Source organism: Pectobacterium sp. HCp5_1 (assembly GCF_032905925.1).
In the GTDB taxonomy this organism is placed as follows: domain Bacteria; phylum Pseudomonadota; class Gammaproteobacteria; order Enterobacterales; family Enterobacteriaceae; genus Pectobacterium; species Pectobacterium brasiliense_A.
This window is the reverse complement of the sequence record NZ_JAUMIO010000003.1, coordinates 230,686-287,741: the sequence shown is the minus strand read 5'-3', so window position 1 is coordinate 287,741 and position 57,056 is coordinate 230,686. Positions and strand designations below refer to the sequence as shown.

Sequence of the window (57,056 nt, the reverse complement as noted above, 5' to 3'; positions counted from 1 at the left end):
AAGAGTCGTAACGGGATACCAGATCAAGAGCCTGTCCAATGTGCATAAAAAAATCCGGAAACGGGTGAGCATTTCCGGATTTTTACACAGCCACTGGATCGGTCAACCGATCCTTAACTGATCGGCATTAGCCATACATCAGCCGGTTTTTTCGTTTACGCCGCGATCCCTATGCTTTCCGCAGTTGGTTCAATATCCCTCAAAACGCCGACAGCATATCAATATGCGGAATGCCGTCTTCGTCATATTCCTCACCGGTCGCCACAAAGCCGAACGCGCCGTAGAACGTTTGCAAATGAGCCTGCGCAGACAGGAAAAGATGCTTTTGCGGCCAGTGGCGTGCGCAGGCAATCAGCGTGTGTTCCATCAACTGGTGCCCCAGATGTTGCCCGCGAGCATGCGGCGCGACAATCACGCGCCCAATCGTCACCACATCGTTGTTCGGATGGGGAGCAAGCAACCGAGCGCATGCGGCCAGCTTGCCGTCACGGTACGCCGTAATATGGCGATTGCCGTCCACCAGATCGCGGCCATCAATATCCAAATAGGGACAGGTTTGCTCGACCACGAATACCTGATTGCGCAGCGCCAATATGTCATGCAGTGAATACACGTTAAGGTCTGCCACATCCCAGTCATGCCATATCAGACTCATTGCTACCCTTCCTATTTCGTTTATTCCGCACCGGTGGAACGATCGCGGCGCTTAGCCAGAATCAACCATGCCCACAGCAGCGCTATCGCCAGCGCAAACAAGACGCCAAAGCCAATCCCGATGGTGATAACCGACACGCCCAGTTTCACCACCAGAGAATAAAGCCCCAGCATTAACAGCATAGCGCCGTTCTCACCCAAATTCTGTACGGCGATCGCATTACCCGCACCGACGCTAGCCTTCCCACGTTCCTGCAACAACGCATTCAGCGGGACGATGAAGAACCCACCGAGTGCCCCCAGCAGAATCAGCAAGGAATAGGCGCTCATGAGGTTGTGCTGAAGTGTAAAAATCACCACCACTACGCCGATCAGGGACCCGGCAGGCAGGCAGCGCCGCACGCTATCGAGTGTTACCAGCTTCGCAGCCGCACCGGCTCCCACCACGATGCCAACAGCGACCATCGCGTTAAGCAGCGTCGGTGTGGCATTGTCGGTAATCCCAAGCGCATGCGGCACCCACAGCACTAGCAGAAAGCGCAGCGTCACGCCTGCGCCCCAGAACATACTGGTGCCGATCAGCGAGAGTCGGGCATCGCCATCGCGCCACAGTACCCGACAGGCGGAAAAGAAGCTGCTCGCCATCTGCACCGGATGCCACGGCTGCCCCGGTCGCGCCGCGTTGAGACGAGGAATCAGCATGTTCGCACCCAGCGCTATGCCGTAAGCCACCGCACACACCGACAGCGCCCCGTAAATATTCCAGTCCGCCAGCACGCCGCCTGCAACTGAACCGGTCAGGATCGCCGCAATCGTCGAGGCTTCCATAAGACCATTCGCTTTGACCAACTGATCGCCGCGCGTGATCTCACCCAGAATGCCGTATTTCGCTGGGGAATAAGCCGCAGCGCCAATGCCCACCAGCATGTATCCCAGAAACGGATTGCCGCCCACGCAAATCAGCAGCGCGCCCGCCAGCTTCAGGGTATTGGCGAACATCATCACCTGCCCTTTGGAGAAGCTGTCCGCAATTTGCCCGACAAACGGTGCCAGAATGATGTACGCGGCGACAAACCCCATCTGCAAAAACGGCTGGCTCCAGTCGGGATACACCAGCTGTTTGATCAGCGCTAACGTGGCAAACAGCAGCGCGTTATCACCAAACGCGGAGAAGAACTGCGCGATAATCACCGCGCTCATACTGCGCGACAGCAAAGGCGTCGCGGGTTCAGTCTGTTGACTCATGCATTCGGCTCCGACGCGTTAGTTGCTGGTTCTTCGGCCATCTGGCGCAGCGTGACAAAGTCAGGCTTGCCGCTGCCGAGTAGCGGTAAGGCTTTCACATAGCGAATATCGCGCGGCACCGCCAGTTCCGGTACGCCGCTGCTGCGTGCCTGTGCAAGCAACGCGTCACGGGTTATCTGGTTGTCCGTCGTAAACAGCACCAGCGCTTCGCCTTTGCTGCTGTCACTTTTCGCACTGGCCGCATGCTGCGCTTCCGGCGATATCGTCACCGCCAGCTGTTCTACGCTTTCCAGCGACACCATCTCCCCTGCCAGCTTGGCAAAGCGCTTCACGCGGCCGATGATGGTGCAGAAGCCTCTTTCATCCAGTTCGACAATATCGCCCGTGTCATACCAGCCCTGTTGCAATTCGCCCTGCGCGTTTTCTGCCGCAGGCGCTTCAAGCACACCGGGGTTTTCCACTCGCAGATAGCCTTTCATGATATTCGGTCCGCGTAGTTGCAGGCGGCCACCGCGCGTGATGCCCGGCACCGTAATCAAACGCGATTCGATTTCCGGCAACAGCCTGCCGACGGAATGGATTTTTGTCGCCATCGGGACGTTGATCGCCACCACCGGCGCGCACTCGGTCACGCCGTAGCCTTCCAGAATGCGGATACCAAATTTATCCTGCCAAACCTGACGCGTGGTTTCAGACAGCTTTTCCGCTCCGGCAACCACATAGCGCAGACGAGCGAAATCATACGGATGGGCGAAGCGCGCGTAGTTGCCTAAGAACGTTGACGTCCCAAACAGCACGGTACAGTTCTGGTCATAAACCAGCTCCGGCACGATGCGATAGTGCAACGGGCTGGGGTAGAGGAACACGCGAGCGCCCGTCATCAGCGGCGTTAACAGCCCCACCGTCAGGCCAAACGCATGGAACAGCGGCAGCGCAGACATAAAGCGGTCACGCGCCGTGAAATCCGCCACCGTACGAATCTGCTCAACGTTCGCCAGCAGGCTGTCATGGGAATGCACGACGCCTTTCGGATTCCCCTCAGAGCCGGAGGTAAACAGCACGATAGCCGCATCGTCAGGCTTCTGCGGCAGCATCGCGCGAGCAGGAAACAGCAGATGAAACAGGATCCACAGCTTATCGGTCAGCGTCACGGTGTCTTTCAAATCTTCCAGATAGACCCAGTTGGCCTCGCTAACCTGCTTCGGTAGATCCGTTAGCTTGCCCTTTTCCAGAAACTGGCGAGACGTGACGATGGTTTTGATCCCCGCCGCTTTCATCGCGCTTTGTAGCCCTTTCGCGCCAGCGGTGTAGTTCAGCATGGCAGGAACTCGGTTACGCAGCGATGCGCCCAGGATGGATGCCGCGGTAATGGTCGCGTTGGGCAACAGCATGCCGACATGTTCATCGACGCGGGTGAAGCGCTGCAAAATACGCGACACGCCCAGCGATTTTTTCAATAAGCCCTGATAGCTGTCTTCATTGAATGAGATATCCGCAATGCTGGGGGAGGAGCGCCCGTAACGGGTTCTCGCGGCCAGAAAGGCCTGATACAGCGTGTGCTGCGGGCGCGTATCCATCCGCGCTTTCATCATAATCTGGTGTAAATGCTCACCGGCCAGCGCGCGGCGTTCTCTGGCACTGCTGGCTTCCGGCATCGGCAACGTGGTCGGCGGCAAATAGGTGATCGTAATCTGCGGGAGGCAGCGGCGTTTAAAGACGCCCGCCAGCCGACCAAATGGCGTGAACTCTGCGCCATCAATGCGCACGGGGATAATCGTTGCCCCCGATTTCGCCGCGACAAACGCCGCGCCGCTGTAAATCTTCATCAGCGATCCGGTTACGCTGATGCGCCCTTCTGGGAAAACCACGACGGGCTGGCCGCGTTCGATCACCTTGATCAGCCCTTTGATCGCCAGAGGCTTCGTGGGATCTAACGGCACAAAGTCGATATACGGCTTCAGCCAGCGCATAAACCAGCGGTCGGAAATGGAGGAGTACACGGCAAAGACGGGTTTTATCGGTAAGAATAACGCCAGCAAAACGCCATCAAGGAACGAGACGTGATTGGGGGTAATGAGCAATTTGGATTGCTGAAACTGGCTGCTGTCGCCCTCGATCCGGATGCGGTACAGACGCTGGAACACCCAACGTAACAGGGTATGAATCATGCCTTCTCCCAATAGACAGATAAACGGGCAGCTTGCTGAAACGCAAAAACCACCAGGCGATACGTCAAAATACTACATACATATCATACTTCAAGTGATGGGTACGCGGCTGAACGTGAAGATTGCCAACGGCACAGCATTCACATCGCATGAAAATGGCTGGAAATAACGAAAGCAGGAAATTCAGGCAAAAAAAAACCTACGCATCCGCGTAGGTTGGTGTAATCAAATGGTTTCAATGTACAGAGCACATTGATATATCACCAATCAATACCTCTGGGACTTGTAACTCTAAAGATCGCCGCATCGCTTCACCAGCGATGAATCGAAAGAGTTATTCTATAAGTGCAACCAACTGTAAGATTCTGGTGAATCATGTAAGGCCGCCGCCTTTTAGCGCGTTTTTCTAGCGTGATAGCGATTGGTGATACAGGCGCACGGCTTTATCTGGGTAGTCCAGCCCGTCGCCAATGTAACGCCAGCCGTGTTTTTCGTAATAACCGCTAAACGTGGCGAACAAATAGAGATCGTCAAAGCCTCGACGACGACAGAAATCCAGTACGTGCTGTTGCAGCGCCAGACCTAACCCTTTGTCACGCTGGCTTTCTTCCACGTACAGCGATGCCAGCCAGGGTGTCAGATCCTGTCGGCTGATTAAATCGCAGCGCCATAATCCCACCGTCCCGACTAAGCGCTCGCCTTCCAGCGCGATAAACGTCAGCGGCAGCGCCGCCGGGTTCAGGCTATTGCGCACTACGCTGGCAAAGAATTCACGGCTGTTCTGGCTGCCGAACGCCTGCCAAATCCAGTCAATCACCTGCTCTTGATGCTGAGGGTGATCCGCCAGATAAACAATTTTCACGCTAGATATGTCCGTCATGATTACACCAGTTTCCCCTGGAAGATCGGCACAGAATCAAACAAATAGCCGTCAAACTCCGGTGCATCGGCGTCAGAGATTTCCATCAACGTATTTTTGACGTTTTCGAGGTGCTGCCACATCGCCTGATAAGACCCAGACACGTCGCGACGCCGCAGTGCCGCCAAAATAGCCTGATGATCCGCCAGCCATTTCAGGCGATAGCCCTGCGTCCCAACGTGCGTATAAAGCTGCTGCCAAAGCGCGTTATCGTCACGGCACGCCCAGATATTGCTGACCGTTTCCAGCAGCATCTGGTTTTGCGTCGCGCCGGCAATTTGTAGATGGAACAGGCGATCGAAATCGCCACGGTAATCTTTTCCGGCAATCGCGGCCTGCTCTTGTTCCAGCGTCTTACGCAGATTTTCGATATCCGCCCGCGTTGCCATGCGCGCCGCAAACGCCGCGATGTTGCTTTCCAGCAGTTGGCGAGCCTGTAGCATTTCAAAGGCGCCGATATGGTTTTTGCCACCGTCTGTCGCATCGTCTTCATCGGGAATACGCAAGACATAAACCCCAGAGCCCTGACGAATATCGACCGTGCCTTCCAGTTCAAGCATCAGTAGCGCTTCGCGCACTATCGTCCGGCTAACGCCATAGGTTTCCGCAATATTTCGTTCAGGAGGAAGGCGCGATCCGACGGGGTAATCCCCTGACTGAATCTTCTGACGCAAATCACAGCCGATTTCCTGATATTGCTTCTTCTCTTGCAGAACCACATCCTTTGCCACGCTTTCACCCTACATGCACTGTCGCCCTAGGTGCGGACGTCAGGCCCGCACCGAATATACCCAGCCACGTACTGACGTCGCAGCGGGGCATTAGTCTACCAAACTCAGCGCCTGATCCAGTACTTTTGCGCCATTTAATGTGCCGTAGGCGACGGGGTCGATCACCGCGATAGGAATCTGGTAGCTGTCCGTCAGCTTTTTATTCTCGTTAAGTTTGAAGCGCACCTGCGGCCCCAGCAGAACCGCAATAATGTCGCCACCAAACTCCTGCAACTCATCCCGCAAGTTTTGTTCAGGGATCGCGTAGATCTTCAGTTCCATTCCCCGTGTTTCCGCTTCTTTCTCCATCTTGGTGACCACCAGTGAGGTCGACATTCCTGCCGAGCAGGCCAGTACGATTCTTTTCATATTCCGTTCCTCATTTTGGTTATCTGCACCTATTTCTCTTCATCATCCAGCGTCAATTCAAGTCGACGCGTGTCGTGTAGCTGACGAAACCAGGCGGCGGATTTTTTCGGCCGCCGTTGCCGATCCTGCTCCAGATCGATTTCGATCAATCCGTAGCGATTTTTAAACGCGTTCATCGGCGAGACATTGTCGGTAAAGGCCCACAGCATGTAGCCGCGGCAGTTTGCCCCCTCCTCCTTCGCCTTCAGCGTCCAGTAGAGATGTTCGGCAATAAATGCGATACGGTAATCGTCCTGAATCACGCCCGCGTCGTCTTTAAAGCGCGCCTCGTTCTCAATACCGATGCCGTTTTCCGCCACAAACCACGGCGCATTGCCGTAGTCGCGCTCTATTCGTTTTGCCATGTCGTAAATGATTTTGGGATTGATCTCCCAGCCGCGCGAGGTGTTCATGCGACGCCCCGGTAGCTCAAAATGCTCGTAATAATAGGCCGGATGGAACGGTGTCTCTTTGTTCCACTCGCGGCTGGGCGCTTTGACCCGATGCGGGTAATACAGGTTGATCCCTACCTCATCGACCGTATTGTCCCGAATGATCGCCAGCTCTTCTTCCGTGTAATCCCACTTCACCCGATGCTGCGCCAGCAGCGCCACCAGCTCCGCCGGATATTCGCCTTTTAACGCTGGATCGAGAAAAACCCGGTTATAGAACAGATCGTAAAGGTGCGCCGCTTTCACATCGTGCGCCGCACGGGATCGCGGATACGTGACTTCGGGATTGAGGATCACACCGATCGAGCCGCCATCCCGGTGATAGCCCTGCTGCCGAAACCGCTGCACCACTTTTGCCGTTGCCAGATTCTTATGGTGATTCCACTGCATCCAAGTGTGCGTGTTCTGCTCATAAGGGTAGCGTAGCGCGTCCAGATAAACGCGCGTCTGCACCACAATTGGCTCATTGAAGGTAAACCAGCGCTTCACTTTCCCGGCATAGCGGGCGAAAACCGCATCGGCGTACAGCACAAACCACTCCACCACCTGCTTGGATGACCAACCCTGATACTTCTCCAGCAGGCAGGCGGGCAGCTCGTAATGTTCAAGGCAGATCATCGGTTCGATCCCCTGCCGGTGCATTTCATCCAGCAGGTTATCGATATAGGCCGCGTACTCTTCATCGACGATGCCTTTCTCATAGTCCAGCATAAAGCGTGACCAGTTGATCGACGTACGATAGTGCGTCAGCCCTGCCAGCTTCATCAGCGCCACGTCTTCCCGATAGCGATTAAAGAAGTCCGTCGCTTTCGCCGGGCCGTAGCCGTTATGCCAAACCTGACGATCCTGCTTGTACCAGAGATCCAGATAGGAATCCTGCCCGGCTTTCTTGCCGCTCCAGCCTTCCGTTTGCCATGCCGATGCCGCCGCGCCCAGAATAAAATCCGGTGGAATAGTCAGTGCAACCTTACTCATGCATTACCTCTCTTCTCGTCCGTTTCAGGCTTTTTCCGCTGCGGCCTGCTTTTCTGCTTCCAACTGCGCCAGCTCGGCACGACGGGATGCCACTTTGACAAACGGCAGATAGATCAGCATCGCAACGATGATGCATACGATCTGTGTCGCGACGGCCCCCATCGATCCCGCCGTCGACAGCCAGGCGTTAATGATCGGCGGCGTTGTCCACGGCACCATCACCACGGCTTTGCCCGCAAACCCCATACTGGTGGCGAAATAACCAATCGTGCCCGTCACTAACGGTGTGATAATGAAGGGAATAGCCAGAATCGGGTTGAGCATAATCGGCATGCCAAAAATCACCGGCTCATTAATATTGAACACGCTGGGGCCGAAGGAGATTTTGGCGATCTCTTTCATCTCTTTGCGCTTGGAAGCAATCATCACCGCCAACAGCAGGCCAATCGTCAGGCCGGAACCGCCGATGCTCATGTACACATCCCAGAACGGCATGGTGATAATGTTCGGTATCTCATGCCCCTGCTCGAACGCGGTCATGTTGACGGCAATCGCCCCCAGCAATAGCGGTTCACGAATCGGCTTAATCATCTGGTTGCCATGAATCCCGATCACCCAGAACAGCTGAGCGACAAACATCAGAACCAGTAAACCAGGCAGGCTTTGCACCACGGATTCCAGCGGCTGCTGTACGACTTTATAAACGGCGTCATACAGATACATGCCCGTCACGCGGTGAAACACAAACCCAAAGGTGGCGATAGCAACCACCGTGATAATGGAAGGAAACAGCGCAGAAAAAGAGGCCGCGACGTTAGGCGGCACGCTGTCTGGCATTTTAATCTGCAGCCGATCGACATTTTGCAGCTTGGTGTACATCTCGACAGACAGGATGGCGATGAACATCCCCAGAAACAGGCTTTTGGTATCGGAGAACTGTTTCGCCAGCACGTCTTTCACCACCATCATCTGCCCGTTGACGGCCATTTCGATCGTGGTTGGCGTGACGGCAATAAAGCAGATCACCGCCAGCAGGCCGGGAAATAGCCCGCGTGAACCGTTAATCTTCCCAAGCTCGATCCCAATCAGGAAGACGGCACCGATAGTCAGAAAGCTGAGCGTGGCGTAGTTAATGCCACTCATAATCGGTTTAAGTTCAGCCAGAAACGAGAACATGGAAAAACTGGCCAGACCATTTTTCGGATCCATCACCATGTTGGAAATCAGAACGGAAAACGCCCCGACGATAATGACGGGCATCAGCGTAATAAAGGATGCCTTAATCGCCATAATGTAACGCAGACTGTTAAATTTATTGGCAAAGGAGCCCAATGAATCAATCAGTTGGTCCTTAAATGACATAACACCACCTCTTTCATCATCATATTGTTATATCGCGTGTGACACGCGGGATGGCCGTTACGCGCAGGGTAAATGCAGGTACCGCGCTTTCGCGTTTGGCATACCAAAAATCAACCATAATGAATTATTTTTCTGTGACATGACTCTCACAAGGCAATATTGGAATTCCAATATGATGAAAATGTGATTTTTGGCATACCATAAATTCTCAACCAATATGGGCTGCTTTCCTGACCGTAATAAGGAAACCGACGATGAAAGACACAGAAAACGTTCCTGCATTCGATATGGAACAAACCGTGATGGAACTGCTGATTAATGCGGGTGAAGCGCGCTCAAACGCCATGATGGCTATTCAGGCCGCGCGCCAACGGGAGTGGCAACAGGCTGACGACCTACTCTCGGCGTCACAAGAAGCGGCGCGTGCGGCTCACCGCGTTCAAACACGGCTGATCGGTCTGGACGAAGGGGAAGGCAAGGTGCCCGTCAACCTGATCATGGTACATGCACAGGATCATCTGATGACCGCCATGCTATGCCGGGATTTAGCGGAAGAGATTGTCTTGTTACGCCGTGAAATGGCTGCATCACAAAATTGACAAAAATCTGGTTGAGAAACGAACATCAGGCGTTAAATCCAACAATATGCCTGTGGTAATATGTCGCATGATGTTCGTAACAGGGATGAATCGGCGTTTTTAGCCCGTCATCATACTCAATTAAGGTGCAGCGATGAAAACCATGCTTGAGGTGGCAAGACGTGCAGGAGTGTCTAAAGCGACCGTCTCCAGAGTGCTAAACGGCACGGGTCAGGTCAAACAGGCAACACGCGATGCCGTATTTCAGGCAATGGAGGAGCTAGGCTACCGTCCTAACTTTCTGGCGCGTTCGCTGGCTCGCCGTACCTCAAACAGCATTGGTCTTGTTATTTCCAATTTTAACGGCCCCTATTTTGGTCGCCTACTGCGCCGTGCTACGGATATCGCAGAGAGCAACGGTAAACACCTGATCGTCACCGACGGGCACGATACGCCGGAAGATGAGCAGCGCGCGGTGCAACTACTGTCAGACAGGCAGTGTGACGCCATTATTCTCTATACCCGCTATATGTCCGAATCGGACCTCATGACGCTGCTCGACACGCTGACCATTCCGATGATCGTGATGAATCGCGATCTGCCGCAGGCGCGAGAGCGCTGCATTTTCTTCCGCCAGCAGCAGGCCGCGTTTGACGTGGTGAATTATCTGATCGAACAGGGCCACCGCGAGATCGCCTTTATCACCGCCCCCATGCAAACACCGACGGCGCAGGCACGGCTCGCAGGCTATCAGCAGGCATTAACCGCTCACCAGATCGCACTTGAACCGCGTCGGGTGGCATATGGCACCAGTATGGTCGCCAGCGGCTATCAGGCTGCACGCCAGTTGCTGAATAGCGGCATCAGTTTTAGCGCGCTGTTTGTCAGCAACGATCACATGGCGATTGGCGCGATGAAAGCACTGTACGAGGCAGGGAAAAAATTACCGCAGGATGTCTCCGTCTTCGGCTTTGACGACGAGCCCTGCGCCACTTACCTGCACCCTTCGCTTTCCACCGTCTACATGCCGATTGAAGAGATGGCCGCTACCGCGATTACGCAAGTGCTGGATCTGATCGCGGGTAAGGACGTCAACCCGCTACAGCCCTTCACCGGCGAACTAAAAATCCGCGAGTCGGTACAGAAAGGGCCGTATTACACAGCGTAAAACTCACAGTAAAACCGCTCCCCGGGCAGTTGCCTGCACGGGGCTCTCTTCTTTAGCCATGCTCAATCAACATCACCGCACTCGTATTCGCTTCCAGCGCATCAAACAGATGCGGGACATCAGCGGAGTAGCTAATGTAATCCCCTGCGCTCAGTTCAACGGGCTGTGTGGCAGGCCCAATTCTGGCGCGACCGCTGCTCAGGATCACGTGTTCAATCGTCCCCGGCCTATGCGGTTGAGAGACTCTGGCTTCCCCCGGCTGCACTTTCAGCCGATAAATATCACGCTGCGCGCCTGCCGGGCACGCGGCCAGCAGTGTCGCAGCATAATTCGCCTGCTCGGAGTAGGTTGCTGCGCCTTCGTTAGCCCGAATCACCTGCACATGCTGGCGAGGCTGTCCAATCAGTTGGCTAACCTGTACATCAAGCGCCATCGCCAGTGCCCAGAGCGTTTCCAGACTCGGGTTGCCGATCCCGGTTTCCAGCTGTGAAAGCGTTGATTTTGCCAACCCTGCGCGCTTTGCCAGTTCAGTCACTGAGAGATTTAACCGCTCTCGTTCACGCCGAATAGAAACGGCCAGCCGTGCGATGGGCGTAATCTCCTGCGCTCCCTTTTCCTGATTATCGATCGTCATATCGTTCACCATAACGTCCATTTGTTCGACTTGACGAACAAATGGTTTGTGTTCATTATTTTGTCCTGTTGTTCATTATAAAAAATTTTGTTCGCTATAGCAGCAATCTCGACACACTAACAGGCAGGAAAAAAGATGGCACCTCAGACTCGCGGCACGATAGAAATGGCTATCGCGATGATCATTTCCGGCACCGTCGGCTGGTTCGTTTTGACAGCGGGACAGCCAGCCATGACGGTGGTCTTCTGGCGCTGTGCATTCGGCGCATTGACGATGCTCATCGTCTGCGGATTATTGGGCCTGTTGCGACGGGGCATCATTAGCAGGAAGCAGGCTGGCATTGCCGTACTCGGCGGCCTGGCACTGGTATTCAACTGGACGCTGCTATTTGGCGCTTATGCACACGCGTCTATCGCCGTCGCCACTGTGGTTTACCACACGCAGCCCTTTATGCTGCTGGGGCTAGGCGCGATCTTTTTCAGGGAAACGCTCACCCTCAACAAAATCGGCTGGCTGCTGTGCGCCTTTAGCGGCATCGTCCTGATCGTCAGCGCCCAAGCGGGGACCGACAGCAACGACAAAAGCTATCTGTCAGGCGTGCTGATGGCATTGGGTGCGGCATTCTTCTACGCCGTGGCGGCCGCGATAACGAAAAAACTGTCCGGGATCCCGCCGCACGTGCTCGTGCTGATACAGCTGCTCGTTGGCGTCGTCATCCTTGCGCCCTTCGCGGCAATGCCGGTTTCCCCTACGGCTTCACAGTGGGGAATGCTTGTGACTATCGGCGTGATCCATACCGGGCTGATGTCGACGCTGTTATACAGCGCGATCCAGAAGATCCCGACCGCGCTGGTTGGCGCGTTATCGTTTATCTATCCCGTTATCGCCGCGCTGGTAGACTGGGCGGCTTTTGGGCATCGGCTGGATGCGATGCAGCTTGCCGGGGCTATCGCGATTTTGCTATCCGCCGCTGGAATGACGTTTGGCTGGCGTATCACATTCAGCAGGCAAGGGGCTCGCCTGCGTCATGTGCAACGTTCAGGGGAAAAGCAGGCCGCCCCGCCTCAGACACGGCCAAATCATGGTGATTAAAGTGCTTCCAGCGCCAGCAGTTCGTCCAGCGTCTGGCGACGGCGAATCAGGCGCGGTTCACCGTTTTCGAACAGCACTTCCGGCAACAGCGGACGGCTGTTGTAGTTCGAGGACATCGATGCGCCGTACGCACCGGTATCATGGAAGACCAGATAGTCGCCAACCTGTGCATCCGGCAGCGCGAACGTTTCTACGCCGCCGCCGGCCTGCTGGGTAAACACATCGCCGGATTCACACAGCGGCCCGGCAATCACGCTGTCGCGCAACGTGGACTGGCTGATATCGCGGCCATCGCCCGGCAGCAAAGAAACGTGGTGATAGCTGCCGTACATCGCCGGACGCATCAGATCGTTAAACCCGGCATCAACCAGCACAAAGTGGCGACTCCCCATAGATTTTATCGCCCGCACTTCCGCCACCAGCACGCCGGATTCCGCGACCAGAAAACGTCCTGGCTCGATTTCCAACGTCACCGGATGACCGAGATGCGCGGCAATTTTCTCACGCGCCGCGTTCCACAGCCCGTAATAGTGTTCGGTATCAATCGCTTCTTCGCCGTGGCGATAGGGAATCGACAGACCGCCACCCGCTGAAATTGCCTCGATATCCTGACCCAGTTCAACGACCTGCTGCACCATCGCCTCGCACACCTGTTCCAGATGGCCGTAATCGACGCCGGAACCAATGTGCATGTGGATTCCCACCAGCTTCAGCTGATAGCGCTGAATGTGCGCCAGCGCCAGCGGTAAGTCACCGTACCAGATGCCGTGCTTGCTGTTCTCGCCGCCAGTGTTGGTTTTCTGGCTGTGACCATGACCAAAGCCCGGATTCACACGCAGCCACACCGGATGCCCCGGCGACTGCTGCCCAAGCTGTTCCAGCATATCGACCGAACCGGCGTTCACCGGAATGTTCAGTTCGGAAACGCGTTGTAGCGTCGGGCGATCCAGCAGATCGGCAGTAAACACGATCTCATGCGCGTCGGTGCCCGGCACAAAGCCTGCAATCAGCGCCCGCTCGATCTCACCCAGCGATACCGAATCTACTTTCACACCCTGCTCACGCATCAGGCGCAAAATGTGCGTGTTGGAACACGCCTTCTGCGCGAAGCGGATTGTGTCGAACTGACGCAGTTGGGCGATGCGGTTAACGATGGTCTGCGCGTCATAGGCCCAAACCGGGCAACCAAAGCGGGCAGGCAGTTCACGCAGACTTTGCGCGTTCAGGGCGTGTGTTACGTCATTCAGATCGTGTGGCATAAATAATTACCAATTACCCATAAATGCATTAAAAGTTACCAAAAGTGGTTGAATTAACTATACGGCGTTACCATTCTGGTAAACAAATATCGTTTTACGCAGACTCTATTCATTTTTGATATGGGTAGAAGGAAAACATTATGACAATATCCTTACGGCACATCGAAATTTTCCACGCAGTCATGACGACCGGGAATCTGACGGAAGCAGCGGACCTGCTGAACACGTCGCAGCCGACCGTCAGCCGCGAGCTGGCACGCTTTGAGAAGTTGATTCAGATGACGCTGTTCGAGCGACTGCGCGGCCGACTTTACCCCACCGCGCAGGGGCTACAGCTGTTTGAAGAAGTGCAGCGCTCGTATTATGGACTGGATCGGATCATCAACGCCGCCAGCGATATTCGCCGTTTTCAGCAGGCGCAGCTTTCCATTGCCTGTCTGCCCGTGTTCTCACAGTCGCTGTTGCCCGACGTCTGCAAGCCGCTACTGGCGCGCTATCCGCTGCTTAATCTGCACATCATTCCGCAAGAGTCGCCGCTGCTGGAAGAGTGGCTGTCTGCCCAGCGCCACGATTTGGGCTTAACGGAAAACAGCCTCACGCCAGCGGGTACAGAACGGCAAACGCTGATGTTACTCAATGAAGTGTGCGTGCTGCCTGCTGGGCATCCATTGGCGCAAAAAGCGGTGCTCACGCCGCAGGATTTTGCCGATGAGCCCTTTATCAGCCTGTCGAGCGCCGACAGCTATCGCCAATTACTGGATAAGCTGTTTCAGGAACAGGGCGTGTCGCGCCGGATGGTGCTGGAAACGCACAGCGCGGCATCGGTGTGTGCGATGGTGCGGGCGGGCATCGGGCTGTCGATCGTTAACCCGCTCACCGCGTTGGATTATGCCGCTTCCGGCGTCGTCGTGCGGCCTTTCAGCATCGACGTGCCCTTTACGGTCAGCCTGATTCGTCCACTGCACCGCCCTGCTTCGGCGCTGGTCGATACCGTGATTGATCAACTCAAGCAGTATGCCGCCGATGTGCCTTCACGTCTGGAGCAGGTCTTGCAGCGCTAATAACTTGATTCGCTTGTGATTAGCGCCGTCACATCGCCGATGGCTGTGCCAGCGCCCGCCAGCGAGGATCGTGAGCAAACCAGTCCACCAGAAAATCCAACAGGGTACGCAACGCAGCAGGCATCTGGCGGCGCGAGGTGTAAATACCGTAAATCCCCATCGCCTGCGGGCGGTATTCCGGCAACAGCGCCACTAATTGTCCACTAGCGAGATAAGGTGCCACAGAATAGCGCGGTTGCAGCGCGATCCCCGCACCTTCCAGCGCCCCCGCCAGCAGCACCAGCGACTCGTTGCCGCTCAGGTTACCGCTAACGGGAATCGTAAACTTTTCATCACCGCGGGAAAAATGCCACAGACTTTTACCGAAATAGGTGTAGGTCAGGCAGTTATGAATCGAGAGATCGGTCAGCTGTCGTGGAATACCATGCTCATTCAGATAAGAAGGCGATGCACACAGCACCGATTCACAGCGTGAAAGCGGTCGGGCAATCAGATTGGGATCCAGTTCGTTGGTGATGCGCAGCGCCAGATCGATACGCTCCTCGACCAGATTCACCGTTCGGTTATTCATTTGCAGATCGATAGCAACGCGAGGATGTCGCCGCAGGAAAGTCGTTATCGCCATACCGAGCGCCCCCTGCGCCAGCGATTGCGAACAGCTGACGCGCAGCAAACCGCTTAACGTGGCATCGTCGGTGTCGGCTTCGACGCGCATATCCGCCGTCAGCGCCAGCATCTCCCGGCAGCGCACCAGCGTTTTTTCACCCGCATCCGTCAGGCTCAGCTTGCGCGTGGTGCGGTGCAATAGCCGCGCCCCTGCCCACGTTTCCATCTCCGCCAGATATCGCGTCACCATCGCCCGGGACATGTCCAGCGTCTCTGCCGCCGCGATCATGCTACCGCGGTCTATAATCGTTACAAACACTTCAGCAGCCGTAATACGATCCATAAATTAGTCCGTTTTATGCAACAAACAATTGCCCGTTTTGCGGTTTTTCGTACGATTAATGCAACATAACATGAACCCACTTTCTGTCATACCTGTGGAGTATCACCATGTCTAAATCTATCGCTTTTACCGTGTCTTTACTTGCTGCATCACTGGGTCTGGCTTCTGCGGCTAACGCCGCCGAGTTAAAAATCGACGTGTTTAATCCGGGTGAAGCCAGCATATTCCCCGTTTCTTCTGAAATTATCAGCGGCGATAAAGAAGTCGCGCTGATCGATGCGCAGTTCCAGCGTAACGATGCCCAAACGCTGGTTGATCGCATCAAAGCCACCGGAAAAAAACTGACCACCGTCTATATCAGCCATTCTGACCCTGACTACTATTTCGGTCTGGACGTCATTAAAGCCGCCTTCCCGGACGCTAAAATTATTGCGACTCAGGCGACCATCGATGCGATCAACGCCAGCAAAGACGGCAAAGTGGCGCATTGGGGCCCGCTTCTGAAAGAAAACGCGCCGAAGGAGATCGTGGTTCCTCAGGCACTGGAAGGCGATAGCTTTACCGTTGATGGCAAAAAACTGGAAGTGAAAGGACTGAAAGGGCCAACGCCGGATCGCACCTTCGTCTGGATCCCTTCGCTGAAAGCCGTGGTCGGCGGTATTCCGGTATCTGCCAACATCCACGTCTGGCTTGCCGATACCCAAACGCCAGAATCTCGCGTTCACTGGCGTGACACGCTGAAATCCATTGAAGCGCTGAAGCCCACCACCGTCGTGCCAGGTCACTTTATCGCGCCAACGGATTACACCTTGAAAAACGTGACGTTTACACTGCAATATCTGGATACGGTGGAAAAAGAGCTGGCAAAAAGCAAAGATTCTGCCGAACTGATCGCAGCAATGAAAAAACACTACCCGACGCTGAAAGAAGAATCGGGTCTTGAACTGAGCGCCAAAGTCCTGAAAGGTGAAATGAAGTGGCCACAGTAAGACTGCATTATATTTACGATCCGTTGTGCGGCTGGTGCTACGGTGCCGCCCCACTCGCGCTGGCAGCGCAGGAGATTGATGGGCTGGATCTGATCCTCCACGGCGGCGGTATGATGACAGGCAGCAATAGCCGTACCATCACCTCGGAGTGGCACGATTACGTGATCCCCCACGATCGCCGCATTGCACAAATGACCGGGCAAACCTTCGGGGAAGCGTATTACGAAGGGCTGCTGCGCGACACCAGCGTCGTGCTGGATTCTGCGCCACCGACGGCTGCCGTACTCGCCGCGGAAGCGATGGATGATAAAGGCATAGTGATGTTGCACGAGATCGAGCGTGCGCACTATGTTTCCGGACTAAAAATCGTCGACGCCGCCGTGCTGCGTCAGTGCGCGGAAGCAATCGGTCTGGATGGCGAGGCTTTCAGCACCGAGTTCGCCTTTATCCAGGCAGAAACGCTGTCAAAACACATCAGCGCTAGCCGGGAATTACTGGCGAAAGTGCGTGGACAAGGCTTCCCCACTTTTGCGCTGGAAGACGCCAACGGGAATTTCCAGCAAATCCCGGCGGCAAACTACCTCGGTCAGGTAGACGCATGGCGCAAGGTGCTGACACAGATGGTCAACCACGCAACCGCATAAGCATCCGCATCAACCTTCATTAAGGGAGCACGCCAACGGCCTGCCCCCTTTTTCTTTTAATAACCGCCAAGACGTGAATCTGCAGCTCTCAAACCACACCTGGAACCATCAGCTGCAATATCGTACTCATGGCGACACCTTCCTGGGTAGTCATTCTTTGAATCCTCATCATCGGATTCAGCAGCGACGAATGCACTCAAAATGAGTAGTGGTACACCAACAATGAGTCCTGTTGTTCTCCAAAAACTAATTTTTTCACTTCCATCGGCATTATGGATAATCTGCCCTTGATCGTCACGCGCAGCACAACCTGTCATTAATAGGCATAAAGCTATTATCAGTATTTTTTTCATAATTTTTAGTTAGAGAAGAACCTCGTGGCAGATTAAAGAACACTCAAAAAAAGACTATTGATAATGATCATGATTTTTTGAAAAAAGTTTTTAAATACCAGCATTTATCACAACGCCCACTCTAACCGTACCTTCAGAAATTTGTTAGCACTTTTAGGGTTGAATCAAGCAATCTAACCTACCTGAAAACCTTCCAAGTTTTTACCGATGAATCCTGCCTAAAGCAAAAACTATGCACGTAAACCGACGACAGACTATTTACGACCATACTGCGCCCCAGTTTCACCGTCGACCCGCCTTATGAAGACTGAGAAGTTGAGCTGCATTAATACATCAGTATCACGGTTCAAGAAACATAAAAATCATGATTTTCCACTATTTAAAAACCGAGAATAACCAAATTACAATAAAATATACGATTAAAAAATTACAATTTAAAATAAGTTCCCTTGTATCATTTGCTTCTCCGGAATAAGAAGATGTCGGTCAACGCCTTCTATACCACCGATAAGAAAAGGACTACTACTGTCATGTTTTTGTTTGTTTTTTTGTACAGTCAGTTGGTTATATGTCGCATAGCAATATGAGCAACCATGCAAACATGTATTGTATGAACCAATATCAATGCTTTTGATACATCCACATGCTTCTCTTTGCCCTGAATCTTTCTGGGAATCAAGCTGAATACCAAAGACCTGTTTAATTAACCGATCGTCAATACATTTTCCATGTTGGATACCTGCTTGAGATAGATTAACTTCTTCCGCACAGCTTTCAATTTCCATTCCTACAGATGATGCAACTTGATACATATAATGGGTGAGTTCCAGCAGAACATCAGGCTGCCGAGTAATATCAACATAACTTAATTCGTTTATTTCTTTTAGATTTTTATCTGTTTTGGCATATAGATCTGCAAAACTAATAACTACTCTTTGAGTTTTCCCTGCCAATAAATGCGCGATTTTATGGAAAAGACGTTTATGCTCATTAATGTCAACCAGGTTACATAATAAAATCGGATCATATCGCCAGATTATTTTATCTGATCCGATAAACTTACTGAGGTCTGTAAATGTTCTAATTGTTCTATTTGGATTTGGAACATTATTCTCCAAGGTCTTTGGATACCCAGTTATGGTATATTGAAAATAGTATTGATATCCTCGTTGATTGAGTTCTGGAAGGTGACGCATCAACATGTGAGGGTTTCTCGTCCAGAATACAAAAAGATCTACCTCATTCGGGCTTAAAGAAATTCGTTTTATCTGATTAGCATTAAATGGGTTTCTTGTAAGCAAGAAGCCTTCCCTGATTCGATTCATAAACCAAGGCGTATAAAACGCAGGAATATCTGTTCTTCTGCTAGCGCTGATAATCAACTCTCTTTCCTATATTCAAATATAATTGTGTCATTTGTATTTGGGATACTTTCCACAAACAGACCTTGATTTATGTTATAGATGACATTATTGTTATTTATTATTATCCAATCAAGCTCTGAGTACCCTTTAAAATGGTATTTATTTATAGGAGAAATCGCAGAGGAAATATTATCATCAAAGACATCTCTACCCAATCCGATATGATTCACATCAATAAAAACAAGAATTGAACCTGGCGACATATCTTGGTTGATAGCTGAAGTTAAATTTTGTAAAAATTGCGCATGCATTCCATTTTTGTACATAGTCGAAAAACTTTTACATATGAATACAATATGAGCATCTTTCAAACTGAAAGATTCTGTTAAATTAGTCTGTCGGAAAGTGCAATTCTGTACATTAGGGCGTGCTGTGTTCCAGAAGGTACTGAGATCCAATCCTGTATAGTTGATCTGAATGTTTAATTGATTATCTTGATTATACTTAGAAATCGCATAGTAATCAGGAGCAAAACCACAACCTAGCGAAATGATATTCAATGGCGAGTTTCGAAATCTAGTCAGAATTTGAGATACTTCTAAATAGTGATATATTTCACTAATGTAGCTGGGTCCATATTTAATGACATAAGTATCCATTTTCTTTTGACAATTATAGCTATCATTCCGATGATAGTAGTCTTCGGTAAGAGAGTTTTCACAATTACATGGAGAACGATCACCGCAACATTCCAGGCTGGATATTTCATTATTACAATCTCTCATTGCATTTAAAAACATTGCAACATCCTTTCTTGTAGTGTTTTGATCTATAAAAGTTTTAATCCAGAAGAAAAAACATGGCGGATTAAAAATTAATATGCGTCGAGATTTGCTATTTTGCATCAGTGGAGATGACTTTTACATGAGCTTGGTCACTTTTTTGTAATTAATTAGACGTTGTATCGGCAGCACCAACAAAAACTCATAATCTTAGCATTAAAAATATAAAAAACAATGAGTTGGCATTCGGAAATTAATAATCATTATAATAATTTCAAGCAACACATAAAAATTACATAGAAAAAATTTTTATAAATTGTTTAGGCTGTTTTTAGGGGGGATTATCTCGGTTCTAAAGAAGAGCCCGTCATCAATGCAGGACTAACGCTTTTAGTGTTATAATAACGGGTGCCGCTGTCTTTTCGATCTTGTGCAGGGATACAGACAACGCTCAAACCAGACCACACCGCCAGACACACGAAACGATAACTGACAAACCATGACCGACGTAAAATCAGGTACACACCACACGGTATCCACCGACTCTCGCGCTTCTCGCCTTAACCGCTTCTCCATCGCGCCGATGTTGGACTGGACCGATCGCCATTGCCGTTATTTTCTTCGCCAGTTGAGCAGCCAGACGCTGCTGTATACCGAAATGGTGACGACAGGCGCGATTCTTCACGGCAAAGGCGACTATCTGGCCTACAGCGAAGAAGAACACCCGCTGGCGCTACAGCTCGGCGGTAGCGATCCGCAAGCGCTGGCGCAGTGTGCCAAACTGGCAGAACAGCGTGGCTATGATGAAGTTAACCTGAACGTTGGCTGCCCATCTGACCGTGTACAGAACGGCCGTTTCGGTGCCTGCCTGATGGGCGAAGCGGCGCTGGTGGCGGACTGCATCAAGGCGATGAAAGACAGTACCTCAATCCCGATTACGGTGAAAACCCGCATCGGCATTGACGATCAAGACAGCTATGAATTCCTGTGCGACTTTATTCAAACCGTCGCCGAACGCGGCGAGTGCGATACCTTTATCGTCCACGCGCGCAAAGCCTGGCTATCAGGCCTGAGTCCGAAAGAGAATCGCGAAATTCCACCGCTGGATTATCCGCGCGTTTACCAGCTCAAGCGCGATTTCCCTGCGCTCACTATCGCCATCAACGGCGGCGTCAAAACGCTGGAAGAAGCCAAAACGCATTTACAGCACCTGGACGGCGTGATGATGGGCCGTGAGGCTTACCAGAATCCTGGGATTCTGGCGCAGGTTGACCGTGAGCTATTTGGCATCGACACCGCCACGCCGGATCTGGCTGGTGTGGTGCGAGCCATGTATCCCTATATCGAGCGCGAACTCTCTGGCGGCGCGTCATTAGGCCACATCACGCGCCACATGCTCGGCATGTTTCAGGGCATCCCCGGCGCGCGTCAGTGGAGACGCTATCTGAGTGAAAACGCCCACAAACCCGGTGCTGACGCTGCGGTGGTAGAGCGTGCACTAGCGCTGGTTAATCTGGTTTAAAAAACACTAATAGTTAGTGTTTTTCACCACCTCTCTTTCATTTCTCTTCTTCGTGCCGCTGGTAAATCAATCACTTACCAGCGGCGCATCTTGGCATGATTCTTGTTATAGCTTATGTGGCACGCAGAACTTTTCTCTGCGGTTTAACCGCTACAGGAGCACACCATGTTGGAAATTTTCTTCGTTATTGGCTTTTTTATCATGCTGATGTTGACGGGCGTGTCACTGCTGGGCGTGATTGCGGCACTGTTTGTGGCGTCCCTTTTTATGTTGATTGGTGGGCTGTTTAGCATCGCGATAAAGGTGCTGCCGTGGCTGATTTTAGCCGTCGCGGCGGTGTGGCTGTGGCGCAAATTTAGCGGTCGACCTGTCTACAACTCGCACCGCTATACCTATCGCAAATACACGTATCGCCAGCGCAACGGAAATGAGTGGTAATGCCAGAAAAATCTGAATTACGCACGAAAATGACGGGCAACGCCGTATTTAACATCAACTTGTTTTACTACAGCTTGTTTTAATACGGCTTGTTTTAATATGACCTGTTTTAGTACAAAAGTGTGCGCCAGCAGATATTTTTTCCCGGATGTGGCTGCTAGGATGACGCCACAGTTTGACACCCGATTGTCGTTTAGAGGGTGAGCAAACTAAGTTAGGTAAATAAACAGTCGGATAAATAAAACACGGTGGCAAAAAGCCACACAATTTCATCATCGTCAGGGAAATAATAGCCGCACAGCGGCACTTTCGTGACGATCACCACGCTGTACCCTACATACAGTCTGATGAAATTAGCGTAACGGCCAAGGCCTTTCAGGCAATAATACCGACTCGTTAAGAGTCGGTATTATTGTCAGGCTCTGTCACTCAGCAACCGCCTTCCCTGACCTCAGCATTCACTCACACACCACGTCTACTGTGCTATTGCAACGGCTCACGCTTGTGTAGCTTCACACGAAAGCCTGATGGCGACATCGTAAAAGCAAAGCTCTCAGTGACGTCCGATGCGGGCTGCTGCGCCTCGACGCGGAACCCGCTACACAGCGCGTGAAATCCCAGTTTAATTTCCATTAATGCCAGCGACCGTCCGGGGCACATACGCGGCCCGCCACCGAAGGGCTGAAGATCGGAAAAAGAGGCCTTTCCGCGTTCAAGCCACCGCTCAGGCACAAAATCATCAGGCTGCTGAAACAGCGCATCGTCAAACCCGCTCGCATTCAGCATCAGCAACAAAGGCGTGCCCTTTTTAATCAGGAAATCATCAATAACGGTGTTCTTCGTTGGCTCAAGATACAACAGCGGTGCAACGGGCTTGAGCCGCATCGATTCATACATCACAGCGGTGAGCCAGGGCAGTCGCGGAAGCGGCCACGGGAGGAGTGCTCCGGCACCATCAGCCGCCTCTTTACACTCTTGAAAAACGCACTCTTCGACCGAAGGTGCTGAGCAAAGCTGGAAACTCATCCAGGCCAGCGTATTCGCCGTCGTGTCCTCCCCCGCGAGAAGGAGCGTAATCGCATTGGCGACAATGTCGTCGTCTTTCAGCGTCCCGTCTTTTTTCTGCTCGGCGAGCATCACCTGTAGCATATTTTCCGGCGCTTCCATTAATTGCGGATTGAGCCGGAGGCGTTTCCGCTGGCGATAAATAAACCCATCAACGTATTCACGAATCAAGCTCAGGCTTGCATCGAACTGCTTATCTCGCTCCCTCCTGATGTACCGCCATACAGGAAACAAAGAACCACTGCGGGCATTAATCATGGGAAATAGGCGACGTAAGCTTTGCGACAGCGGGTTTTCCCCCTGTTCGAGCGTATTCACGTCTTCACCAAAAGCCAGTAATGACGTGATATCAACCGTATAGCGCTTGAATTCTTCCACGAGGACAACCGTTTCCCCGGTTTCAGCCAACATCGCGAAACGGTCCGATAGCCGGGAGGTCACCTTCCTGAGGCTGGGATAGAAATACTTCAGATGGGCGGGCTGAAACATCGGTTCCGTCAGCCTGCGCTGATGCTCCCAGCGTTTCCCTTCCGATGAGAAAACCCCGTTCAACCCCGCTTCCTGAAACACGGATTCAATGCTGCTGATGCGCCGAAATTCGTCAGGGCGGGATTTCATGATGGTGCGAATGCATTCCGCATCGGCAATCACTATCGCGGACGTGAGCCCCAGCCTTAAGCGATAAAAGCGACCATACTGCGCTTTCCACCGCAGCATCTGGAGATGAACATCACTTCGTTTCAGGTAATCAACATGCCCAAGAATACTTCGGGTTGGGGGCATTGGCAGGCGTTTGATGGATCTCATACTCACATCCTTCTTTAGTGTGTTCAAAATCAGGCGAGAAATCGCCTGTGAAAACAACAATCGAGATAGCGGAGAGGTAAAGAGAGAACCATTTTTGAAAAAATGCCGTGGAACCGATGCTCACAGCCAGACGCGACATACGCGTTCGATTCTGCTTATTGGGATTGATGTATGGCACAGACAACGAGCAAGGCACAGGATCTGAATGACTGTCTTAATATCTGCTTTTCGTCAAATCCTACAGAGAGGTGTTTAAAAAACAAACAAACCGTTTTGGTTTTTTTGTTAAGAAGTAATACTGTCGGCCATTCTTTTCCCTGTCTGGAAAAGGGGTAGCGGGAGAAGCGAGGTTATCGGCAGAATGCGATAACCTCATTGAACAATTAGCCCGGAATCAGCAGGCATGAGCCCTGCGTACTACGGCTTTCCAGCGCCCGATGCGCCGCTTGCGCATCCGACAGCGCGAATTTCTGGTTCTGCGGCACATCTACCGTAATCGCCCCGCTGGCGATCAGTGAAAAGAGTTCATTGCTGGCCTGTTCCAACTCGGCGCGGTTCGTCACGTAGCCAAACAGCGACGGACGCGTGACGTACAGCGAGCCTTTCTGGTTCAAAATCCCCAGATTGACGCCGGTGACCGGCCCGGACGCATTGCCGAAGCTGACCATCAATCCACGGCGACGCAGGCTATCGAGCGAGGCTTCCCAGGTATCTTTTCCGACCGAGTCATACACAACGTTCACCTTCTGCCCGTCGGTCAGTTCTGCGACGCGCTGCGCAATATTCTCGGTACGGTAATTTATTGTCGCCCAGGCACCCGCCTGTTTTGCCCGTTCCGCTTTCTCATCAGAGCCCACCGTCCCGATCAGCTTCGCACCCAGCGCCTTCGCCCACTGGCAGGCAATCAACCCAACGCCACCCGCTGCGGCATGGAACAGGAAGACTTCATTTGGCTTAATTTCATATGTCTGACGCAGCAGGTAGTAAACCGTCAGCCCTTTCAGGAAAGAGGCCGCTGCCTGCTCAAAGCTGATGGCATCCGGCAGCAGCGCCACCTTTTCTGCCACTACGTTATGTACTTCGCTATACGCGCCCAGCCCAGACTGCGCATACACCACGCGATCGCCGACTTTCAGCTCGCTAACCCCTGCTCCGACTTTCGTCACGATGCCTGCCGCTTCGGTTCCCAGCCCGGAAGGCAGATCAGGAACCGGATACAGGCCGCTGCGAATATAGGTATCGATAAAATTAATGCCGATGGCGCGGTTCTCAACCTGAACCTCTCCCGCAGCGGGGTCGGCAGGCGTGAAATCCGCATATTGCAGAACCTCTGGGCCACCATAAGCTCGGAACTGAATGCGTTTTGCCATGTTATCTCCTTAATCGTGACAGGTTCGTTGTCTCTCTATGATACTTATACCCTAAATAATTCGAGTTTCAGGAAGGCGGCAAGCGAGGGAGTCCCGATGAGCTTACTCAAGTAAGTGATTCGGGTGACTGAACGCAGCCAACGCACATGCAACTTGAAGTATGACGGGTATATTGTGTTATTTCGGACGTGTGGCATATACAATGCCCCCTAATCCAATGGCAAATCAACCGGTAAAGAACCCGTTTCATGGCAGAGAAAAGACCCACCAATAAATCGAATGAACCCCGTGACCGCCAGATGGAAGGTCTGAAACTTCCGCCACATTCGCTGGAAGCGGAGCAATCGGTATTGGGTGGCCTGATGCTCGACAATGAGCGCTGGGATAATGTCGCCGAGCGTGTTGTCGCGAACGACTTCTATAACCGCGCCCACCGCCTGATCTTCACCGAAATGCAGCGCCTGCTCGAAATGAGCAAACCCATCGACCTGATTACGCTGTCCGAATCGCTTGAGCTGCAAGGTTCGCTGGAATCCGCCGGTGGCTTCGCCTATCTTGCCGAACTGGCAAAAAACACCCCAAGCGCCGCGAACATCGGAGCCTATGCCGATATCGTACGCGAGCGCGCCGTGGTGCGTGAAATGATCTCCGTCGCCAATGAGATCGCCGATGCAGGCTACGATCCACAGGGGCGCAGCAGTGAAGATCTGCTCGATCTGGCGGAATCCCGCGTCTTCCAGATCGCCGAAAACCGCGCCAGCAAAGACGAAGGCCCGAAAAGCATCGACCGTATTCTCGAAGACACCGTTTCCCGTATCGAGCAGCTGTATCAGCGCCCGCACGACGGCGTAACCGGCGTCTCTACCGGCTATCAGGATCTGGATAAAAAGACCGCAGGCTTGCAAAAATCTGACCTGATCATCGTCGCGGCGCGTCCATCAATGGGTAAAACCACCTTCGCCATGAACCTGTGTGAAAACGCGGCGATGATGCAGGATAAACCGGTGCTGATCTTCAGTCTGGAGATGCCCGGTGAGCAGATCATGATGCGTATGTTGGCATCGCTGTCCCGCGTGGATCAGACCCGTATTCGTACCGGTCAGTTGGACGATGAAGACTGGGCGCGTATTTCCAGCACCATGGGGATCCTGCTGGAAAAGCGCAATATGTACATCGATGACTCCTCCGGCCTGACGCCGACCGAAGTGCGATCCCGCGCCCGCCGCGTGTTCCGTGAACACGATGGCCTGAGCCTGATCATGATCGACTACCTGCAGTTGATGCGCGTGCCGTCACTGTCCGACAACCGTACGCTGGAGATTGCAGAAATTTCCCGCTCGCTCAAAGCATTGGCAAAAGAATTGCAGGTTCCGGTCGTCGCCCTATCGCAGCTTAACCGTAGCCTGGAACAACGTGCCGATAAGCGCCCGGTTAACTCGGATCTGCGTGAATCCGGCTCCATCGAGCAGGATGCCGACCTGATTATGTTTATCTATCGTGATGAGGTGTATCACGAAAACAGCGACCTGAAAGGCATCGCTGAAATTATTCTGGGGAAACAGCGTAACGGCCCGATTGGTTCCGTTCGTTTGACCTTTAACGGGCAGTGGTCGCGCTTTGATAACTATGCCGGCCCACAATATGATGATGAATAACGCAGCGCTCAGCAATGACAACACTGCACTAAGGAACAAGAATGAAAACGGCAACAGCCGTCATTAACCGGCGTGCTTTACGCCACAACCTGCAACGTATCCGCCAGCTCGCGCCTGGCAGCCAGGTCGTTGCCATCGTGAAAGCCAACGCCTACGGCCACGGCATGATCGACGCTGCCCATACCTTTTCCGACGCTGACTGTTACGGCGTCGCGCGGCTCTCCGAAGCGCTGGCACTGCGCGCCGCAGGCATCACCAAGCCTATCGTCCTGCTGGAAGGCTTTTTCTCCGCAGACGAGCTTCCGCTTCTGGTGGAGCACCAGCTAGAAACCGCCGTTCACAGCCCTGAACAGCTTGCCGCACTGGAGCAGGCCACGCTGCCACAGCCGATCCCCGTGTGGATGAAGCTCGATAGCGGCATGCACCGCCTTGGCGTTCTGCCGGAACACGCCGACGCGTTTTGGCAACGCCTGACCGAATGCCGCAATGTGGTTCAGCCGGTCAATATCATGAGCCACTTTTGCCGCGCCGATGAACCCGAAGCCGGCACCACCGAACGCCAACTAACCTGCTTCGATGCCTTTACGCAGGGTAAACCCGGCGCACAGTCCATCGCAGCCTCCGGCGGCATTCTGCTGTGGCCACAGTCGCACCGCGATCGCGTTCGTCCCGGCATCATTCTCTATGGCGTGTCGCCGCTGGATAACGAAGACGCCGCGCATTTCGGCTTCCAGCCTGCAATGACCTTTACGTCTCACCTGATTGCCGTTCGCGAACACTATGCAGGCGAAGCGGTCGGTTACGGCGGTACCTGGACCAGCCCGCGCAATACCCGTCTGGGCGTGGTAGCCGTCGGCTACGGCGATGGCTATCCGCGCTGCGCGCCAGCAGGAACCCCCGTGCTCATCAACGGGCGTGAAGTGCCGCTTTCCGGCCGCGTATCAATGGATATGATTACGGTGGATTTAGGGCCGAATGCGCAGGACAAGGTTGGCGATGAGGTCATTCTTTGGGGGCCAACGCTACCGGTTGAACGCATTGCCGCGCATACGGGTGCCAGCGCCTACGAACTGATTACGCGCTTAACCCAGCGCACTGCGGTGGAATACGTCGACGGTGAGTAAAAACGGACCAGCAGGTTTTTATCGGCAGGCGCATGGCTTGCCGACCTTAAAACGGGTTATCTACTATGCGGCAAGCTGGCTTGCCATCTCCGCGATCCTGACGCTGTTTGCCCTCGTCAATTTCTATACTCTGAAACCGACGGATGTCGGCGGCACGCTGTTTGGCGGCATGTTTAGCGCGATGTTCGATCTCATCTACTGGTCTTGCGCCGCATCGGGTTTCTGTTTTCTAGCGCTCTTTCGGCTTTCAGGATGGCGTGTTGCCTGGATACTCGCGGGTCTGGTGCAAATCGGCATCAGCGCCCTGTGGCGGATTCAATATTGGCAGGAGTATGAAAACGACAATTTGATACTCTCCCCGATGCCCGGTGAGCTGTATGTTTCCATGCTGGTAGGCGCAGGCATGGCCGCTATCGGCATCGTGAAATATCGACACGCGCGGCGCAACCCAGTCGCTCAACGCCCAACCTATGCTAAAGCCGTCGCCGCATTGCTGCTCGTTGCGCTTTATCTGGCGCTTCCGCTACATCTCTACCTGCGTGAACCTCTCCCCTACTGCGCCTTTAGCTCTGACGGACAACAGTTAAGCATATGCCTGGGAGACAATGACGAGCGGATCATTGTGGAGTGATGGATTTACTGCCGTATAGGCAGTTTAGAAAGATGAGCAACATGACAGAGTGCTATCTGTCTCGTTCACTGCCGCACAGGCAGCTTAGAAAATTGTGTCCGCGATCATCTCAGGTGTTAAATCGTTCACTGCCGTATAGGCAACTGAGAAATGGTATGCCAAAGCCGGAGCAGATATAGAAAAGTTCACTGCCGTATACGCAGCTTAGAAACACTGCGTAGTACCCATCACCACAACACAGCGGTTCACTGCCGTGTAGGCAGCTCAGAAATAGGACCTATTGACTCTTAATCAATTGGTCGCGTCCACTGCCGAGCAGGCAGCTAAGAAAATAAAGCTCTCCTAAAGTCAGGAATAAAAAACTCATAGGCAACGCGGCCTAAAAAGCTGGTAGTCTGTTTGGCTGACTGCCTGATACTGTTTAGGAAACGCGATGTACCACATTGATGACTTCGATCTGAAAATCCTGACGCTGCTACAGACGAACGGCCGCCTGACCAATCAGGAACTGAGCGATCTGGTTGGGCTTTCCGCCTCGCAGTGTTCCCGCCGTCGCATCGCGCTAGAGCAGGCACAGCTGATTCTCGGCTATCATGCCCGTCTGTCGCCGAACGCGGTCGGGCTGGAATGTCTGGGGTTAATTGAGGTGCGACTGATCAATCACACCAGCGAATACGTTGAGCGTTTTCACCAGATGCTGGGAGAAGTGGACGCCATCATCGACGCCTATAAAACCACGGGCGATGCCGATTATCTGTTAAAAGTCGCCGTGGCAGATCTGCCTGGACTCAGCACGCTGATTAGTCAGATTCTGTCGCAGAACAAGAGCGTCGCGCACCTGAAAACCTCCGTGGTATTGAACCGCCTCAAAGAGAACGGTTTGATGATGCCGGAACGGCCTGCGTTGCCCTAAGTTGGGGCAATCGCCTCTATTTGGTGCAGAAAATCTGCATTTCACGCAATAACCTCCAAATAAATGCACAAAATAGACAAATAAATAATAAAAAATGCATGAATCACGCATTATTTTCATTCATATAATTCAATACGTTGCTCTTATCGCAGGCGAGATTATGCCGATGCCAGCCGCTAAGCAGCACTATCTGGTGCGATTCTTGCTCTGGTAAGCACATGTTTTTACGACAGTCTGTTGAGTGCTCACCATGGATAACGTTATTCCCACACAAAAACTATCACACACGCTGCTGGAAGATATTCTGGCGATACTGATCGGCACGCTGATGGTATCGTTTGGCGTCATTCTGCTACGTCAGGCCGGCGCCCTCACCGGCGGCACCGCAGGTATCGCTTTTCTTATCCACTATCTGACAAACGTCTCCTTTGGCGTCGCGTTTTTCCTGCTGAACCTGCCCTTCTACTATCTGGCCTTACGCCGCATGGGGTGGGAATTCACGGTGAAAACGTTCTGCGCTGTCGGGCTGGTTTCGCTGTTTTCCGACCTGCACCCGATGTTCGTTCATTTCGATCAGCTCAATCCGTTCTACGCCACGCTGTTTGGCAATATCATCACCGGCATCGGCTTCGTGGTGCTGTTCCGCCATAAGGCCAGCCTCGGCGGCATGAACATTCTGGCGCTGTATCTTCAGGACAAATACGGCCTGCGGGCGGGAAAACTCCAGATGGGTGTTGACGTTGTGATTGTGCTGACTTCCCTGTTCGTGGTAAGCATACCGATGTTGATTGCTTCGATTCTGGGGGCAACCATTCTGAACCTGATTATCGCGATGAATCATCGCCCCGGCCGTTACGCGGCCTGATTGTCCCCCGCCATCGTCGGGGTTGCGGTACCCATAAAAATGACACATTCAGGAGAGCTACACTGTGTTTCAAAACGTTGATACCTATGCCGGAGATCCTATCCTGTCTCTGATGGAAAAATTCAAACAGGATCCAAGAGCGGATAAGATCAATTTGAGTATCGGGCTCTACTACAACGAGCAGAATATTATCCCGCAATTGCGCTCCGTCAGCGCGGCAGAAAGCAGCCTGAAACAGCCAGCGCAGAGCGCGAGCTCTTATTTGCCGATGGAAGGGCTACAGCCTTACCGTACCGCGATCCAACAACTGCTATTTGGTGAAAACCACGCGGCGCTGGAAGCGGGTCGCATCGCCACCATCCAGACGCTGGGCGGTTCCGGTGCGCTGAAAGTCGGTGCGGATTTCCTGAAACGCTACTTCCCGAATTCAGAAGTGTGGGTCAGCGATCCAACATGGGAAAACCATATTGCGATTTTTGAGGGCGCGGGCTTTAACGTTCACACTTATCCGTATTTCGATGGCGAAAATCTGGGCGTGAAATTTGACGCCATGCTGGCCACCCTGCAAGCGTTGCCAGCACGCAGCATCGTGCTGCTGCACCCGTGCTGCCACAACCCGACCGGTTCTGACCTCACCACTGAACAGTGGGATCGCGTCATTGAGGTCATCATCCAGCGTGAGCTGATTCCGTTTATGGACATCGCCTATCAGGGCTTTGGCCTCGGGATCGAGCAGGATGCCTATGCGATTCGCGCCGTTGCCAGCGCAGGTGTTCCGGCACTGATCGCCAACTCGTTCTCCAAGATTTTCTCACTGTATAGCGAGCGCGTCGGCGGCCTTTCAGTGGTGTGTGACGATGCTGACAGCGCACAGCGCGTGCTGGGTCAGTTAAAAGCGACTGTCCGCCGCAACTACTCTTCCCCACCGAATTTCGGCGCACAGGTGGTCTCTAAAGTCCTGAACGACGCGCAGTTGAACGCTGACTGGAAAGCGGAAGTCGAAGAGATGCGCACCCGCATTCTGAGCATGCGTCAGGAACTGGTTTCGGCACTGAAAAACGCACTGCCGAACCGTAACTTCGACTACCTGCTCACCCAGCGCGGTATGTTCAGCTACACCGGATTCAGCCCGGAACAGGTTGATCGTCTGCGTGAAGAATTCGGCGTGTACCTGATCGCCAGCGGCCGTATGTGTATGGCGGGGCTGAACCACAGCAACGTCCAGCGCGTTGCTGCGGCTTTCGCCGCGATTCAGTAAATCGTAAAATAATAAAGCCACTGGTTTAACCGACTCACCGTTGTGAACTCGCTTAACTCAGTGGCTTCTGTGATAAAAATCCCATGACCCAACTACGCTACCTGAACGGCTATCCCCCAACGATTGTTGCCCAAGTACAAACGCTCCTCGATCAAGGCAAACTCGGCCTCTGGCTGGAAAAAAGATACCCTGACCGCCATCCGATCCAGAGTGATAAGTCGCTCTATCAGTTTGTCGCCGAGCTGAAACAGCGCTATTTGAAAAACGCCCCGGCGATATCAAAGGTGCTTTACGACAATAAACAGAACCCGATAAAAGGGACGCTAGGAACCAATACGTTTGTGGCGCGTGTACAGGGCGGAAAATTAAAGTCCAATAACGAAATCAGAATAGCGACGCTGTTCCGTGACGGGCCGGAAGATTTCCTGCGGATGATCGTGATACACGAACTCGCTCACCTCAAAGAAAAAGATCACAACAAGGCCTTCTACCAACTCTGCTGCCATATGGAACCTGATTATCACCAGCTGGAATTTGATATGCGAATCTGGCTGAACTGGCGAGAAATAAATGCGGGTTAGGTCTAACTTCACCTTTTATTATGACTCGCTTTACTTTAGCTTTGCCTTAGCCGTATTATTTCCGCGCGGATAATCGATATATTATCACGCAGTCTATTGATAAATATTCTCATAAGGATTTGATATGGCTAATTTGATTTATGCCAGCATTAATGGTCAAAAACAGGGTTTAATATCATCTGGTTGCTCAACGCTAGATTCAATTGGTAATCGCTACCAAACGGGTCATGAAGATCAAATACAAGTATTAGGGTTAAACCACAGCATCAGTCGCGAACAGAATGTCGCGCATCATCCGATTCATTTTATTAAGCCAATCGATAAGTCGTCTCCGTTATTAGGGATGGCGATCTCTTATAATGAAAAAGTTGATGTGACATTTTATTTTTATCGCGTCAATTCCGCTGGGCAGTTAGAACTTTATTACGAAGTGACCTTAACGGATGCAAGCATTGTCGACGTCACCTGTGTCTATCCACACGTCATCGATAATAACGACATCATGCCGTATGAAAAAGTCCAGCTGAAATATAAAACCATAGCATGGAACCACAAAATCGCAGGAACGTCGGGTTACAGTATTTGGGAGGAAATGAGCCTCTAAGATTTAGGCCTTTGATAACAAGCACATCTTATTAGCTGTGCTTGTTATTCATCACTTATCACAAAGATCGATACTTTTCACATATTTACTGGGATCCATCCAGGATTTTTTAGGGCAGATTTCATAGCCTTGATGGCTAAGGTTATGTGACATATATATCGATAAGAACAGGCTCACCACTGCGCCAACTATAGCGGCTACTGCTAGTCTATCCGCTAATTTATTATTCATTCTTGGCAGTTCATTTTTTATTGCTGAAAAAAATGCCAGATATGAAAAGTAGAATAATAGCGGCGCAGCAAATACTAGAACACCGACTTTCCAAGAGAAAGTGATTACATCACTTAATGCAAAGAAAGCTAAATACCCACTTAAAGAAAACCAACATCCCCAGCAGGAAATAATAGCAATAAACACTGCAAATGCACCAACTAATGGTCTGTTTACCTTAACCACGACTGACTCACCCCCAAGCATGAAAAAGTATTCCCTATCAGACATCCATTTTTCTTCTTACTCTTTACAAAGAGAAATGTCTTTCACATATTTATTGGGATCCATCCAGGATATTTTAGGGCAATCTTTATAACCCTGATGGCTAAGGCTGTATGATATATACGCTGATGACAATAAACTAAATACAGCACCAAATATAAGAAGCTTAACCAACCACTCGCCTAATTTATTATTGATCCTCACATGCTCATTTTTTATAGCAGAACAAAAGCAAACATATGAGAAATAGAATGATAAAGGTACACCAAAGATAGTAAGCCCAACCCTCCATGAAAAAACAACTGCATCAATTAAGTTAAAAAATGATAAATATGCACTTAAAGAAAACCAAGTTCCCCAGATGGAAAGGCATAAAAGAAAAACAGAAAACGTACCAATCAATGGTCTGTTTACTTTAACCACGACTGACTCCCCCTAGGCATGAAAAAGCATACTCTCGTACCATTTTTACTCTTTACAAAGAGAAATGTCTTTTACATACTTATTGGGATCCATCCAGGATGTTTTAGGGCATATTTCATAACCATAATTCCTAAAATTATAAGACATGTAGAAAGATGAGAATGAACTAATGACAGCACCAACGATCATTATTATAAATAACCCCCTCCAAACTTATTATTAATTTTCGCCATTTTATTATTTATTGCAGAATAAAAAAATAAATATGAAAAATAGAATAGCAAAGGAGAATCAAATACCATTAACCCAACTTTCCATGAAAAACTATCTTATCATTTAACTGTAAAATATCTAAATATGAATTAAAAGAAAACCAACCAGTAAAACATGTCAATAGAAAAATAAAAACTGCAAATGCGCCAGCTAATGGCCGATTAATCTTAACCACGACTGTACCTCCCCCAAGCATGAAAAAGCATATTCTCTTATCATTATTTATTCTTTACAAAGAGCAATGTTTTTTACATATTTATTCGGAGACATCCAGGACGTCTTAGGACAGACTTCATACCCCGACTCATTTAGGCTATAAGAGATATACAGAGATGAAAAAAAACTAATCACAGCCCCCAAAATAGCAAATACAACCAATACATTTGAAATTTTATTATTCATTTTAATAGGCTTATTTTTTATCGCAGAAAAAAGGGAGAAATGAGAGAACTGCAATGCTATAGGTACTAAAAAAATCATCACACCCAGTTTCCATGAAAATAAAACAACATTACTTAACTTAAAAAAATCAATATACCCGCTTAAAGAAAACCATCCAGCCCAACATGAAAGGATAAAAGAAAAAAATGAAAACGAAAAAAAGAACGGCCTGTTTATTTTAACCACGACTGTAGTTCCCCCAAGCATGAAAGAATTGATCGGGATGATATGGAGTATAGTGCGTTTTATGTGATTTTAAATTTTTTATTATCGTCTCACTTATTTTATATTTGTCATCCAACCACAGTAATGAAAAACTGACAAATACCCCAAAAGCAAATACGCCAAGAGCAATACCAATAACACTCCCCCCCGTGACCATCATTGCGGTAGCTACTGTTTTCGCCCCCCAGGCAAACCCAATAGATATCGCTAATTTTGCGGCATCCATCGTTAAATTAACAAAGAAATCGGTCAGTGCGTATTCATCCTTCACCATCAATTCAATGGCTCGATAAGCACCTGAAAAAACAATGCAGAATCTTGCTCCTGCCGCAATACCACTTTCAATCCCTTTGGTACCTATCCCTATATCGAGTATTTTATGGTTACTGACTAAATATCGGGTGGCATCTAAATATTTCCTTACCCCCGGATAGCCAGATAATTTTATGTACTTACTGCCATTTTTCCCGACATATTCCGTTGCCGTGACGCCGAACCCTTTCATCTCCATCACGATTCGGCTCACAGACACGGCTTCTGCGATGTTCCCAGCAAACGATGAAACAGGATCGGTACAGCCAAATATGGCTGTTTTCCACGATTGATTAGGATTCGGTGTGCATAACGTCTGTAAAAAATACGTCGCTTCCTGCACAGTTAATATGGCATGAATGTTATCGTTATTTATTTCATTGAGTTGAGCATGTAATTTCTGATAGTTAATATCAGCATGCTGCTTTTTAAAATCAAGATGATCTTCTAACCGATAATCATCATCAACAAGCGTTTTTAAAACCGAATCGTATTTCACAGCATCTCATTCCTTTGAATTTTACTTAAGTCAACGAACTATTTCCCTGTAAGGCTACTTTAACGGAAAAATGATGATTTTTAAATGTTAATAACGTTCAATCCGCAATTTTTCATTCTCCACAAAGAAACTCTTTACTTAAAAATGTTACGAGAAAGGGGAATCAAAAATACGTTATTTAAAGGCGATAACGCATCAAACTCTGCCGATAGCGCTACCTCGATAATAGCCAGATAATGGCACTTAAAACCGGGGATAAACTGCCTGTACGGCAGTGAACTCCGACTGCACTGCGACAGTGTCGGCTGGGAATTTCTAAGCTGCCTATGCGGCAGTGAACCTGTTCTGCGTGACCGGCAATATATCGTATCCTTTCTAAGCTGCCTATACGGCAGTGAACCGCAGCAAGGCAAGTTTGCGCTGGACAAGACATTTCTAAGCTGCCTATACGGCAGTGAACGAGTTGGCTATCGCTGCGCCTGAACGCCGCAATTTCTAAGCTGCCCATACGGCAGTGAACATCAACGCCGGACACACGCGAATACCTGAGTCTTTCTAAGCTGCCTATACGGCAGTGAACCCGGCTGATGGCAAATTTGCTGCATTCATCATTTTCTAAGCTGCCTATGCGGCAGTGAACAGACGTTAAACGGAAAAAGGATCTGTAATCATTTTCTAAGCTGCCTAACCGGCAGTGAACAGCCAACCATCGCCGCCCTCGCTGCCTGATACTTTCTAAGCTGCCTATACGGCAGTGAACTGGAAAGACAGAGAAACCGGAACGGTGTATGTTTTCTAAGCTGCCTATACGGCAGTGAACTGCAAAGCGTACCCAGGAGGACGATCCGCAATTTTCTAAGCTGCCTAACCGGCAGTGAACTTCTGGTTGACGCATACCGGCCCCAATGGCTGTTTCTAAGCTACCTAACCGGCAGTGAACGCTATCACCGTTGATGATGAAGTTCACAAACTTTTCTAAGCTGCCTATCCGGCAGTGAACGCACAACAAGCCAATTTTGCGCGTGAAGTTCATTTCTAAGCTGCCTATGCGGCAGTGAACTTCAAGCGCTAGGACGCGCTCAAGGCCGATTTTTTTCTAAGCTGCCTATGCGGCAGTGAACTCTGTACACCGTCGCGGCGGGCGTGTGCATAATTTCTAAGCTGCCTATGCGGCAGTGAACGAAACAGACGGCAGACCGCGCAACCAGTTATTTTTCTAAGCTGCCTATGCGGCAGTGAACACAGGCGGAGAAGGCGGCATTCAGGGAACAATTTTCTAAGCTGCCTATGCGGCAGTGAACATGCTGCGTATCGGATTTAACGGTACGTCTGTTTTCTAAGCTGCCTATGCGGCAGTGAACGGCCGTGCTGCTGGTCAACGTTTGGCTGCACATTTCTAAGCTGCCTATACGGCAGTGAACACAGTAGTGACATACACACAGATGAGGGAGTTTTTCTAAGCTGCCTATACGGCAGCTTAGAAAGTAAAGACCATGGCTAATTGGCCCGTGTCAAGGTTCACTGCCGTATAGGCAGCTTAGAAACATCGGAAGGCAATAGAGTGCCGCGCCTCATGGTTCACTGCCGTATAGGCAGCTTAGAAATACCAGTGAAGAAGGGAAAGATCCGGCATTAGGTTCACTGCCGTATAGGCAGCTTAGAAATGATTGGGAAGACACATTGCACATGAGGAATGGTTCACTGCCGTATAGGCAGCTTAGAAATTGCATGAGAACTCCTTGAGCCTGAACCATTGGTTCACTGCCGTATAGGCAGCTTAGAAATCAAGAATCCCAGCAAGGCGCAAAAAGTGGTCGTTCACTGCCGTATAGGCAGCTTAGAAAACCCGCCCATGAAAGGAAGGCCAGCACAAGAAGTTCACTGCCGTATAGGCAGCTTAGAAAGATGCTAAAAGCAAGTTGGATGATTTGCAGCGGTTCACTGCCGTATAGGCAGCTTAGAAAGATCGTGATTTGACGCTGGCGAAAGACACAATGTTCACTGCCTATACGGCAGTGAACATTCTGCTTACTCTCATTGCTGCGCTGTCATTCTTTCTAAGCTGCCTATACGGCAGTGAACCCCACATCCAGCACCTGCACACCTTCAGTCGTTTTCTAAGCTGCCTATACGGCAGTGAACAGCTATCGCCATTGCTACTGTGCTCATCCAGTTTTCTAAGCTGCCTATACGGCAGTGAACCCAGTCTAATATCAAGGGCGCTTGGATTAGTATTTCTAAGCTGCCTATACGGCAGTGAACTTTGTCGCCCGGGCGAAACTTAACAGTAATGCTTTCTAAGCTGCCTATACGGCAGTGAACTTAGTTGACCGAGTGTTTAGCCGTATCGGTGATTTCTAAGCTGCCTATACGGCAGTGAACACTACAGTTTGCTGAACCTCCGGTTCTAACCTTTTCTAAGCTGCCTATACGGCAGTGAACCCATGACACTGTTAGTGGACATGGCGCAGCAATTTCTAAGCTGCCTATACGGCAGTGAACGGTACGGAATCAGCCCCACTGACGATAGAGCGTTTTCTAAGCTGCCTATACGGCAGTGAACGCGTCAGGCCGTCGCCAGTTGGCAGGAACGGTTTTCTAAGCTGCCTATACGGCAGTGAACGTGGCGATGGCGGTGAATCCGCAGATGACGATTTTCTAAGCTGCCTATACGGCAGTGAACCTCTCCGAAGCAAAATAGCCGGCGCTGCTGCTTTTCTAAGCTGCCGTATAGGCAGCTTAGAAAGCGCAAGATAGAGCAATGGCAGCATCTCAGGCGTTCACTGCCGTATAGGCAGCTTAGAAAAGAAAGCGTCACAGTTACGAGGCCACCTGCTGGTTCACTGCCGTATAGGCAGCTTAGAAAAGCATGAGCGCCCATCGACATGGCCGTCATCGTGTTCACTGCCGTATAGGCAGTGAACATTTGACAGCCTGACAGTGTTACAGGGGATTTTTTCTAAGCTGCCTATACGGCAGTGAACAAGGCTCGCACAGAGTTGTCTGATTTTATTGTTTTCTAAGCTGCCTATACGGCAGTGAACTGCGCCTGCACAACGACAGGCACATTAAGAGATTTCTAAGCTGCCTATACGGCAGTGAACGTGAAGGTTCCGATGACCGATATGCGCAAAGCTTTCTAAGCTGCCTATACGGCAGTGAACATCTGATGCGTGTTCAGAACGATAAATTGTGATTTCTAAGCTGCCTATACGGCAGTGAACATTCTCACAGACATGCTGGCAAAGGTGGATGATTTCTAAGCTGCCTATACGGCAGTGAACCTTGAGCGTTCTACTACCGCCCGGAACTCAGGTTTCTAAGCTGCCTATACGGCAGTGAACTGCGCCGATGATTTTGTAATGGTTGTCGATAATTTCTAAGCTGCCTATACGGCAGTGAACGCCAGCATTCAGCTTACGCAGCATCGTTGAACTTTCTAAGCTGCCTATACGGCAGTGAACTGTAGCCCGATCACTCTAACGGTTTGTTTTATTAGTAGCAATTGCCGTTTTCCCTGCAAAAACCCTTTTTTTCAGCTCATCTGTAACTCATTGATTGTTAAGCCTGTGAAATAGGCCAAATAAAAAGGGTCTGTGTTTGGGTCATATTTTTTGCAGCCACCATTTTTTCTGAATATTTGTGATAATCTGATTTTCGTTAGTTTTCTGAAAATTATATTTTTTCTTTATCAAATAGTTAGCCTGCGACTCATTCCGCTGGCGTCACAGCTATTATCGATTACGGCAGAAAATACATTATGGATAACGCCTTTAGCCCTTCGGACTTAAAAACCATTCTGCATTCCAAACGCGCCAATGTTTATTATCTCCAGCATTGCCGCATTCTCGTTAACGGTGGCCGTGTCGAATATGTCACGGAGGAAGGAAACCAGTCTCTGTACTGGAATATTCCCATCGCCAATACCAGCGTGGTGATGTTGGGAACCGGCACCTCCGTCACACAGGCAGCGATGCGGGAATTTGCCAGAGCGGGCGTCATGATCGGTTTTTGTGGCGGCGGTGGTACTCCGCTGTTTGCAGCCAACGAGGCGGAAGTCGCGGTATCCTGGCTATCGCCACAGAGCGAATATCGGCCAACCGAGTATTTGCAGGACTGGGTCAGCTTTTGGTTCGATGATGAGAAAAGGCTGGCTGCCGCCATCGCTTTCCAACAGGTGCGAATAACACAAATTCGTCAGCACTGGCTGGGCTCGCGTCTGTCCCGCGAATCCCGCTTTACTTTTAAAGCCGACCATCTTCAGGCGCTTCTCGATCGCTATGAAAAAGGGCTAGCCGACTGCTGCACCAGCAATGACGTGCTGGTGCAGGAAGCGATGATGACCAAAGCCCTGTACAAATTGGCCGCCAATGCCGTGAGCTATGGCGACTTTACCCGCGCCAAACGCGGCGGTGGCACCGATCTGGCTAACCGCTTTCTCGACCACGGTAATTATCTCGCTTATGGGCTGGCCGCCGTCGCGACATGGGTGCTGGGCCTACCGCACGGGTTAGCCGTGTTGCACGGTAAAACTCGCCGTGGCGGGCTGGTATTCGACGTCGCCGATTTAATTAAGGACGCACTCGTGCTGCCACAAGCGTTTATTGCCGCGATGGAAGGCGAAGATGAGCAAGAATTTCGTCAGCGCTGCCTGACCGCATTCCAACAATCTGAGGCGCTGGATGTGATGATCGGCAGCTTGCAGGATGTCGCCAGCAAGCTAAGTCAGGTGGGGCGATGAACATTCTGCTGATTTCAGAATGCAATAAGCGCGCGCTGGTCGAAACCCGCCGGATACTGGATCAGTTTGCCGAACGCAAGGGCGAGCGCACGTGGCAAACCGCCATCACGCAGGAAGGGCTGAACACGCTACGCAAGCTGCTGCGCAAAACGGCGCGTCGTAACACGGCTGTCGCCTGTCACTGGGTTCGCAGCGCGAATCATACCGAACTGCTGTGGATCGTCGGTAATTTACGGCGTTTTAATGCACAAGGGAGCGTGCCGACCAACACCACCAGCCGCGATATTCTGCGCTCGAAAGATGAAAACCCGTGGCACAGCGCCGAGGTGTTTAGCCTGCTGGCCGCTATTGCTGGGTTATTTCACGATGTCGGCAAGGCCAATGCGCTATTCCAGACGGGGTTGAGCGGTACAGGCCCACGCAGCCAACCGTATCGGCATGAATGGGTATCGCTGCGGCTGTTTCAGGCCTTCGTGGGGGAGCAAGACGACAAAGGCTGGTTAACCGCGCTCAGCACAGTGACTCCAGAGGCAGAAACAACCCTACTGGCAGCCTTACAGCGGGATAAGCAAGCGCCCACTGGCAGTCCATTTCGCACTTTGCCGCCGCTGGCGCAGGTTATCGCCTGGCTGATTGTTTCACACCATCGGCTGCCTGTGTTCAACAAATCGGCAGAGCTTGCACCCAACAGCAGTGAACCCCAGCTCGACTATGCAGAAACATGGTTAACCGACCATCTCTCGGCACAATGGAATGCTCTCAATCATTGCAAGCTCGATGTCACGCCAGCCAATCTGGCACAGGTGTGGCAGTTTCCGCATGGCACGCCGCTACTCAGCAGCGTCTGGCGTGAGAAGGCGCGCAAGTTTGCAGGTCGAGCGCTAAAACTCCCCTCATTCATGCATTTCGCTCAGTTAGATCAACGGCTGACCGTGCATCTGGCGCGTCTCGCACTCATGCTGGCTGACCACCATTATTCAGCAGGCGCGGCAACGGTTGGCTGGCAGGATATGGCTTATTCAGTCTGGGCTAACACCGATCGCAAAACGGGGGAATATAAACAGAGGCTGGACGAACACTGCGTCGGCGTCGGGCAAAATGCTCTGCTGCTGGGGCGCAGCCTGCCGAACCTGCGCGATACGCTACCCGCAATTACTCGCCACAAAGGATTTCGTCAGCGCAGCACGCACCCGCGCTTTCGCTGGCAGGATCGCGCATTCGATCTCGCCTGTTCCATTCGGGAATCCAGCAAGCAACATGGTTTTTTCGGCGTCAACATGGCCTCGACAGGCCGGGGAAAAACCTTCGCTAACGCCCGAATTATGTATGGCTTGTCGGATGAAGCACTCGGTTGTCGCTTTTCTGTCGCGCTAGGGCTACGCACGCTGACGCTACAAACGGGTGATGCGCTACGGCAGCGCTTAAAGCTGGATGAAGACGACCTAGCGGTACTGATTGGCTCACAGGCCGTGCAAGATCTCCATGAAATGCAGTTGGAAAATGAGACGCGCCAACAAAACACCGCGCAGACGGGCAGTGAATCCGCCGACCCGTTGTTCTCTGAACATCAGTATGTTCGTTACGATGGCTCGCTGGACGATGGCAGGTTAAAGACGTGGCTGGAACGCAGCCCAACCTTGCATCAATTACTGAGTGCACCGGTGCTGATCACCACCATCGATCACCTGATGCCCGCCACAGAAAGTCTGCGCGGCGGCCACCAGATTGCCCCGATGCTACGGCTATTGACCTCCGATCTGGTACTCGATGAACCGGATGATTTTGGGCTGGAAGATCTTCCCGCGCTCTGCCGACTGGTGAACTGGGCAGGCATGCTGGGATCGCGTGTTCTACTTTCCTCGGCCACGTTGCCACCCGCGTTAATTCGCGCGTTGTTCGGTGCCTATCTTGATGGACGTGCTGCCTGGCAACAGGCTTACGGCACACCGAATACACCCTTGAGCGTGTGCTGCGGCTGGTTTGATGAATTTGATTGTCAGCATGAGCAGTACGGCGATGTGAAAGGCTTCATAACCAGGCACGATGCGTTCGTTCAGCAGAGGCTGAAGCATCTTACCAAAGAGGAACTCCCGCTCCGGCTAGCTTCCATTGTGCCCGTCAGCAGCCCCAGTAAAAATAAAGATGATGTTCATCTTGCCGTCGCACAAGCGATCCACCCACTGATACGCGATTTACATTCACAGCATCACCAACAGCATAAGAGCGGAAAAACCGTCTCGCTGGGGCTGGTCAGAATGGCAAACATCGACCCGTTGGTTGCCGTCGCCCGCCAGTTGCTTGCCGTCCCCTCACCGCCGGATACCTGTATTCACTACTGCATTTATCACAGCCAACATCCGCTGGCGATGCGTTCCTATATTGAGCAACGGCTCGATGCCGCGCTGATGCGCAACGACGCCGATGCACTATGGCAGGTGGAGGAGATTCGTCAGGCAATAGAAAACGCGCCACAGCAGCATCATATCTTTGTAGTGTTAGCGACCTCGGTCGCCGAAGTGGGTCGTGACCACGACTACGATTGGGCGATTGTCGAGCCCAGCTCAATGCGTTCATTCATCCAACTCGCCGGACGCATATTGCGCCACCGGCAGGATGAACAACATGTGCCTAAAACCCCCAATATCTGCCTACTTAGCCACAATATTCGCGCGCTGAGAGGGGAAGATATCGCGTACTGTAAACCCGGCTTTGAGTCAAAAGACGAACGGCTGGATACGCACGACCTTCGTCAGCTATTACAGGAGGAGGACTACCGTCATCTCAACGCCGCACCGCGCATTGTGCAACCGGCGACTCTCACCAAACCGTTTTCACTGGTGGCGTTAGAACATGCTGTTTTAGGAAAAACGCTGCTTGGCCTCACAAATCAAAAGCTCGATGGCCTGAAACGCCCGCCCGCCGCCTTCTGGTGGCGCGCACATCCGCACTGGAACGGTGAATTGCAGCGGCGCACGCCCTTTCGAAAATCCGACAGAGATGAACCGTATACCCTGTGGATCGCCGATGACGATGAAGATGCCGTTTTCATGATACCTGACGACGGCCCCAGTAAATGGAAGCAAAGCGATGTGATCCGCCCCACGTCACTGCACATGGCTGAAGGCGTTTGTGCGTGGGTCGATCCCGATTACCACGCCTTATACCAGCGGCTGGCGGACGAGAAACAGTGGGAACTCAAACGGGTTAGCGCCCGCTTCGGCGAAATTCGCCTGCGGGAAGACGAGGAAAAAGACTGGCTCTGGCACCCACTGCTGGGGGTGTTCGGACAGTGACAAGAATAACAATAGGAGGAGGAATGGAAGAAAGCAGACTGACACAGTTCATCGTGTCCTACATCAGCGCCCGAAAGCAAACCAAGCTGGATGCATTCGATAAAGAAGCGGAGAAGAAACGTGCGGCGCTCAGCGGTGAAGCGTTAGCCGCAGAGGAATTGGAGCTGGCCGAGAAGCGGCGAGAGATAGAGCAAAAACATGAGGTTCGCGCGTGGTTAACCGATGCCGCCAGCCGCGCCGGACAAATCAGTCTGGTCACCCACGCGCTGAAATTTACCCACAGCGATGCCAAAGGCACCAGCGTCTTTAGCACCGGAACGGTAGCAGATGCCAAAACGCTTTCGACCTCAACACTGGCACAACCCGCTATCGATGCCGTGGGAAACGCCGCCGCCCTCGATGTCGCCAAACTGCTCCAGACTGAGCACGACGGGGATTCGCTGGTCGCGGCCCTACAGCGTGACGATCACCGTGCATTAGAAAAACTGGCAGAAAACCCGGAACAGCTCGCACAGTGGCTGGCGGGGTTTCAGCAGGTCTTCACCGATCGCCAGCCCAGCTCACATAAGCTAGCCAAACAGATCTATTTCCCACTAAAAAACGGTGAATACCATCTGTTAAGCCCGCTGTACTCCTCATCGCTGGCGCAAGCGCTCCACCAGCGGATTAATGCCGTGCGCTTTGGTGAGGAAGCCAAAGCGATTCGTCAGGCGCAAAAAGCGAATCAGTGGCACGACCAACTCTCCATCAGCTACCCCTATCTGGCGGTACAGAATATGGGCGGCACCAAGCCGCAAAATATTTCTTCACTCAATAGCAGCCGCAGCGGCCGTTCCTATTTGCTCAGTAGCGCACCGCCACAGTGGAACAGCGTTGAAAAACCGCCGCAGCAGCATGAATGCATTTTCCGTCCACGCGGCGAGGTGGACTATCACACCCGAGCGACCTTAGCGCAGATGCAGCGCTTTCTGCTTAGCGTCAAAGAGGTGGAAAACAATCGTGACATTCGTCAACAGCGCCTGCGTTATCTCGACCAGTTGATCGATCAGCTCTTCTTTTATATCTCCAGCGTGCAAAACCTGCCCTCCGGCTGGAGCGCAGAGTCTGAACTGAAACGCGCCCAGCAGCTGTGGCTCGATCCTTATCGTGCAGAAACGGATACGGTTTTCCGCCGCGAGCGTGAAGCAGGAGACTGGCAAAAGGCAGTGGCCTACGATTTTGGCCGCTGGCTGAACCGTCGGCTCAAGCATGAAGAGTTGATCTTCGGCGAAGTCGAACGCCGCGAATGGTCTACCGCCGCGCTGTTCAAACGCCGGATGCGTGAAATGGAAAGCGCACTGAAAGAGGATCTGGCATGAGCACATTACTTATCCTGCGGCGTATCAAAGTCGAAAATGCCAACGCCATTGCCGGGTTGACCTATGGCTTCCCCGCTATTACGCACTTTCTCGGCTTTACCCATGCGCTGTCACGCAAGTTACAAACCAGCCACGGGCTAACGCTGGACGGCTGCGGCGTGGTGAGCCATCAACATCAGCTACACGCCTACGGTTCTAGCTGGGAACGGAGTTTTGCCCTGACCCGCAATCCATTGACCAAAGAAGCGAAAACCGCTGCTTTCAATGAAGAAGGCCGCATGCATATGACCGTCTCGCTGTTAATCCGCTGTGAGGGGCAGATTCCGGCGGATACCACGGCATTGTGTGATTTCCTCACCCAGCAGGCACAGTGCCAGCGACTGGCGGGCGGCACCATTGTTGATATCGAACGCGTCACCATCCAGTCATTACCCAGCGACGAAGCGGAAACTCGTAAAGTTATGCGCCGTTTGTTACCTGGCTTTGTACTAAAAGATCGCACATCACTGCTGCATGACCATTTCCAAACGCTACAGCAGGACAATCCGCAAGCGGAACTGATTGATGCCTGGCTGGATTTCGCCGCGTTAAAAATGCGGGCAGAGCGTGATCCCAACGGGAGCAATGTACAGTGGCAGTACCAGCCCAAACCCGGTGGTGGCGGCTTTCTGATCCCGTTAATGATCGGCTACCGCGCCATTTCGCCGCTTTATGCCCCCGGCGAAGTCGATAAAACCCGCGATCCGCACACGCCATTCTGTTTTGCCGAAGCCGCCTACGGCATCGGGGAATGGCAAGGCGCGCATCGCATCAGTGATATCCGCCAGATACTCTGGGAGTACGACTATCAGAACGGCGATTATCACTGCCGCCAATTAGCAGACACCCATTCAGCAGCAGAAGACACTTCCTACGAATTCGATGACTAAAAAGGACGATATCATGGCAAAAGCACCAACAAGTTTAAAAACTGCGTCAGTACTGGCTTTTGAACGCAAGCTGGCGAATTCGGACGCGGTAATGTACGCAGGCAACTGGGCGCAGCAGGATAACTGGACGCCGATTGCCATTCAGGAGAAATCGGTGCGCGGGACGATCTCCAACCGCCTGAAAAATGCCCTCACCAGCGACCCCGCCAAGCTGGATGCAGAAATTCAGAAAGCTAACCTGCAAACCGTAGACGTTGCCGCCCTTCCCTTCGGAGCCGATACCCTGAAAGTCGTGTTTACCCTGCGGGTGCTCGGTAATCTGGCGCAGCCCTCGGTCTGTAACGATCAGGATTACCAAACCGCGCTGGGTAACATCATCACCGGATACGCTCAGGATCAGGGTTTTGGCACACTGGCGGCACGCTATGCGGAAAATATCGCGAACGGCCGTTTTCTGTGGCGCAACCGCGTCGGGGCGGAAGCCATTCGGGTGGTCGTTACCACAGGCGAACTGCGTTGGGAATTTAACGGCGAAGACTATTCGCTGCGTGAGTTCAGCCAACCAACCGGTGACCTTGCAGCACTGGCACAGGCGATTGAGCAAGGGTTGGCTGGCGACTCATCGGTGCTTTTTACCGTGGAAGCCTATGTGCAGTTAGGCAACGGGCAGGAAGTCTTCCCGTCTCAGGAACTGGTGCTCGATGAAAAAGCGCGTAACGGCAAGAGCAAGATTCTCTATCAGGTGAATGACGTCGCCGCGATTCACTCGCAGAAAATCGGTAACGCGCTACGCACCGTTGATGACTGGTATCCGGCGGCGGATGAAGCGGGCCCGATTGCCGTCGAACCCTACGGTTCCGTCACCAGCCGGGGTAAAGCCTACCGCCAACCCAAGGAGAAGATGGATTTTTACACGCTGCTGGATAACTGGGTGATTAAAGGGGATGTTCCTGCACCGGAGCAGCAGCATTACGTGATTGCCACGCTGATTCGCGGCGGCGTGTTTGGTGAAAAAGGCGAATAAGGTGGCGGTATGGATCACTACATTGATATTCGCGTCCAGCCCGACCCTGAGTTCACGGCTTCGCAGCTCTTGAACGCGCTGTTTGCCAAACTGCACCGAGCACTCGGACAGGTGGCGGATGGCAAGATTGGGATCAGCTTTCCCCAAGTGGGTAAAACGCTGGGGGAATGTTTGCGGCTGCACGGTACAAAAGAGGCGCTCTCTACGCTGGATCAAACGGCCTGGCTGAAAGGATTGCGGGATTACACATTGATTTCTGAGTGTAAAGCCGTACCCAACGGCGTGAAATTTCGCACCGTGCGCCGCGTTCAGCTCAAGAGCAGCGCAGAACGGTTGCGTCGACGCTCGGTGAACAAAGGCTGGCTGACGGAAGCGGAAGCCGCAGCACGCATTCCCGACGCGGTGGAAAAACGCAGCGCCCTGCCGTTTGTGCAAATCAAGAGCTTGTCCAACGGGCAGATGTTTTTCGTGTTTGTGGAACATGGCCCGTTACAAGATGCTCCTATCGCCGGATGCTTTTCCTCCTACGGCCTAAGCGCAGAAGCCACCGTCCCTTGGTTCTGACCCTTTTTTGGCGACCAGCTGCAAATCATTGATTTTTAATTGCAGTTGGTCGCCCTAGTAAAAAGGGTTTTTCGCGATAAAATGAATATTCTCTTTAACAATCTGTTGGTTAGCGTAAAAACTTAACGGTTCACTGCCGCATAGGCAGCTTAGAAAGGCATCTCATCCGGCACTACAGACAGGGGTGGGTTCACTGCCGCATAGGCAGCTTAGAAATTCATGCCACTGGATGAGCACAGTAGCAATGGGTTCACTGCCGCATAGGCAGCTTAGAAAGCCAACTACAGCATCGTCGAATGCGTTATCGCGTTCACTGCCGCATAGGCAGCTTAGAAACGCCAAATTTCAGGCTGTGCTAACGCGTGATCGTTCACTGCCGCATAGGCAGCTTAGAAAGTACACCTCGCGAGCCATGCTTAACCATACCAGTTCACTGCCGCATAGGCAGCTTAGAAACGGCCCGTACCGTTGCAGTCCCTACAGGCAGTGTTCACTGCCGCATAGGCAGCTTAGAAAAACGCTCCAGACAAACGACGCCGTGACCTCGAGTTCACTGCCGCATAGGCAGCTTAGAAACTTGAGCAGCAGTTAGCAGCAGAACGGGCGAAGTTCACTGCCGTGCAGGCAGTTCAGCGATTATCGGAATGCGTCGCTGGCGCGACGCATTCTTGAGGACTATTCCCCGCTGAGGGTGACCACCAGCGAGCGGCTACCGCCGTGGTTGCGGTGCTCGCACAGGTAGATGCCCTGCCAGGTGCCGATGTTCAGGCGTCCGTTGGTGATGGGAATCGTTAGACTGTTGCCCAGCAGACTACCTTTTAGGTGCGCGGGCATGTCGTCGCTACCTTCATATGTATGGCGGTAGTACGGCTCATCCTCCGGCACTAAGCGATTAAAAAAGCTCTCGAAATCCTGCCGCACCGTGGGGTCGGCATTCTCGTTAATCGTTAGCGCCGCCGAGGTGTGTTTGATGAACACCTGCATCAGCCCGACGTTTATCTGGCGCAGTCCAGTAACCTGCGCCAGTATTTCGTCAGTCACCAGATGGAAGCCTCTGGCTTTCGGCTTCAGGCGGATTTCATATTGCATCCACATCGCCGCCCCCTGCTATCAGGCTTCGCGTGCCAGAATCGGCCGCAGGAAGCGTGCAGTGTGGGACTGTTCGCACTCTGCCACCGTTTCCGGCGTGCCGGAGACCAAAATTTCTCCGCCGCCGCTGCCGCCTTCTGGCCCTAAATCGACAATCCAGTCAGCCGTTTTAATGACATCCAGATTGTGCTCAATCACCACGATGGTATTACCTTGATCGCGCAGCTGATGCAGAACGGTAAGAAGCTGCTGAATATCGGCAAAGTGCAGGCCGGTCGTAGGTTCGTCGAGAATATACAGCGTCTGTCCGGTTCCGCGTTTTGACAACTCGCGCGACAGTTTCACACGCTGCGCTTCCCCACCGGACAACGTGGTGGCCGACTGCCCAAGGCGAATGTAGGACAGGCCGACGTCGATCAGCGTTTGCAGCTTCCGCGCCAGCGCCGGAATGGCATCAAAGAACCCTCGCGCTTCTTCGATGGTCATATCCAGCACTTCATGAATGCCTTTGCCTTTGTATTGAATTTCCAGCGTTTCGCGGTTGTAGCGCTTGCCTTTGCACTGGTCGCACGGCACATAAACATCCGGCAGGAAGTGCATTTCGACCTTAATTACGCCGTCGCCCTGACAGGCTTCGCAGCGTCCACCGCGCACGTTAAAGCTGAAACGGCCGGGGTTGTAACCACGAGTACGCGCTTCCGGCACGCCGGCAAACAGTTCACGAATCGGCGTGAAAATTCCGGTGTAGGTTGCCGGATTGGAGCGCGGCGTACGGCCAATCGGGCTTTGATCGATATCGATCACCTTATCGAAATGCTCCAGCCCCTGAATCTCACGGTGAGCGGCAGGTTCCGCCAGCGTCGCGCCGTTCAACTGACGCTGCGCCAGCGGGAACAAGGTATCGTTGATGAGGGTCGATTTACCCGATCCCGACACACCGGTGATGCAGGTAAATAACCCAACCGGCAGCGTCAGCGTGACATCTTTCAGGTTATTGCCCTTGGCGCCAATCAGCTTTAGCACTTTAGTGGGATCCGCAGGCACGCGCTGTTTCGGGATTTCGATCTTGCGTTTACCGCTGAGGAACTGCCCCGTCAGCGAATCCGGCACCGCCATGATCTCTTCCATCGTGCCTTCTGCGACAATCTGGCCGCCGTGCACACCCGCACCGGGGCCGATATCAATCACATGGTCGGCGGCACGAATCGCATCTTCATCATGTTCCACCACAATGACGGTATTGCCCAGATTACGCAGGTGAATCAGGGTTTCCAGCAGACGCTCGTTGTCACGCTGATGCAGGCCGATGGACGGCTCATCCAGTACGTACATCACGCCAACCAGTCCGGCACCGATCTGGCTCGCCAGACGAATACGCTGCGCCTCGCCGCCGGACAGCGTTTCCGCCGAACGGGAGAGCGACAAATAGTTCAGCCCGACATTCACCAGAAACTTCAGCCGATCGCCAATCTCTTTCAGCACCTTCTCGGCGATTTGGGCGCGTTGCCCGCTGAGCTTCATATTCTGGAAAAACGTCATCGCATGGCCGATGCTCATATCGGAAATCTGCGGCAATGTCGTCTGTTCAACGAACACGTTACGCGCTTCTTCACGCAGGCGCGTTCCGCCGCAGCTGGCACAGGAGCGGTTGCTGATGAATTTCGCCAGCTCTTCGCGCACCGCTGTGGATTCCGTCTCTTTATAGCGGCGCTCCATGTTGTGCAGCACGCCTTCAAACGGATGACGACGCACCGAGGTGTCGCCGCGATCGTTGATATATTTGAATTCGACGTTCTCTTTACCGGAGCCGTACAGAATCACTTTCTGCACCGCGGCACTCAGGCTTTCAAATGGGGCATCGACGTCAAATTTGTAATGCTCCGCCAGTGAGCGCAGCATCTGGAAATAGTAGAAGTTACGGCGATCCCAGCCGCGAATCGCACCCCCCGCCAGCGACAGCTCGGCATTTTGCACCACGCGGGACGGATCGAAGAATTGCTGCACACCCAGACCATCACAGCTTGGGCACGCGCCCGCCGGATTGTTGAACGAGAACATACGCGGTTCCAGTTCGTGCATGCTGTAGCCACACACCGGACAGGCAAAGTTCGCCGAGAACAGCAGTTCAGGCTGCGTCGGGTCGTCCATATCCGCCACCACCACACTACCGCCGGACAGATCCAGCGCGGTTTCAAACGACTCTGCCAGCCGCTGCGCCAAATCTTCGCGCACTTTAAACCGGTCAACGACGACTTCGATGGTGTGCTTTTTCTGTAATTCCAGCTTCGGCGGATCGGACAGATCGCACACTTCGCCGTCGATACGGGCGCGGATATAGCCCTGTGAGGCCAGGTTTTCCAGCGTCTTGCTGTGCTCGCCTTTGCGATCTTTCACAATCGGTGCCAGCAGCATCAGGCGCTTACCTTCCGGCTGCGCCAGCACGTTGTCCACCATCTGGCTGACCGTCTGCGCATCCAGCGGCACATCGTGCTCCGGGCAGCGCGGTTCACCCACGCGAGCAAACAGCAAACGCAGGTAGTCATGAATTTCGGTAATCGTCCCGACCGTGGAACGCGGGTTATGCGAGGTGGATTTCTGTTCGATAGAGATGGCGGGCGACAGCCCTTCTATATGATCGACGTCCGGTTTTTCCATCAGCGACAAAAACTGACGGGCGTAGGCGGAGAGAGATTCCACATAGCGCCGCTGCCCTTCGGCATACAGCGTGTCAAACGCCAGCGATGACTTACCCGAGCCCGACAAACCGGTGATTACGATCAGCTTGTCACGAGGGATTATCAGGTTGATATTCTTGAGATTATGGGTACGAGCACCACGAACTTCGATCTTATCCATTCACACATTTCCCGGAATAAAAACGGTTTGTCATCGCCTCTCGAAGGGAGAGAACCGGTACGAAACGAGCAATTATGGCACAAAAAAAACTGAATGGATATCCAGTATTAAACCCGTTTACTTTGCAAACGCTGCAAATCTCACTTTCATTTCTGAAGCCATTTCGCAGGTATGACAGAGAGTTTTCCCATGGTAAGATTGATCGTTTAGACTTAGAAAATAAATCTACCGATTCATCAGGAGACGAGCATGGCCAGCAGAGGCGTTAATAAAGTGATTCTTGTCGGGAATCTGGGTCAAGACCCGGAAGTCCGCTATATGCCGAATGGTGGTGCAGTTGCCAACATCACGCTGGCTACGTCGGAAAGCTGGCGTGACAAGCAAACCGGTGAGCAGAAAGAGAAGACCGAATGGCACCGTGTCGTGCTGTTCGGCAAACTGGCAGAAGTCGCGGGCGAATACCTGCGCAAAGGCTCTCAGGTTTACATCGAAGGCGCACTGCAAACCCGTAAATGGGCCGATCAGGCTGGCGTAGAGCGCTACACCACCGAAGTCGTCGTTAACGTCGGCGGCACCATGCAGATGCTGGGTGGACGCCAGGGCGGCGGCGCACCAGCAGGCGGTAACGCAGGTGGCAGTCAGCAACAAGGCGGCTGGGGTCAACCTCAGCAGCCGCAGGGCGGCAACCAGTTCAGCGGCGGCGCGCAATCTCAACAGCGTCCGGCACAGAACCATTCCTCTACAAACCATGCTCCGGCACAAAGCAACGAACCGCCAATGGATTTCGACGACGACATTCCGTTCTAAGTTGAACGTAGAGTTGATTGTTTAGAAACCCTATCTAAGACCCCGAACGTTCGGGGTTTTTTTACGATGTTAAACGCGAATAAAGAAACAAGGGATGGCAATTCAGGCCACAAACCGCACGTTTGTGGAAATGATAAACCCTATCGACCACAGCGCTATTGATTCGACTTGGGCATCGGCCGCCAGTCCACTTTTATGGGATACGCTTTGAAGTTATAGTCGATACCGTACGAGTGCTGCCTGCCAGCAAGGCTGCATTTACCGAAAAAAGAGTATTCCCCGTTGTATCGCTCTGGAGGTGTCGAAATCACGATGTTTCCGCAGCAGTCTGGATAAATACACGCTGTCGTGTGGGTAAATACAATATAGCCAGCCTCGGTTCTGCTAAATAACCTATCGGCATAAAGCTGTTTACATTCCTCTTTATTCGGCGCGCCAGAGACCAAAATACGGAGATTGTCATAATATCCCACCACCACCACGCCAAATATCACCCCGAATGCGGCGACATACGCCCACAGCGGCAAGTTGATCGCAGGATGAATCTGCATAAAATCCGCGACAAGACTCAACCCCGGTAATAAACAAACAGCCACAAAGCTGACGATGAACTTACCCTGTTCTGCACGTGATATTTCCTTATAGACACGCACCGTATTTTCACCCGCCAGATTGGTGTATTGCCCATGGTGATGATTAACGTGGACGACACCGGATTCATTGTTGATAACCGTTTGATGTTCGCCAGTGTTTCTCTGTTGAATATCCATCACTCCCTCCTTAGATACAAAAAACCCGCATGATAAGAGATTTGAGCACAGCATGAATGAACCTGCCACTTTAGCCTACTTCATCCACAGCCTATGTCAGTTTAGATCGTAACGAATTGGTCTGGTTCCATTTCAATAAGTGGAGGGGCATATCCATCTATTTGATTGCTATTTTATTCCGGTAAATATCAGCCTGATTGCCATCACCTATCCACGAAAATATGAGAGTAAAATGATGAATAGAGACCAAGAAATTATTGTTAATTCCGTTGAGCCAGAAGATCACGAGCAGTGGCTGCCCTATTGGAAGCGTTATCAGGAATTCTATAAGGTGCAGCTTTCCGATGAGGTCACGGAAGTCACCTGGAGCCGCTTTTTTAAAGCCGATATCCCTGTGTATTGCGCGGTAGCGAGAGAAGGATTAGACATTGTGGGCTTCGCGCACTTTGTTTTTCACGATTCCACATGGGGAGTAAACTCTTATTGTTACTTAGAAGATCTTTTCGTTGATCCCACCGCTCGCGGTAAAAACGTTGGCAAAAAACTGATTGAATACGTGAGAGAAAAGGCACAAGAAAAAAACTGCGATCGGCTGTATTGGCATACTCAGGAAACCAATAAAACAGCTCAGCGGCTTTATGATTGGGTAGCGGAAAAACCGGGTGTTATCGAATATAGAATGCCGCTTTAATTATAGTATTTATGCAGAAATATAGTACTTATGCAGAAACTATAGTGCTTATGCGGAGTGAAACTTCCCTGTAAATAACACCCCGCCTACTCCACCCGCCGTACCGATTCTCTGACCACCACCTGCCCGGCTAGCTCGGTGCGCTGGGCAATACCCAGCGCCTGTGCAGGCGTCATTTGCTGCGCCAGCAGCTGTAGCGCCGCGCGGGCGATGGTCTCAAACGGCAAATGCACCGTGGTGAGTGAAACCGGCAGCATGTCGAACGGCAGGATGTCGTCCATCCCCATCACCGATATGTCCTCCGGCACTCGTAGCCCGTGCTGATATAGCGCATCAATCACACCAATGGCCTGATTATCCGCGGCGCAGAAAATCGCGGTAACACCCAATCTGTCGGGGTTAGCCGTCAGCCAGCGCAGCAGCGCGTCACGCGCCGTACGCGGATGGAAATCCGGCAGCGAGAGGATCAGATCCTCATCCACCGCAATCCCCGCCTGCATGAGCGCATCCCGATAGCCGCGCTCGCGCTGTTTGATCGTCATGCGCGACGTCCAGGTCAGATGCAGGATCCGCGTATGCCCTTGTTCGATCAGGTAACGCACTCCCGCCGCCGCCGCGTAGTGGTTGGCGGGCGTGACGCTGCTCAGGCGCATTGAGGGATCTTCACCGTTGATCAGCACCGCCGGAATCCCGCTTTCCGCCACGGCGTTCAGCAGCGTCGGGTGATCGTCATTCACAATCAGAATGCCGCTCTCTTTTCCGCCCTGAAGCTCGCGCAATAACTGCTGTTCGTTAATGGTGTCGTGCTCCCCCAGAAACGGACGCAGTTGGATGTTGCGTTGCAGGCAGAGCGTTTTCAGGGCGTTAATCAGCGTCAGCGACACCAGATTGTACTCGCTCTCCAGCATCAGGTTGCGCGGCGTCGCCAGCAGAATGTGGCGCAGCGGTTCCGTCTGCGCGACAGTCGCTTTGGCCACTTTATGCAACGGATAGCCCTGCTCGGTGGCAATCGCCATGATGTGCTGCCTGACTTTGGCGCTGATCGGTGCCGTCCCGTTCAGCGCGCGCGAAACCGTGCTAATAGAAACCCCCGCGCGGTCGGCAATATCCTTGAGTGTCGCCATTATTTCATCCCCGTGTTGGCAATCCCCGTCGTGATGTATTTTTGCAGGAAGACGAACACCGCCGTCACCGGCAGAAGCGAGAGCATCGTCATCGCCAGTATATAGTGCCACTGCACCGAGAACTGCCCCTGAAACGCGTTCAGACCGATTTGCAGCGTAAAATTATCCTGACTGGAGAGGACGATCAGCGGCCAGAGGAAGTCATTCCAGCGCCAGATCACCGAGAAGATCGCCAGCACCGCCAGCGCAGGTGCGGTCAGCGGCAGGATGATCTTCCAGTAAATACGGAACTCGCTGGCGGCATCGATGCGCGCGGCTTCGATCAGCTCATCGGGGATCGTCAACATATATTGCCGCAGCAGGAATACGCCGGTCGGCGTCGCCACCGTGGGAATAATCACGCCCCACAGGTTATCGCCCATGTTCAGGCCAATCACCACCAGGAACGTCGGCACCATCACCACCGACAGCGGAATCATCATCGTGGAGAGAAACAGCGTCAGCACCGTACCGCGCCCGCGAAATTCGTATTTCGACAGCGCAAACGCCGCCATCGAACTGAGCAACAGGGTCAGCAGCGTCGCCATCACCGTCACGAACACGGTGTTCTTCAGGTAGGTGGCAAAGTGGAACTTCGTTATCGGCGTTGTGTAGTTCTCCGTCTCCAAATGTAAGGCCTTCATTGGCACCAGATCTTTCGTCGATACACGCACCACCTCACTTGGCGCATCCGGGTTCACCAGCTGTGCAATCAGGCCGATGCGCCTGACCAGTGCCATAGTTTTCGCTTCGCCGTCTTCCTGCTTAACCTGCCACAGCTCCAGCGGCTTCGGGTACTCCGGCAACGTGATAGTATCCGCCGCCTGCGGCAGAAAGCTGGGCGGAAAACGGTTGATCTCTGCGGGCGTTTTGAACGACGACATCGCCGCCCACATCACCGGAATCATCACCAGCAGCGTACCCACCACCAGCCAAACCCAGCTCATGATATCCGTGATGTGAATGCGCCCCGGGTGACGGGTACGGGTGAGAAATGCGATTATTTTCATCATGGCTCCCGTTATTTTTTCCCTTCCAGCCGACGCGTCAGCAGGAACTGTAACGCCGTCAGGATCATCAATACCACGCCCATCAACACCGAGGCCGCCGAAGCCAGCCCGTAGAGCGACGCGTTTGACGAAAAGGCCGTCTGGTAGATGTACTGCACGATAAAGCTGTTGGCCGTACCGGGGCCGCCGCCGTTGGTGAGCACCCAGGCTTCATCGAAAATCTGCACGCTGTTGATGGTCAGCAGAATCACCACCACCAGAATGTTCGGTGCCAGCAGCGGCAGCGTCAGGCGATAAAAACCACGCCAGCGCGAGGTGCCGTCCACCGCCGCCGCCTCGTAGATATCACGCGGGATCGCCTGCAATCCGGCCAGCAGGATCAGGGTATAAAACCCGACGTGAAACCAGACGGAGACAAACACCACCCAGAAACGCGATAGCGTCGGGTCGAGCAGGAAGGTAATCGGCTGCCCGCCCAGCGACGACAGCACCAGATTCAGCAGGCCGTTGCGGTTAAGGAACCACTGCCAGATCAGGCCCACCACCACCGGCGACAGCAGCACCGGATAGAAGAACATGGCGCGGAAAAAGCCACGGGCGATAATCTTGCGGTTGAGGATCAGCGCCGTTACCAGCGCCACCAGCAGCGTGCAGAGCACGTTGAAAAAGGTAAACGACACCGTGTTGTAGACGCCCGTCCAGAACAGATCCTGTTCACAGGTGGATGGCTCGGCGTAGTTGCCGCAGCTCAGCAGCGTGGAAAAGTTATCCACGCCGACGTAAGGGCGTTCCCACAGCAGGATATTGGTGCCGCCGGTAAAGGCGTAGCACACCGCCAGCAGAATCGGAATAAAGACAAAAACGGCGAACAGCAGCATATTCGGCGCGATAAAAAACCACGGCATCACTTTGCGGCCACCGAGTTTTTGTAGCAGATTCACCGCTTTTTCCACTGGCGTGACCAGCTTGTCGATCAGCGATCCTGCGGGCAGTAAGGCAATTTTTTTCATGTCGTCCTCTCCCGTCGCGATAATTAGTGCTCGGTACAGCGCGGCAATGTGTCATCCGTTTTGCCGTCGAACAGATGGCAATACGTCGGCGGGAAGCGGACGAACACCGATTCACCTGCGGCGAACTCACGGTGCTGCGCCAGATGGACGATCATCTCATCGTCAATACCGCCCATTCGCCCGTAGATAAAGGTTTCATGCCCCATCATCTCGCAGCGATCGACGCACAGCGCCATGCCCTCGCCGTCCTCAACCAGCTCACAGTGTGAAGGACGAATGCCGAGTGTGACGTTCTGCCCGACGGTGCCGATAAACGGCAGCACCAGACGATTGCCGGACGGGCACTGCACCTCAACGCCGTCCGCGCAGGTGGCGACGATCTGCGCCGGAAACATATTCATGCGCGGTGAACCAATGAAGCCGG

General features: G+C 52.3%; 51 protein-coding genes, 1 pseudogene and 2 CRISPR repeat arrays (1 of these 54 running past the window's edge). Of the genes and pseudogenes, 24 read left to right on the top strand and 28 right to left on the bottom strand.

Annotated features, from left to right (window positions below; translation table 11 throughout):
- Positions 1-199: 199 nt before the first annotated feature.
- From Q3A88_RS04105 to Q3A88_RS04070, 8 genes are all read right to left on the bottom strand, one after another.
- Positions 200-655, bottom strand: coding sequence for a GNAT family N-acetyltransferase (locus Q3A88_RS04105; RefSeq protein WP_014916544.1), 456 nt, complete (start codon positions 653-655; stop codon positions 200-202).
- Between the two features lie 20 nt (positions 656-675).
- The gene (gene lplT, locus Q3A88_RS04100; protein WP_317177449.1) at positions 676-1,899 is read right to left on the bottom strand and encodes a lysophospholipid transporter LplT; all 1,224 of its coding nucleotides are present in this window, start codon (positions 1,897-1,899) and stop codon (positions 676-678) included.
- Positions 1,896-4,067, bottom strand: coding sequence for a bifunctional acyl-ACP--phospholipid O-acyltransferase/long-chain-fatty-acid--ACP ligase (aas, locus tag Q3A88_RS04095; RefSeq protein ID WP_317177448.1), 2,172 nt, complete (start codon positions 4,065-4,067; stop codon positions 1,896-1,898). Before aas ends, lplT begins: the two co-directional genes overlap by 4 nt.
- Positions 4,068-4,473: 406 nt before the next feature.
- Entirely contained in the window at positions 4,474-4,947 is a 474-nt protein-coding gene (locus Q3A88_RS04090) for a GNAT family N-acetyltransferase (protein WP_110162461.1), read from the bottom strand.
- Positions 4,948-4,949: 2 nt separating this feature from the next.
- A complete protein-coding gene (locus Q3A88_RS04085; RefSeq protein WP_317177447.1) occupies positions 4,950-5,717 on the bottom strand; it encodes an FCD domain-containing protein in 768 nt (255 codons plus the stop codon).
- Between the two features lie 90 nt (positions 5,718-5,807).
- The gene (locus Q3A88_RS04080) at positions 5,808-6,125 is read right to left on the bottom strand and encodes a PTS sugar transporter subunit IIB (protein ID WP_014916549.1); all 318 of its coding nucleotides are present in this window, start codon (positions 6,123-6,125) and stop codon (positions 5,808-5,810) included.
- Between the two features lie 29 nt (positions 6,126-6,154).
- Positions 6,155-7,591 carry a glycoside hydrolase family 1 protein gene (locus Q3A88_RS04075; RefSeq protein ID WP_317177446.1) on the bottom strand — a complete coding sequence of 479 codons (1,437 nt, stop codon included), beginning with the start codon at positions 7,589-7,591 and terminating at the stop codon, positions 6,155-6,157.
- 24 nt (positions 7,592-7,615) lie between these two features.
- Positions 7,616-8,953, bottom strand: coding sequence for a PTS sugar transporter subunit IIC (locus Q3A88_RS04070; RefSeq protein ID WP_010279159.1), 1,338 nt, complete (start codon positions 8,951-8,953; stop codon positions 7,616-7,618).
- Positions 8,954-9,207: 254 nt separating this feature from the next.
- Here Q3A88_RS04070 and Q3A88_RS04065 point away from each other — a divergent pair, with 254 nt between their 5' ends.
- Positions 9,208-9,552 carry a PTS lactose/cellobiose transporter subunit IIA gene (locus Q3A88_RS04065; protein ID WP_110162459.1) on the top strand — a complete coding sequence of 115 codons (345 nt, stop codon included), beginning with the start codon at positions 9,208-9,210 and terminating at the stop codon, positions 9,550-9,552.
- A 133-nt stretch (positions 9,553-9,685) separates the two neighbouring features.
- On the top strand, positions 9,686-10,699 hold the full coding sequence (locus Q3A88_RS04060) for a LacI family DNA-binding transcriptional regulator (RefSeq protein ID WP_039502062.1): 1,014 nt from the start codon (positions 9,686-9,688) through the stop codon (positions 10,697-10,699).
- A gap of 52 nt (positions 10,700-10,751) precedes the next feature.
- Here Q3A88_RS04060 and Q3A88_RS04055 read toward each other — a convergent pair whose 3' ends face one another.
- Positions 10,752-11,345: an XRE family transcriptional regulator gene (locus Q3A88_RS04055; RefSeq protein ID WP_317177445.1), complete on the bottom strand. Its 594-nt coding sequence runs from the start codon at positions 11,343-11,345 to the stop codon at positions 10,752-10,754.
- Positions 11,346-11,468: 123 nt separating this feature from the next.
- On the opposite strand from Q3A88_RS04055, the gene Q3A88_RS04050 reads away from it, so the two are divergent.
- Positions 11,469-12,425 (top strand): DMT family transporter, encoded by a 957-nt coding sequence (locus Q3A88_RS04050; RefSeq protein ID WP_317177444.1) that lies wholly within the window; start codon positions 11,469-11,471, stop codon positions 12,423-12,425.
- Here Q3A88_RS04050 and lysA read toward each other — a convergent pair.
- Positions 12,422-13,684, bottom strand: coding sequence for a diaminopimelate decarboxylase (gene lysA, locus Q3A88_RS04045; RefSeq protein ID WP_010279173.1), 1,263 nt, complete (start codon positions 13,682-13,684; stop codon positions 12,422-12,424). The two genes, Q3A88_RS04050 and lysA, sit on opposite strands and share 4 nt — an antisense overlap.
- 137 nt (positions 13,685-13,821) lie before the next feature.
- Here lysA and Q3A88_RS04040 point away from each other — a divergent pair, with 137 nt between their 5' ends.
- Positions 13,822-14,745, top strand: coding sequence for a LysR family transcriptional regulator (locus Q3A88_RS04040; RefSeq protein ID WP_205533591.1), 924 nt, complete (start codon positions 13,822-13,824; stop codon positions 14,743-14,745).
- A gap of 28 nt (positions 14,746-14,773) precedes the next feature.
- Here the strand turns inward: Q3A88_RS04040 and Q3A88_RS04035 are convergent, their stop codons facing one another.
- Positions 14,774-15,694 carry a LysR family transcriptional regulator gene (locus tag Q3A88_RS04035; RefSeq protein ID WP_039497809.1) on the bottom strand — a complete coding sequence of 307 codons (921 nt, stop codon included), beginning with the start codon at positions 15,692-15,694 and terminating at the stop codon, positions 14,774-14,776.
- A gap of 107 nt (positions 15,695-15,801) precedes the next feature.
- Here Q3A88_RS04035 and Q3A88_RS04030 point away from each other — a divergent pair, with 107 nt between their 5' ends.
- The gene (locus tag Q3A88_RS04030) at positions 15,802-16,683 is read left to right on the top strand and encodes an MBL fold metallo-hydrolase (RefSeq protein ID WP_010279183.1); all 882 of its coding nucleotides are present in this window, start codon (positions 15,802-15,804) and stop codon (positions 16,681-16,683) included.
- On the top strand, positions 16,671-17,327 hold the full coding sequence (locus Q3A88_RS04025; protein WP_317177443.1) for a DsbA family protein: 657 nt from the start codon (positions 16,671-16,673) through the stop codon (positions 17,325-17,327). Before Q3A88_RS04030 ends, Q3A88_RS04025 begins: the two co-directional genes overlap by 13 nt.
- 56 nt (positions 17,328-17,383) lie before the next feature.
- On the opposite strand, the gene Q3A88_RS04020 is transcribed toward Q3A88_RS04025, so the two are convergent.
- From Q3A88_RS04020 to Q3A88_RS04010, 3 genes are all read right to left on the bottom strand, one after another.
- Entirely contained in the window at positions 17,384-17,680 is a 297-nt protein-coding gene (locus Q3A88_RS04020) for a hypothetical protein (protein ID WP_117588417.1), read from the bottom strand.
- Between the two features lie 434 nt (positions 17,681-18,114).
- The gene (locus Q3A88_RS04015) at positions 18,115-19,062 is read right to left on the bottom strand and encodes a DUF1848 domain-containing protein (RefSeq protein WP_039465913.1); all 948 of its coding nucleotides are present in this window, start codon (positions 19,060-19,062) and stop codon (positions 18,115-18,117) included.
- Positions 19,059-19,844, bottom strand: coding sequence for a hypothetical protein (locus Q3A88_RS04010; RefSeq protein ID WP_164671854.1), 786 nt, complete (start codon positions 19,842-19,844; stop codon positions 19,059-19,061). The genes Q3A88_RS04015 and Q3A88_RS04010 overlap by 4 nt, the downstream gene beginning before the upstream one ends.
- A gap of 481 nt (positions 19,845-20,325) precedes the next feature.
- Between Q3A88_RS04010 and dusA the strand changes: the two genes are divergently transcribed.
- A complete protein-coding gene (dusA, locus tag Q3A88_RS04005) occupies positions 20,326-21,348 on the top strand; it encodes a tRNA dihydrouridine(20/20a) synthase DusA (protein ID WP_039278491.1) in 1,023 nt (340 codons plus the stop codon).
- Positions 21,349-21,513: 165 nt separating this feature from the next.
- Positions 21,514-21,786: an envelope stress response protein PspG gene (gene pspG / locus Q3A88_RS04000; RefSeq protein WP_010279209.1), complete on the top strand. Its 273-nt coding sequence runs from the start codon at positions 21,514-21,516 to the stop codon at positions 21,784-21,786.
- 483 nt (positions 21,787-22,269) lie between these two features.
- Here pspG and Q3A88_RS03995 read toward each other — a convergent pair whose 3' ends face one another.
- Both Q3A88_RS03995 and Q3A88_RS03990 read right to left on the bottom strand, forming a co-directional pair.
- Positions 22,270-23,658, bottom strand: coding sequence for a cytochrome P450 (locus tag Q3A88_RS03995; RefSeq protein WP_014916565.1), 1,389 nt, complete (start codon positions 23,656-23,658; stop codon positions 22,270-22,272).
- 383 nt (positions 23,659-24,041) lie between these two features.
- Positions 24,042-25,028: a quinone oxidoreductase gene (locus tag Q3A88_RS03990; protein WP_233990255.1), complete on the bottom strand. Its 987-nt coding sequence runs from the start codon at positions 25,026-25,028 to the stop codon at positions 24,042-24,044.
- Between the two features lie 248 nt (positions 25,029-25,276).
- On the opposite strand from Q3A88_RS03990, the gene dnaB reads away from it, so the two are divergent.
- From dnaB to Q3A88_RS03950, 8 genes are all read left to right on the top strand, one after another.
- Positions 25,277-26,683: a replicative DNA helicase gene (gene dnaB, locus Q3A88_RS03985; protein WP_010279223.1), complete on the top strand. Its 1,407-nt coding sequence runs from the start codon at positions 25,277-25,279 to the stop codon at positions 26,681-26,683.
- A 41-nt stretch (positions 26,684-26,724) separates the two neighbouring features.
- Positions 26,725-27,807 (top strand): alanine racemase, encoded by a 1,083-nt coding sequence (gene alr, locus Q3A88_RS03980; RefSeq protein WP_233990253.1) that lies wholly within the window; start codon positions 26,725-26,727, stop codon positions 27,805-27,807.
- Positions 27,800-28,438 carry a hypothetical protein gene (locus Q3A88_RS03975; RefSeq protein ID WP_233990252.1) on the top strand — a complete coding sequence of 213 codons (639 nt, stop codon included), beginning with the start codon at positions 27,800-27,802 and terminating at the stop codon, positions 28,436-28,438. Before alr ends, Q3A88_RS03975 begins: the two co-directional genes overlap by 8 nt.
- Positions 28,439-28,871: 433 nt before the next feature.
- Positions 28,872-29,351, top strand: coding sequence for an Lrp/AsnC family transcriptional regulator (locus Q3A88_RS03970; protein ID WP_010279234.1), 480 nt, complete (start codon positions 28,872-28,874; stop codon positions 29,349-29,351).
- A gap of 250 nt (positions 29,352-29,601) precedes the next feature.
- Entirely contained in the window at positions 29,602-30,216 is a 615-nt protein-coding gene (locus Q3A88_RS03965) for a YitT family protein (protein WP_010279239.1), read from the top strand.
- Between the two features lie 64 nt (positions 30,217-30,280).
- The gene (locus Q3A88_RS03960) at positions 30,281-31,474 is read left to right on the top strand and encodes an aromatic amino acid transaminase (protein WP_039465897.1); all 1,194 of its coding nucleotides are present in this window, start codon (positions 30,281-30,283) and stop codon (positions 31,472-31,474) included.
- Positions 31,475-31,557: 83 nt separating this feature from the next.
- Positions 31,558-32,055, top strand: a complete 498-nt coding sequence (locus Q3A88_RS03955; RefSeq protein WP_317177442.1) for a M48 family metallopeptidase — start codon at positions 31,558-31,560, stop codon at positions 32,053-32,055.
- Between the two features lie 124 nt (positions 32,056-32,179).
- On the top strand, positions 32,180-32,659 hold the full coding sequence (locus Q3A88_RS03950) for an Hcp family type VI secretion system effector (RefSeq protein WP_014916572.1): 480 nt from the start codon (positions 32,180-32,182) through the stop codon (positions 32,657-32,659).
- 51 nt (positions 32,660-32,710) lie between these two features.
- Here Q3A88_RS03950 and Q3A88_RS03945 read toward each other — a convergent pair whose 3' ends face one another.
- From Q3A88_RS03945 to Q3A88_RS03925, 5 genes and pseudogenes are all read right to left on the bottom strand, one after another.
- Complete coding sequence (locus Q3A88_RS03945) at positions 32,711-33,115, bottom strand: DUF1240 domain-containing protein (protein WP_317177456.1); 405 nt, start codon at positions 33,113-33,115, stop codon at positions 32,711-32,713.
- A gap of 57 nt (positions 33,116-33,172) precedes the next feature.
- Positions 33,173-33,577, bottom strand: a complete 405-nt coding sequence (locus Q3A88_RS03940; protein ID WP_317177441.1) for a DUF1240 domain-containing protein — start codon at positions 33,575-33,577, stop codon at positions 33,173-33,175.
- 45 nt (positions 33,578-33,622) lie between these two features.
- Positions 33,623-34,025 (bottom strand): annotated as a pseudogene (locus Q3A88_RS03935) (DUF1240 domain-containing protein).
- Between the two features lie 47 nt (positions 34,026-34,072).
- On the bottom strand, positions 34,073-34,477 hold the full coding sequence (locus Q3A88_RS03930) for a DUF1240 domain-containing protein (RefSeq protein WP_317177440.1): 405 nt from the start codon (positions 34,475-34,477) through the stop codon (positions 34,073-34,075).
- A complete protein-coding gene (locus Q3A88_RS03925; RefSeq protein ID WP_317177439.1) occupies positions 34,470-35,327 on the bottom strand; it encodes a hypothetical protein in 858 nt (285 codons plus the stop codon). Before Q3A88_RS03925 ends, Q3A88_RS03930 begins: the two co-directional genes overlap by 8 nt.
- A gap of 1,516 nt (positions 35,328-36,843) precedes the next feature.
- Positions 36,844-37,291: a CRISPR direct-repeat array (repeat unit 28 nt; unit sequence GTTCACTGCCGTATAGGCAGCTTAGAAA).
- A 1,796-nt stretch (positions 37,292-39,087) separates the two neighbouring features.
- Here Q3A88_RS03925 and cas1f point away from each other — a divergent pair.
- Genes cas1f through cas6f form a run of 6 tightly spaced genes read left to right on the top strand, consistent with a single transcriptional unit; the run spans position 39,088 to position 47,236 of the window.
- Positions 39,088-40,068, top strand: coding sequence for a type I-F CRISPR-associated endonuclease Cas1f (gene cas1f / locus Q3A88_RS03920; RefSeq protein ID WP_317177438.1), 981 nt, complete (start codon positions 39,088-39,090; stop codon positions 40,066-40,068).
- Positions 40,065-43,361 carry a type I-F CRISPR-associated helicase Cas3f gene (gene cas3f / locus Q3A88_RS03915; protein WP_317177437.1) on the top strand — a complete coding sequence of 1,099 codons (3,297 nt, stop codon included), beginning with the start codon at positions 40,065-40,067 and terminating at the stop codon, positions 43,359-43,361. The genes cas1f and cas3f overlap by 4 nt, the downstream gene beginning before the upstream one ends.
- 23 nt (positions 43,362-43,384) lie before the next feature.
- On the top strand, positions 43,385-44,719 hold the full coding sequence (gene csy1, locus Q3A88_RS03910; protein WP_317177436.1) for a type I-F CRISPR-associated protein Csy1: 1,335 nt from the start codon (positions 43,385-43,387) through the stop codon (positions 44,717-44,719).
- Entirely contained in the window at positions 44,716-45,648 is a 933-nt protein-coding gene (gene csy2, locus Q3A88_RS03905) for a type I-F CRISPR-associated protein Csy2 (protein ID WP_110162439.1), read from the top strand. The genes csy1 and csy2 overlap by 4 nt, the downstream gene beginning before the upstream one ends.
- Positions 45,649-45,661: 13 nt before the next feature.
- Positions 45,662-46,672 carry a type I-F CRISPR-associated protein Csy3 gene (csy3, locus tag Q3A88_RS03900; protein ID WP_110162530.1) on the top strand — a complete coding sequence of 337 codons (1,011 nt, stop codon included), beginning with the start codon at positions 45,662-45,664 and terminating at the stop codon, positions 46,670-46,672.
- 9 nt (positions 46,673-46,681) lie between these two features.
- Complete coding sequence (cas6f, locus tag Q3A88_RS03895) at positions 46,682-47,236, top strand: type I-F CRISPR-associated endoribonuclease Cas6/Csy4 (protein WP_317177435.1); 555 nt, start codon at positions 46,682-46,684, stop codon at positions 47,234-47,236.
- Between the two features lie 128 nt (positions 47,237-47,364).
- A CRISPR array of direct repeats spans positions 47,365-47,812; the repeat unit is 28 nt; unit sequence GTTCACTGCCGCATAGGCAGCTTAGAAA.
- Positions 47,813-47,911: 99 nt separating this feature from the next.
- Here cas6f and Q3A88_RS03890 read toward each other — a convergent pair.
- Complete coding sequence (locus Q3A88_RS03890) at positions 47,912-48,331, bottom strand: secondary thiamine-phosphate synthase enzyme YjbQ (protein WP_317177434.1); 420 nt, start codon at positions 48,329-48,331, stop codon at positions 47,912-47,914.
- Between the two features lie 15 nt (positions 48,332-48,346).
- A complete protein-coding gene (uvrA, locus tag Q3A88_RS03885; RefSeq protein ID WP_014916582.1) occupies positions 48,347-51,181 on the bottom strand; it encodes an excinuclease ABC subunit UvrA in 2,835 nt (944 codons plus the stop codon).
- A gap of 249 nt (positions 51,182-51,430) precedes the next feature.
- On the opposite strand from uvrA, the gene ssb1 reads away from it, so the two are divergent.
- On the top strand, positions 51,431-51,988 hold the full coding sequence (ssb1, locus tag Q3A88_RS03880) for a single-stranded DNA-binding protein SSB1 (protein WP_317177433.1): 558 nt from the start codon (positions 51,431-51,433) through the stop codon (positions 51,986-51,988).
- 155 nt (positions 51,989-52,143) lie between these two features.
- Here ssb1 and Q3A88_RS03875 read toward each other — a convergent pair whose 3' ends face one another.
- The gene (locus Q3A88_RS03875; protein WP_233990228.1) at positions 52,144-52,758 is read right to left on the bottom strand and encodes a hypothetical protein; all 615 of its coding nucleotides are present in this window, start codon (positions 52,756-52,758) and stop codon (positions 52,144-52,146) included.
- 232 nt (positions 52,759-52,990) lie between these two features.
- On the opposite strand from Q3A88_RS03875, the gene Q3A88_RS03870 reads away from it, so the two are divergent.
- Positions 52,991-53,449 (top strand): GNAT family N-acetyltransferase, encoded by a 459-nt coding sequence (locus Q3A88_RS03870; protein ID WP_317177432.1) that lies wholly within the window; start codon positions 52,991-52,993, stop codon positions 53,447-53,449.
- A gap of 86 nt (positions 53,450-53,535) precedes the next feature.
- On the opposite strand, the gene Q3A88_RS03865 is transcribed toward Q3A88_RS03870, so the two are convergent.
- The 4 genes in view from Q3A88_RS03865 to Q3A88_RS03850 are tightly spaced (at most 23 nt apart) and all read right to left on the bottom strand, a layout consistent with a single transcriptional unit that may run on beyond the window.
- Positions 53,536-54,573, bottom strand: a complete 1,038-nt coding sequence (locus Q3A88_RS03865; RefSeq protein ID WP_094370076.1) for a LacI family DNA-binding transcriptional regulator — start codon at positions 54,571-54,573, stop codon at positions 53,536-53,538.
- The gene (locus tag Q3A88_RS03860; RefSeq protein WP_014916590.1) at positions 54,573-55,625 is read right to left on the bottom strand and encodes a carbohydrate ABC transporter permease; all 1,053 of its coding nucleotides are present in this window, start codon (positions 55,623-55,625) and stop codon (positions 54,573-54,575) included. Before Q3A88_RS03860 ends, Q3A88_RS03865 begins: the two co-directional genes overlap by 1 nt.
- 8 nt (positions 55,626-55,633) lie before the next feature.
- Positions 55,634-56,632, bottom strand: a complete 999-nt coding sequence (locus Q3A88_RS03855) for a carbohydrate ABC transporter permease (RefSeq protein WP_010279314.1) — start codon at positions 56,630-56,632, stop codon at positions 55,634-55,636.
- Positions 56,633-56,655: 23 nt separating this feature from the next.
- Positions 56,656-57,056: the end of an ABC transporter ATP-binding protein gene (locus tag Q3A88_RS03850; protein ID WP_233990221.1), read on the bottom strand. Its footprint extends 691 nt past the window's final position; the window shows 401 of its 1,092 coding nt (coding positions 692-1,092); the start codon falls outside the window, past its right edge — the gene reads right to left on this strand; its stop codon occupies positions 56,656-56,658.

Bases quoted from the DNA above. Each gene is read 5' to 3' on its own strand.
- Q3A88_RS03965 (WP_010279239.1), top strand. From the start codon at position 29,602: ATGGATAACGTTATTCCCACACAAAAACTATCACACACGCTGCTGGAA.
- Q3A88_RS03970 (WP_010279234.1), top strand. From the start codon at position 28,872: ATGTACCACATTGATGACTTCGATCTGAAAATCCTGACGCTGCTACAG.
- Q3A88_RS03950 (WP_014916572.1), top strand. From the start codon at position 32,180: ATGGCTAATTTGATTTATGCCAGCATTAATGGTCAAAAACAGGGTTTA.
- Q3A88_RS03860 (WP_014916590.1), bottom strand. From the start codon at position 55,625: ATGATGAAAATAATCGCATTTCTCACCCGTACCCGTCACCCGGGGCGC.
- aas (WP_317177448.1), bottom strand. From the start codon at position 4,067: ATGATTCATACCCTGTTACGTTGGGTGTTCCAGCGTCTGTACCGCATC.
- Q3A88_RS03870 (WP_317177432.1), top strand. From the start codon at position 52,991: ATGATGAATAGAGACCAAGAAATTATTGTTAATTCCGTTGAGCCAGAA.
- lplT (WP_317177449.1), bottom strand. From the start codon at position 1,899: ATGAGTCAACAGACTGAACCCGCGACGCCTTTGCTGTCGCGCAGTATG.
- csy1 (WP_317177436.1), top strand. From the start codon at position 43,385: ATGGAAGAAAGCAGACTGACACAGTTCATCGTGTCCTACATCAGCGCC.
- Q3A88_RS04010 (WP_164671854.1), bottom strand. From the start codon at position 19,844: ATGTTTTTAAATGCAATGAGAGATTGTAATAATGAAATATCCAGCCTG.
- dnaB (WP_010279223.1), top strand. From the start codon at position 25,277: ATGGCAGAGAAAAGACCCACCAATAAATCGAATGAACCCCGTGACCGC.
- pspG (WP_010279209.1), top strand. From the start codon at position 21,514: ATGTTGGAAATTTTCTTCGTTATTGGCTTTTTTATCATGCTGATGTTG.
- Q3A88_RS04020 (WP_117588417.1), bottom strand. From the start codon at position 17,680: ATGAAAAAAATACTGATAATAGCTTTATGCCTATTAATGACAGGTTGT.
- alr (WP_233990253.1), top strand. From the start codon at position 26,725: ATGAAAACGGCAACAGCCGTCATTAACCGGCGTGCTTTACGCCACAAC.
- Q3A88_RS03955 (WP_317177442.1), top strand. From the start codon at position 31,558: ATGACCCAACTACGCTACCTGAACGGCTATCCCCCAACGATTGTTGCC.
- Q3A88_RS04055 (WP_317177445.1), bottom strand. From the start codon at position 11,345: ATGGTGAACGATATGACGATCGATAATCAGGAAAAGGGAGCGCAGGAG.
- cas3f (WP_317177437.1), top strand. From the start codon at position 40,065: ATGAACATTCTGCTGATTTCAGAATGCAATAAGCGCGCGCTGGTCGAA.
- csy3 (WP_110162530.1), top strand. From the start codon at position 45,662: ATGGCAAAAGCACCAACAAGTTTAAAAACTGCGTCAGTACTGGCTTTT.
- Q3A88_RS03855 (WP_010279314.1), bottom strand. From the start codon at position 56,632: ATGAAAAAAATTGCCTTACTGCCCGCAGGATCGCTGATCGACAAGCTG.
- csy2 (WP_110162439.1), top strand. From the start codon at position 44,716: ATGAGCACATTACTTATCCTGCGGCGTATCAAAGTCGAAAATGCCAAC.
- dusA (WP_039278491.1), top strand. From the start codon at position 20,326: ATGACCGACGTAAAATCAGGTACACACCACACGGTATCCACCGACTCT.
- Q3A88_RS04080 (WP_014916549.1), bottom strand. From the start codon at position 6,125: ATGAAAAGAATCGTACTGGCCTGCTCGGCAGGAATGTCGACCTCACTG.
- ssb1 (WP_317177433.1), top strand. From the start codon at position 51,431: ATGGCCAGCAGAGGCGTTAATAAAGTGATTCTTGTCGGGAATCTGGGT.
- Q3A88_RS04065 (WP_110162459.1), top strand. From the start codon at position 9,208: ATGAAAGACACAGAAAACGTTCCTGCATTCGATATGGAACAAACCGTG.
- lysA (WP_010279173.1), bottom strand. From the start codon at position 13,684: ATGCCACACGATCTGAATGACGTAACACACGCCCTGAACGCGCAAAGT.
- cas1f (WP_317177438.1), top strand. From the start codon at position 39,088: ATGGATAACGCCTTTAGCCCTTCGGACTTAAAAACCATTCTGCATTCC.
- Q3A88_RS04030 (WP_010279183.1), top strand. From the start codon at position 15,802: ATGTCTAAATCTATCGCTTTTACCGTGTCTTTACTTGCTGCATCACTG.
- Q3A88_RS03990 (WP_233990255.1), bottom strand. From the start codon at position 25,028: ATGGCAAAACGCATTCAGTTCCGAGCTTATGGTGGCCCAGAGGTTCTG.
- cas6f (WP_317177435.1), top strand. From the start codon at position 46,682: ATGGATCACTACATTGATATTCGCGTCCAGCCCGACCCTGAGTTCACG.
- Q3A88_RS04050 (WP_317177444.1), top strand. From the start codon at position 11,469: ATGGCACCTCAGACTCGCGGCACGATAGAAATGGCTATCGCGATGATC.
- Q3A88_RS03875 (WP_233990228.1), bottom strand. From the start codon at position 52,758: ATGGATATTCAACAGAGAAACACTGGCGAACATCAAACGGTTATCAAC.
- Q3A88_RS04105 (WP_014916544.1), bottom strand. From the start codon at position 655: ATGAGTCTGATATGGCATGACTGGGATGTGGCAGACCTTAACGTGTAT.
- Q3A88_RS03865 (WP_094370076.1), bottom strand. From the start codon at position 54,573: ATGGCGACACTCAAGGATATTGCCGACCGCGCGGGGGTTTCTATTAGC.
- Q3A88_RS04035 (WP_039497809.1), bottom strand. From the start codon at position 15,694: ATGGATCGTATTACGGCTGCTGAAGTGTTTGTAACGATTATAGACCGC.
- Q3A88_RS04070 (WP_010279159.1), bottom strand. From the start codon at position 8,953: ATGTCATTTAAGGACCAACTGATTGATTCATTGGGCTCCTTTGCCAAT.
- uvrA (WP_014916582.1), bottom strand. From the start codon at position 51,181: ATGGATAAGATCGAAGTTCGTGGTGCTCGTACCCATAATCTCAAGAAT.
- Q3A88_RS03890 (WP_317177434.1), bottom strand. From the start codon at position 48,331: ATGTGGATGCAATATGAAATCCGCCTGAAGCCGAAAGCCAGAGGCTTC.
- Q3A88_RS04075 (WP_317177446.1), bottom strand. From the start codon at position 7,591: ATGAGTAAGGTTGCACTGACTATTCCACCGGATTTTATTCTGGGCGCG.
- Q3A88_RS04090 (WP_110162461.1), bottom strand. From the start codon at position 4,947: ATGACGGACATATCTAGCGTGAAAATTGTTTATCTGGCGGATCACCCT.
- Q3A88_RS04060 (WP_039502062.1), top strand. From the start codon at position 9,686: ATGAAAACCATGCTTGAGGTGGCAAGACGTGCAGGAGTGTCTAAAGCG.
- Q3A88_RS03995 (WP_014916565.1), bottom strand. From the start codon at position 23,658: ATGAGATCCATCAAACGCCTGCCAATGCCCCCAACCCGAAGTATTCTT.